Genomic DNA, 56,590 nt, shown 5'->3' with positions numbered 1-56,590 from the left:
TAATTTCAACGGATTATTGGTAATCAGCTTGACTTGTTTAACCTGTAATTGATCGAGCATGATGGTACACATATCATAAGTACGTGCATCAGCAGGTAAGTTTAATAATAAATTGGCATCTACAGTATCATGCCCTTGATCTTGTAATGCATAAGCACGGATTTTATTGGTTAAACCAATACCACGCCCTTCTTGACGTAAATATAAAATCACGCCTTGACCTGCATCATTCATCATTTTCATAGTGTTGTGTAATTGTGGGCCGCAATCACATTTTAACGAACCGAAGGCATCTCCCGTTAAACATTCTGAATGAATACGGACCAATACTGGTTGAGTGGGAGCAGTTTCCAAACCTTTAGAAAGAGCAATATGCTCTTCGCCTGTTTGGGGATCCTGAAATACAGAAATTTTAAATTCACCATAAGCAGTGGGTAAATTTGAAGTGGCAACAAACGCGATTGACACAGAATCTTCCATTATTTGTTTAGAAATTGGTTAAAGTATAGCGTAATGCTCGGGCATTGGTAGAATTGTAAAACAAGTTTTTAAGTATAAGTTTGCTTTAAAAATTTCTTTTTTGTATAAAGCAAACGATAATAGTTGATATATAGATAGATTATTCAGGATAATCTAATTTACGAGCACACTTGTCGCATTCAATATTGTTCTGTGACGCATCGTTATAAATGTGGCTGATTGAATGTGATATGATTCGATTTCACGATCATGCTAACCCGTGTACCTAGCTTAGATTTGCCAGGCTTTAGAAGGCTTTGCCACATATGTTGTATACCGAAATACCTAGTCAACGTCCTGTTACGCCATTGTTGGATGCGATTAATCATCCTCAACAATTACGTCAACTCGAGCAAAGCCAATTGGCACAAGTTGCAGACGAGTTACGTCAATTTATTTTGTATGCTGCTGGACAAAGTGGTGGGCATTTTGGTGCAAACCTTGGCGTTATCGAGCTTACTGTTGCATTACATTATTGTTTTAATACACCCGATGATCGTTTGGTCTGGGATGTAGGTCATCAAGCTTATCCGCATAAAGTGTTGACAGGTCGCCGTGAGCAATTAACCACGATTCGTTCAAAAAATGGTTTAGCTGCTTTTCCTGCACGTGATGAATCTGAATTTGATACTTTTGGTGTTGGTCATTCTTCTACTGCAATTTCAGCAGGTTTAGGTATGGCTTTGGCACGTCGTTATCAACAAAATCCATGCGATGTTGTGGCAATTGTTGGTGATGGTGCAATGACTGCGGGTATGGCTTTTGAAGCCATGAACGATGCCGTGGCACACGATGCCGATTTGATGGTCGTCTTGAATGACAATGATATGTCTATTTCATGCAGTACAGGCGGTTTTGCTAAACATTTGGCTTCGATTTGGGAGCAAGGGCAGTTCGTTAATATTGACGAACAAGGTCAAGCTTTTATTCAAGATCATCCTGAGTGGAATTACACCTCACGCTTACATCAATCTGCAACCGATGCAGCAGATAACTTATTTAAAGCGATTGGTTTTGATTATTTTGGTCCGTTTGATGGGCATGATGTTGAGCAATTGGTACAAGTATTCAATGCGCTTAAAAAGCGTAAAGGGCCACGCCTGATTCATATCTATACGGTGAAAGGCAAAGGCTTTGCACCTGCTGAAGCAGATCAAATTAAATATCATGCGATTAGCAAATTAAATACAGCGCCTGCAAAAGCTGAACCGATCAAAACAGCGCCGAAATATTCAGATGTATTTGGACAATGGCTCTGTGATGAAGCTGCACTCGATAATAAGTTGTTAGCCATTACGCCAGCCATGTGCGAAGGTTCTGGAATGGTACAATTTGCAAAACAATACCCTGAACGCTACTTTGATGTTGCTATTGCAGAACAACATGCAGTGACCTTGGCGGCGGGTATGGCGTGTGAAGGCTTAAAGCCTGTTGTCGCTATATATTCTACATTCTTACAACGTGGTTATGATCAACTTATTCACGATGTTGCTTTACAAAATTTAGATGTGACGTTTGGTATTGATCGTGCGGGTTTGGTTGGTGAAGATGGGCCAACCCATGCGGGTGCATATGATTATGCATTCATGCGAACCGTACCGAATATGGTGATTATGGCACCAAAAGATGAAAATGAATGCCGTCAAATGTTACACACAGCTTACTTACATAAAGGGCCGACAGCTGTACGTTACCCACGTGGTAATGGCTTAGGTGTGGAAATTCAACAACAACTGATTGAACTTGAAATCGGTAAAGCAGAACTATTGTTAGAATTGAACACTGAACATGATGAAAGCATTACCATTTTAGCTTTTGGTAGCCGTGTTCAACCTGCATTGGATGCTGCAAAACAACTCACTTCACAGCTTGATATTGCAATTCGTGTGGTGAATATGCGTTTTGTGAAACCGCTGGATGAGCAAATGATTGGTGATTTAGCGGATCGAACCAGTTTATTTGTCACGGTTGAAGAGCATGCAGTTATGGCAGGTGCGGGCAGTGCAGTCAATGAATTCCTTGCACAGGCTCAAATTGTAAAACCGATTTTAAATTTGGGTTTAGCTGATGCGTTTTTAGCTCAAGCAACTCATGCTGAAATGTTAAGAGATTGTGGATTGGATGCAGATGGTATTCAAAATTCAATCGAACAGGCATGGTTGAAACTTGTTCAGACAGTTTAATTGACTGTAAAAATTCAAATTGTAAAATTTTAGAAACAAAATTTCCCTAAAAGCCTCAATATTTGCTAAAATGTTGGGGCTTTTATGCATTATTCTTTATCAGTATCTTCAAATTTGTAGTGGGTGTTCAATGGAACCTATGGTGGTGATGGCTGCGCGTGCGGCTCAATTAGTTGGTCAAGAGCTTTTAAAAGCGCATCAAAATCGTCATAAACTCGATCTGCAAGTCGAAGAAAAAGGTATCGATGGCCCTGTGACTCGTGTAGACCGTTACATCGAGCAATTAACGATTGATACGCTTCGTAAAAGTTATAAAAATCACAGCTTCCTTGGTGAAGAATTTGGACTACAAGAAGGTAAAGGCCACGACGCTGATTGGTGTTGGGTGATTGATCCGCTTGATGGTACTTTAAACTTTATCAATGGTTTCCCTCATTTCTGTGTCTCTATTGCTGTTCAACATAAAGGTGTAACTCAACACGGTGTTATTTATGACCCTGTGAAAGATGAGTTATTCTCTGCTAGCCGTGGTCGTGGTGTAATGTTGAATCAACGCCGTATTCGTGTAAATGTTAAAGATAGCCTTGAAAATACGTTTATGGCTGTAGGTCATGCTTACCGTGCAAAACGTAATGGTGAAATTGTTTCTTATGCGAAAAACCATTTTGACTCATTGTTAAACGTTACTGAAGCGGGTGCACAATACCGTCGTTCAGGTTCAGCAGCCTTAGATTTAGCTTATGTTGCAGCGGGCCGTTTTGATGCTTATTTTGAACTGGGTTTAAAACCTTGGGATATCGCTGCTGGCGAACTCATTGTAAAAGAAGCGGGCGGTACTGTGGTTGATGCACGTGGTGGTACAGATTCTATGGAAAATGGTCAAGTGATCGCTTGTTCTATGAAAATGTTAAAGCCATTGATGCAACAAGTTGTTCCTGCTTGGGGTGAAGCTGCGAAGTAATTTATAATTTCAGCAGATTGAGTTTTAAAAAGCCTTCATGTGAATGAGGGCTTTTTTATTGAAAACCCTCTTTAGCTTCCTTAGCCCCTTCTTTAAATATGGTAGTAATAGAATTACAAATTGAAAGTTCCTTCTCTTGCACCATATATGGCTCATGGAGAAGGTTAGGATGAGGGGAGTTCATATAAATCCTCTCCCTCTTGCGCGTAATAACGCTCATCCTTTATAAAGGAGAGGGAACTCCCATTATGAATTAATTTTTTCACAAGCTGACATATGTAAGAAGTCTATTTATTCTAATCTCGGTCATATCTTTTTATTTATAAATACTCTACTTTATTCATTAGTAAAATAATTTGATTTATTTTTATAATCAAAATATTGAATTTTAATAAGATAATTTTTTAGTTTGGATAGTTTTTTGAAAATATTTATATAAAACACTAAAACTTAGTGACATTATTTAAAATTCTGCTATACTCCGCGCACGCACTAAATTTCGTTCATTACCTGAACATTTCTCTTCTATATTGTGTATGCGCGTCCGGTCCAAAAGAGAGGACATTATTTCGCGCCCCACCCAATCGCTTAAGCGATTCCTTCAGGTTGCGGCTGTAATCAAATGTGCGTTATACGCATCGTCGTTCTCGGATCGCCGCTGATTCTATATTTTCAGCGATTATTGCTGTGCCGCTTTTTGCCGATGTCCATCAGACCATATATTAATGGAGCACCCACATTAGGGTGAATATCTCTATGAGCAAAACTTTTGCTGAATTTTCTTTAGACGAATCACTACAGAAAGCACTTGAATCACTTGGCTTTACTACGCCTACTCCCGTTCAAGAACAATCTATTCCTGCGGCTTTAGAAGGTAAAGACCTTCTTGTATCAAGCCAAACAGGTTCTGGTAAAACTGCTGCATTCTTACTTCCAACGTTAAACGCTTTAGCTGGTCAAGAAACTTTTGTACCTTTTAAAGAACGTATGAAAGCAGTAACTCAACCAAACATTTTAGTTATTTCACCGACTCGTGAACTTGCACAACAAGTATGTCAAGATGCAATTGCATTTGTACGCCATATGAAAGGTGTACGTGTTGCTGCTATCATGGGTGGTATGCCTTTTGGTAAGCAAATCCAACAATTAAAAGGTGCACAAGTTGTTGTTGCGACTCCAGGTCGTTTACTTGATCTTGTCAACCGTCGTCAAATTAAACTTGATTCAGTTGATGCTTTAATTGTTGATGAAGCTGACCGTATGCTTGATCTAGGTTTCTCTGAAGACTTAGAAGCGATCAGTGATTTAGCATTAAACCGTAAACAAACATTAATGTTCTCTGCAACATTTGCACCACGTATTATTAATCTTGCTGAACGCATGATGAATGATCCACAACGTATTGCAATTGAAACAGGTCATTCTACAAATACTGACATTACCCAAACTTTACATTGGACTGATGGTTTTGAGCATAAGAAAAAATTGCTTACGCATTGGTTAAGTGAAGAAGATGTAGATCAGGCTGTTGTATTTGCTTCAACTCAAGAAGATACAGACATGCTTGCTGAAGAGCTTGCAGAAGCAGGTCTTTCAGTTGTAGCACTTCATGGTGCTATGCCACAAACTGTACGTAACCGTCGTTTACGTAGCATTCGTGAAGGCCGTGCAAAAATCCTGGTTGCTACAGACGTAGCTGCTCGTGGTCTTGACGTACCAACGATTTCTCACGTAATTAACTTCGGTCTTCCGATGAAGAATGAAGATTATGTACACCGTATTGGTCGTACAGGTCGTGCGGGTCGTACTGGTAAAGCAATTACTTTAGCGACTTACCGTGAACGCGGTAAAATCCGTGCTTTAGAAGATTATTTAGATGCACGTTTAAGTGTTTCTGAAATTGAAGGTTTAGAGCCATCTCCACCTCCTGCACGTGGTGGTCGTGATGGTGGTCGTGGTCGCAATGGCGGTGGTCGTCGTGATGGCGGTCGTGGCGGATTCGGCGGTGGTCGTCGTTTTGAAGGTGAATCAAACTTCAAACGCCGTGAAGGTGGTGATGACCGTCCACGTCGTAGCTATGATGACAAACCTCGTGGTGACCGTCCATCTTATGGTGATGATCGTCCTAAGCGTGATTTTGGTGATCGTCCAGCACGCCGTGAAGGTGGTTATGCTGACCGTCCACAACGTTCATTCGGTGGTGAAGATCGTCCACGTCGCGAGTTCAACAATGATCGCCCACGTCGTGAAGGTGGTTTTGAAGACCGTCCTAAGCGTTCATTCGGTGGCGAAGATCGTCCACGTCGTGAGTTCGACAATGATCGCCCGCGTCGTGAAGGTGGTTTTAATGACAAGCCTCGTTTTAACTCAAATGATGACAACCGTGGTAATAGCGTAGACTATAAACCACGTCGCGAAGGTAGCTTCGGTGATCGTCCAAAACGTGATTTTGGTGACCGTCCAGCACGTCGTGAAGGTGGTTTTGGTGATCGTCCACAACGTTCTTTTGGCGATGATCGTCCAAAACGTACTTTTGGTGGTGAAGATCGTCCTAAGCGTTCGTTCGGTGGTGAAGATCGTCCAAAGCGTGAGTTTAACGCTGACCGTCCACGTCGCAAATTTAACGACTAATGAAATAAAATTAAGTAAAAACCAGTCTTCGGACTGGTTTTTTTATTGCAAGTTCAAGAATATTTGTTAAAATAAAAATGTGTAATTGATCAAACTTTTAAGTTAAATAGAGAAATATGAGTTATAAAAATATGAATTCACATCAGGAAAATTTAACGCTTGGTATGGTGATGTCATACATCTTTTCGATTTTGGTGGTTTCTAACATCGGCTACTTAATCTATGGTTTAATCTCAGGTTAAGTATTTTTTGTTATTTGAACTAAAAAAATAAAAAAGTAAAACTATAAAAAATAAATTTACGATCACTTAAGTAATGAATTTCATCTATTCCATTATCTTTTAATTACATAAATATACGTATTTAAGAGTATAGTATGTGGGCTGATAAATGCAGGAAAATGTTCAGCTATGAATAAGCAAAATCATGCCGAAACAGAAGCTTTAATCGAGGTTAAGAATTTAAGCTTTAACAGAGGTGAACGCATTATTTATGATAATGTGAATTTACAGATTCGTCGTGGACAGATTACCGCAATTATGGGGCCATCTGGAACAGGTAAAACTACCTTACTACGATTGATTGGTGGTCAACTTACTCCAGACGCTGGTCAAGTGATGCTTGATGGCAAAAATATTGCGTCGATGTCACGTAATGAATTGTTTGCAGCTCGTGCCCGTATGGGAATGTTATTTCAAAGTGGTGCATTATTTACAGACATGTCTGTATATGAAAATGTGGCGTTTCCAATTCGTGCGCATACCAAATTACCTGAAAATTTAATTGCAGAACTGGTGGCTTTAAAACTGGAGTCTGTTGGCTTACGTGGTGCTGAAAAGTTAATGCCAGCTGAGCTTTCGGGTGGTATGAATCGACGTGTAGCATTGGCTAGAGCGATTGCCTTAGATCCAGATTTGATCATGTATGATGAGCCTTTTGCAGGTCAAGACCCGATTGTGATGGGGGTTTTGTCTCGTTTAATTCGTTCATTACGTGAAGCTTTAGATTTGACAACGATTATTGTATCGCATGATGTTGATGAAACACTTTCAATTGCCGATTACATCTATGTGGTTGCAGAAGGTAAAGTTCAGGGCGAAGGTACACCTGAACAATTAAGAAACCATGCATCACCATTTGTTCGTCAGTTTTTAACAGGCTCTATAGAAGGCCCTGTGGATTATCAATTTAGTCATCAAGCCTATTTAAGTAATGAGGTTGGTTCATGAATGCTATTGCCTTATTAGGTAGACGCGTTCTAGAACGTGTTCAGGGAATTGGCGTTGCAACAACAATGTTGCTGCGTATTTTATTTTCAATGCCTACGCTTTTAGGCGTGAAATTGTTTATATATCAAATGTATCGCGTAGGTGTGTTATCACTACTGATCATTGCTGTGTCTGGTTTGTTTATTGGTGCAGTACTCGGACTACAGATGTATAACATTTTGGTCACGTTTGGTAGTGAAGCCATGTTAGGCGCTGCGGTTGCTTTAACATTATTACGTGAACTTGCACCTGTAGTCGCAGCTTTACTTTTCGCAGGTCGAGCTGGATCAGCCTTAACTGCTGAAATCGGGTTAATGAAAGCCACTGAGCAACTTTCCAGTATGGAAATGATTGGTGTTGATCCATTAAAACGTGTGGTTTCACCACGCTTATGGGCGGGTATCATTAGCTTGCCGATGCTGTCTGTGATTTTTGCTGCGATTGGTATTATGGGCGGTAAAATGGTTGGTGTTGATTTTCTTGGCGCTGACGAAGGTTCTTATTGGAGTGGTATTCTCAGCAGTACACAGTTTATGAAAGATGTACTGAATGGGACGATCATTAAAAGTTTTGTTTTTGCTTTAATTTGTACTTGGATTGCGGTGTATCAAGGCTATGCCTGTGAACCGACATCTGAAGGTATCGCAACATCTACGACACGTACTGTTGTGTATTCATCGTTATGTGTTTTAGGTTTTGATTTCGTGTTGACTGCGGTCATGTTCGGAGGTGTTTAATGAAATCACGTACAAGTGAGCTGGCCGTAGGTGTTTTTGTCATCATTTTCGGTATTGCTTTATTTTTCTTGGCAATGAAAGTGAGTGGATTGGTCGGTACAAATCTTAAAGATAGCTATGAAATGTCTGCAACTTTTGACAATGTCAATGGTTTAAAACCACGTGCGAAAGTGACCATGAGCGGAGTCAAAATTGGACAAGTTGAATCGATTACACTTGATCCAGTCACACGCCAAGCAACGGTTCATTTTGATTTAGATGGTTCTCTGACTTCTTTTAATGCAGAACAGTTGGAGAAAGTAAAAGAGAATACTTTGGGTGATTTGCGTTACAGTGCGGATTATCAAGCGGCGACACCTCAGAAACAAAAAGAAATGGAACAGCAACTGTTGAGTAACATGAAATCCATCACCAATATTGATGAAGATGCTTACATAATGGTTGCTACAAATGGTCTTTTGGGCGAGAAGTATTTGAAAATTGTACCAGGCGGTGGAATCAGTTACATCAAGCGTGGTGAGAGTATTGCCAATACTCAAGGTACAATGGATCTTGAAGACTTAATTACCAAATTTATTACGGGTGGCGCAGGAAAATCATCTTCTGACTCTTCAAAAGCTCAAGATGAAGCTGCAACAACCGAAACAACTGATGCTCAGACATCATTTGTCGAATAAGCATTAGAGGAGTGATTTAAATGAATATGCTTTTTAAACAAACTTTCGCTGCAAGTGTATTGGCAACAATGGTTGTAACAGCAGCTCAAGCTGCGCCTGCAGAAGCACCACCAGCATTTGTTAAGCGTGTAGCGGATGGTTTAATTAGCCGTTTAAAAGCTGATCAAGGTAAATTACAAAATCCTGCAACGATCAAAGCGATTGTACGTCAAAATCTTGATCCTTATGTCGATGGTCAAGCATTTACTCGTATTGTCATGGGTACTTATGCAAATGCAAGTACTCCTGCACAACGTGCGCAGTTTGAACAGAACTTCCGTAATACTTTAATTGAGAATTATGGTTCTGCTTTTGCTAAGTACTCAAGCCAGACCTATTCAATGCGCCCTTATAAAGCGACCAATAGTAAATTCCCTGTGGTTACGATTGACTTCAATAACAAAGGCGAAAAGATTCCTGTATCTTTCCAATTGTCTGATGTCGGTAACCAATGGAAAGTACGTAATTTGAACGTATCGGGTATCGATTTAGGTCTACAGTTCCGTAACCAGTTTGCTGCTAACGTACAGCGTAATGGCGGTAATATTGATAAAGCAATTGCAACGTTCAAACCTGATGCAGATGCTGCGGTGAATAAGAAGTAAGATCAGTTAGATAGGTAGTAGTGAATGATTGAATTTAGAGATCAGGAATTACATGTGAGCGGTAAGATCGCTTATGAGAATGCTGAAAACTATTATTTGAATGGTTTAAAGGTTATTCGAAATGAAAAAAATTTCCCAATCACTGTGAATTTGGCTCAGCTTGAAAATGGCAGTACCTTGGCTTTATCTGTATTGGTGCAATGGTTGCGTCATACCCCAAATACGCAAGGTCTACAATTGAAGGCGGTTCCTGAAAAGATGATGAAAATCATTCAAGCCTGTCATTTACAAGATGATTTAAAAATTATTTAAATCATTGACATAGCAATAAAAAAGCACCTAAGGGTGCTTTTTTATTGCTTTGAAGTACACAGTTATTAAATACCATACATTTCTTGCGTATTGCTTTGAGGTAATACGTTAAAATTCGCTCAAATCCATTTTTTCCATCTAAAGTAAACCAGTGGCCCAACAAAAAAAGCAATAAGTATGGTAATCACAATATAAAAACTGGTTGTCCCATGCGCAAAAGGTAATACTTCAGTATTCATGCCGTAAATACTGGCAATTAACATTGGAGGCGCAAGCATGCTGGGTAAAATAGAGAATCGACGAATCGTATCGTTCTGTTCGGTATTAATGAACCCAGAGGTTGTATCTAATAAGAATCGAACCTTTTGGAATAAGAATGCATCATGTTCTACAAGAGAACGCACATCTTCACTGAGCTCTCGTATATCTGCATCGTAGATATGACTGCCCAAAGCACGAGGACGTGATAGGAATGTTAAAACACGACGTAGATCAATTAAACACAGTTGCGCTTTTCCTAAAACGTCTTCCTTTTGCGCTAAACGGGTAATCATGTCATCTAGGTCTAGAATCATTTCACGATGGCGAACGTTGAGTACTTCTGTTGAGTATAATTCCAAGTCCTTGTGGATATCTTCCAAGATATCCGCAAGCTCATCCAGTTTTGCTTCAAGTAAACCTAAAAGAATCCACGTGGGGTCTTTATATTCAATATCGTAGTCATTACGTCGAGCACGTGCTCGAAAGGCACGGAAAGCAACCAGTTTTTCACCACGAAGTGTGAATAAGCGGTCTTTATGTAAAATGAATGCAACAGTTTGAACAGTTGCTAACATATTTGAAGAATCTTCAGCGTCGCCTTCAACTTGATAGTTTTTATTTTTCGTTAAAAAATACGTACTGATATGTAAAATACCATCATCATCACGGTAAAATCGTGCAGACGAGGAAATATCTTCTAGAGATTTGAGCGTGGGTAAGTTTTGTTCATAAGCATCCAATACCCACTCTTGTTCTTCTTGTGAAGGTGCGATGAGATCAATCCACACCAATTCTGGGTGTAGGTCAAATCCTCCATTAATGGTTGCATCTTCCAAGCTACCGCGCTCAGTGGCGTAAAAGGCTTCAAGCATAGTGTCTTTTCTCCCTTGCGCTGTAGTGTTAAATCGATGTGTGTATTTTAGACAAGGATTTCAGGAAAAACACTGATTACATCGTTCTTTTGCAAAAAAAATCTGAATTGTTCATGTGTCACTGTAGCATGACAAAATTAAAATTAGGTTAAATTTATGAATTCTATTGCTATTTTCTGTGGTTCTTCTTTAGGTTCAGATCCCATCTTTGCCAATATTGCCCAACTGACTGGTGAAACTATCGCCAAACAAGGTAAAACCTTGGTTTATGGTGGTGGTCGTTCTGGCTTAATGGGCATTGTTGCAGACAGTGCATTGGCCGCAGGTGGTCAAGTTTTGGGGGTTATTCCTCAAGGCTTAGTCGATCGTGAACTGGCTCATCCTGACCTAACGGAATTGTATATTGTCAAAAATATGCATGAACGCAAAACTAAAATGTCTGAATTATCCGATGGATTTATTGCTTTACCCGGCGGTGCGGGAACGATTGAAGAAATTTTTGAACAATGGACTTGGGCGCAATTGGGGATTCATTTAAAACCATGTGCATTTTTAAATGTTGATGGTTTCTATGATGATTTACTTAAATTTATTCAACTCACTACGGATAAAGGTTTCTCTAAGGCACGTTTTACTGATCAACTGATTCAGTCTGCATCTATTGAAGAGATTTTAAATAAGTTTGAAAATTATCAAGCACCTGAACCGAAATGGGGCGTTAAAGACCGTGAGGAATTGGTAAAGCTAGATCAAGCAGATAAGAAGTTTGGCTAAATAATCTGAAGCTGATATCGATATTTGCTATTAACACAATATATTGTTTTAATTTTATTAATGGCACAATATATTGTGTTTAAATTTGTTTTAATAAAATATGAATGTGATTACCGTTGCCGCCGCAGTGATTTTGAATGAACAAAATCAATTGTTATTGGTGAGAAAGAAAAATACCCAATTTTTTATGCAAGTGGGTGGAAAGCTTGAAGTGAATGAGCTGCCTGAACAAACTATGCTTCGTGAAATTCATGAAGAAATTGGTGTCAAAGCCACCATTCAACAGTTTATTGGTCGGTTTGAAACACAGGCTGCCAATGAAGCCGATCATCAATTGGTGAGTTATGTCTATCAAGTTGATTTAAATCAAGTACCTAAGATTGATGCTGAAATTGCGGAAATGAAATGGATTAATTTAGATGATGATCAGACTTTACTTGCACCATTAACGAAAGAAGTGGTGATTCCGTGGTGTAAGCAAATTCTTGCATAATTACCCTCTCTCAATCTCTCCCAGAGAGAAGTATTTAAGATCCCTCTCTCAGTCTCTCCTAAAAGGGGAGAAGTGTTTAAGATCCCTCTCTCGGTCTCTACCAAAGGGAGAGAAGTGTTTAAGATCCCTCTCAGTCTTTCCCAAAAGGGAAAGAGGTATTTTAGTTCCCTCTCTCGGTCTCTCTCAAAGGGAGAGAAGTGTTTAAGTTTCCTCTCTCAGTCTCTCCCAAAGGGAGAGAAGTGTTTAAGTTTCCTCTCTCAGTCTCTCCCAAAGGGAGAGAAGTGTTTAAATCCTCTCTCAATTCCTTCCAAAGGCAGAGAAGTATCTAAGATCCCTCTCAACCTTTCCCAAAAGGGAGTGAAGTATTTAAGATCCCTCTCTCACTCTCTTCCTTAAGAGAGGACTTTTTTAATTACTTTGCAGCTGCGATACAAGCGGTATGTACTTGCTGACAGCCTAAGTTTTCGAGTGCTTGCTTTAAGGCATGAACTGAGCTACCTGTTGTTACAACATCATCAATAATTAACACTTTTTTATATTTTCTTCGTTCAGTTCGGATGATTTGAAATTGTTGTTCGATATTTTCTAATCGTTCTATACGACTCAAGCCTTTTTGTGAATGCTGTGCTTCACGAATGACAGGTTGCCACACAGGTATTTTGAGTTCTATTGCCATCATTTTGGCAATGATCAACATTTGGTTATAGCCACGTTCTTTTAAGCGTTCTGTAGAAATCGGCATTGGGACGATGGCTTGAACTTTGGGGAGTCTCAAATTTAATAGGCTGTGGGCGAGTAAGGTTTGATAGTGTAACTGTTGTTCATATTTATAAGTTTGAATGACCCGATCGATTGGAAAGCTATAGTGATGTGCGCATAAAATATTCTGTTGATGCCTTTCAATGTGTTGTTTGTACCACGGCAAATGGTTCCAACAATCTGTGCAAAGTGAATGAGTTTGTTGTTGGTCGATGCCACAAAGTAGGCAAGGGGAAATGCTTTGCATGCCTTTGTGAAGGAGTTGATTGATCAATTGGAGCATAGAATTCGCTTTATTATTTTTATTGAGCGTTAATTTTGCATAGTTGTGATTTGAGCGCAATGTTATTTATCGCTATTTAAATCGAAAATACAAATCCGTATTATTTTCAATGATGTTTATTTGGTATTTATTTATAGATGTAATCTCTCAACCTCTCTTTTTTCAAAGGGAGGAGCTTTTTATATTTTGATGATGAAAATACATTTACTCAAAACTGATAGGGTTGTGACACTACACATATGCATACCTCGGTGCTTCAGGTAACCATCGTTTGAGTAAAGCTTCTGCATTTTCAGGATAGTCTTTTAAGACTTGAGCAGCCACATAATGTGCTTGATTGAGTAAATGGTCATCACGTTCTAACTTGGCAACACGAAAACCCATATCCCCCGTTTGTTTAGTGCCGAGTAGCTCACCCGGTCCTCGAATTTCTAAATCTTTTTCTGCAATGATAAAACCATCATTGGTTTCACGCATGATCCGTAAACGTTCCTGTCCATTTTGTGATAACGGATTTTTATAGAGTAGGGCGCAGAAACTTGCTGTCGCACCTCGACCCACTCGTCCACGTAATTGATGCAATTGAGAAAGCCCTAAACGCTCAGCATTTTCAATCACCATAATGGATGCATTAGGCACATCTACACCCACTTCAATTACAGTGGTTGCAATTAAGAGCTGTAATTGATTGTCTTTAAACTGTTGCATGACCGTTTGTTTTTCATCAGCTTTCATCTTACCGTGAACTAAGCCAATATTGAGCTGTGGAAAGCGTTGTTTAACTTCCTGATAGGTCGCTTCGGCAGCTTGAGCATCCAAGGTTTCTGACTGTTCCACCAGTGTACAAACCCAATAGGCTTGCTTACCTTCAGCGCAATTGGTGGCAATCCGATTAAGGACTTCTTCTCGTCGATCTAGCGGAATGGTCACAGTCTGAATCGGTGTACGTCCCGGTGGAAGTTCATCAATCACAGATGTGTCCAAATCACCATAAGCAGACATGGCGAGGGTACGGGGAATCGGTGTTGCTGTCATGACCAGTTGATGTGGCGTGGTATTGTTTACGCCTTTATTACGTAGAGCTAAGCGTTGATCTACGCCAAAACGATGCTGTTCGTCAATAATGACTAAGCCAAGTTTGGCAAATTCAACATTGTCCTGAAATAAAGCATGCGTTCCAACGATCACATTGGCTGTACCATCTTTTAGGGTCAGTTCCGCAGCTGTACGGGCTTTGCCTTTTTGTTTACCTGAAAGCCAAGATACATTTAAACCCAGTGGTTCAAACCATTTTTTAAAATTTAAATAATGTTGTTCCGCTAAGATTTCAGTCGGTGCCATTAAAGCGACTTGCCAGCCTTCTTCTAGGGCATGACATGCTGCTACACCTGCAACCAAGGTTTTTCCTGCACCTACATCACCTTGAACCAAACGTAGCATTGGTTTGTTTTGCTTTAAGTCCTTGGATATTTCATTGGAAACACGTTTTTGGGCATTGGTCATTTCAAAGGGTAAACTGGCTAAAAGCTGCTTAGCAAAGGTTTTACTGGGTAAAAATGAAGGCGCTGCAATTTGCTGAATGAAAGCACGTCGTGTCAGTAAACTAATTTGGTGTGCCACTAATTCTTCAAAAATTAAACGTTGCTGCGCAGGATGTGAGCCTTGTGAAAGCTGCAACATATTGGCATCTACAGGAGGATGATGGATATATTCTAATGCTTGATTTAAGGCATAACCATTGGTGAATTTTTCAGGAAGTAATTCAGGTAAATCATCGGCATGATGTTTTAAAGCTTGTTTAACATATTCACGGAGTTTGGGTTGTGTTAAACCTTCAGTTGCAGGGTAGATTGCCGTGAGCTGAGTTTTTGGAAGCGGTGTATGCTCAGTAATCAGTTGGATTTCAGGATGATATAACTCTAAACCACGTGCGCCGACACGGACTTCACCGAAGATTCTTAAACGATTGCCTGCTTTGGCACGATCCATCAATGCCTTATAAATATGGTAGAAACGTAAAGTGACTTTGCCAAAATCATCTTGCAATAAAATGGCCATCGATTTGCGTTTACCGGGTGGCATATCAATCGATTTGACGATACCTTCAAGCAGGTAGCTGCGACCAACTTGTAATTGGTTCATGGGAATGATCGTGCTACGATCTTCATAGTCACGTGGCAAATGAAACAGCAAATCATCTGTGCTGAAAATATTAAGCTTTTCAAGCAAGGCAGCGGCGGCATTGCCAAGCCCTTGTAATTGGTGGACGGCAGCCATGTCCCCTCAACTTAGGTTAAATTGATTTTTAAAAATCGGTTTTGCAGAATAGGTCATTTGATGCATATTCTATTTATTGGTTATGGTAAAACATCGCAACGTGTTGCTAAACAATTATTTCAACAAGATCACCAAATTACCACAGTGAGTCGCAGTCTGAAAGATGATGATTTTGCTCAACATCTCACTCAGGATATCCAACAACTGGATTTGTCGCAAGTTCAAGCGATTGATGCGGTTTATGTACTACTTGCACCATCACGTGATAGTTCTCAAAGTCCAATTGAAAATTATCAGCAAACCTATGTTAATTCTGTTCAGCCGATTGTGAATGCTTTACAAGATCACTCGATTCAAAGAATTATTGTCGTGTCGTCCACACGTGTTTATGGTGAAAGTCATGGAGAACGTATTGATGATGATTCTGAAACTATTCCAAGTGATGAACAGGGACGATTGTTATTGAAAATGGAGCAATTATGGCAACGGGCTTACCCTAAAGAATGTGTCATTGTCAGACCGACTGGAATTTACGGCACTTCAGTTGCACGTATGCAAAAACTTGCCAAAACGACAAAAACTTACCCCAATATTCATTGGTCTAATCGAATTCATATTGATGATTTGGCTGGTTTCCTTGCGCATTTGCTTCACGTGGAACGTACTGAAAAATCGTATATTTGTACGAATAACCAACCGATTCCTTTGCATGAAATGATTTTAAAAATTCAACGTGAGTTGGGTTTGCCTGAGTTGGTTTTGGAAGGTGAGAGGGAGATGGGGAAAAGGATTTTTGCAAAGAGGATGGTGGAGAGTGGGTTTGAGTTGCAACATGACAATTCTTGATAAAAAGTAAGTTCTTATGTGAAAATATTTTTATACAGTATTTGATTGAATATCATTAAGTAAGAATAAGCTAAAATTCTCATGATTGAAATTAAGCGTCTGCGTGAATTTGATGAATGATTAAATACTAACTCTATTTATTAACAGGTATAGAATTAAATCTTTTTTCATCAAATTTAACAGCTGATATTATATTTAGCTTGTTTAAAATGATTGTTATTTCATCAAGATTATCTGTATTTTTAATTACCTCGATATAGGAAGTTGTTATAGTAACTGATTTATCATATTTATTTCTATAACCACTTTGATATGGTAAAAAAATAAAAGTTTCGCTAGTTAAGGAAAATCTTTCATCTTCTTTACCAAATCCTAATATTTGACCGATATAAACCTTTCTATCACTCATGGTTAAAAGTAAAAGCTTATTAGAGTTATTTAGGGATTCATCATCACTAACTAAAATTGATGAATATAGTAAATTGCTTAAGGGATCTTTAATTTCTTTTTTGATAGATTCAAGTCCTGTATTATGAGCTTTATAAGCAAGAATCATTTTGGTACTAAATATATGTAATTTAGGGAAAATTTTTAAGATTGTTAAGGAAAGTGTTTGAATAAATAATTGTAATTTTAAAAATTTATTAGTAATTTTTATATATTCTTTCAAAATAAATAAATATTTATATAATTTAACACCAATCCAAGTACATATAATCGAATTAATAAAAGTAAAAATAAAGAATATATAAAATGAAATAACGCGTTTAGATTCATCAGAGTTGGAATGATTTCCATATAAGGAATCTAAAATCTGATTTGTAAGGTTAGTTTTAATTTCCTTTAAATTTATAGCTTCAAATAAGATGTACTTATTCTGAGCTATCAACCAACTAGTTAAAAGAAATGCCAATGTAGTAAAAACGATCCCAAACAATGCGGATTTTAAGTATAATTGTTGCCCATCTAATTTTTGAAACTTATGACGATGAAAGTGGCTTTTTGATAGAAAATAAAAGCCACAGACTAAAATAGGTATTAGAAATAATAAACCCATATATTACTATTAATGAACCTTTTTGAAGCCATAGATCAAATGATCTATAGGATTATTTGAGGTTATATAAGTATATGTCTTCATATTATTTACTTGATTTACAGCCGATACATATCTTTTAACTATTTCTAATAGCTTTTTTTCATCAATATTTTGCCCCATACTTACACTAACTTTAAGCGAATCAATTTGCTCATCTTGTTTTTCGATGAGTAATTTTTTTTCAATTTCATAAGTTGCTTTATAAGTTGCTAAAAAATTTTCAAAAAAAGCCTTCATAGTCATTTGTCTCTCCCTTAAGGCAGAGGAATTCTAATATATTTTTCCTTAGAACCCTATCTTTTATTTGTAGAATTATTTCTATATATTCATATTTTTTAGTTAAAAACAATAGGTAAATGAATTTATTGTAATAACTTAATGTTATGAAACTTGTCGATTAACCAATAAAAAATAATGTTTTAATAAAAACTTTAAATTTTTTAAGTATATAGTACTCTTTTCTCTCCTCAGGAAAGGAGAAAAAAGAATATTGGATTTACTTCTTCTTACGAATTAAACGTTTCTTGGCTTGTTGCGCTGCAACAGCATCTAAAGCTTCTTTCAATTCCTCATCGGTAAATGAAGTGATGTGTTGAAGCATTTGTAGCGTTACATCATCTAAAACAAGATTTGCATACTGTGCAACATTGCGGAATTGTTCATCAAAAACAATTGCGCCTTCTTCATTTTTGCCAATATACCCTTGCTCGGTCAGTACCTTGATAAAGCTTTGGAATAAGGCTTTATCGAAAAACTCAGGTGAATTGAATTCATACAGTACAGACAGACGTTGTCCTAGCAAGTGGCTTAATACTTCAACTTGATTGGTTGAAATATTTCCGGAACCACGTTGCGTGATCAAAGCTAAAGTCATGTAATAACGCTCAAGACTTTGACGAACTGGTGCAGCTAAAACAGCAAGCTGGTTATGATCTTCTGAGTTTGGCGCTGGACTGTAAATAAAGTCTTCGTCATCAACAGAAATTAAATTGGCTTGAGCTAATGCTTTCACATATTCACAAACTTGATCTTTAATTTCTTCATCTTTCCATTTTAAGAACAATTCTGCTTTTAAGAATGGATAAAGAGTACGAATGACATTAATTAAATCAGCCAGATTAATTTTACCGTTATGTTCAACTAAGGCTGCAACCAATGACGGTAAAACAAAGGCATGCAAAATATTATTACGGAAATAAGTCAGTAAAACGGCTTGATTATCTTCGATAGCGATAATATCGCCCAATACATGCTGAACGCGTTTAATTAGTTTTAACTTCAAGCCATAAGCAATGATTTCTTTACCAGAAAGAGGTGTCACTTGAGTACGACTGTCATAAGGTAGCGCAGTCAATAACTTACGATAGGTATCGAGCTGCTTGATACAGATTTCTTCATCAAGTGTATGTTTTGGTGTTGCCAATAAAATCAGTGACAATAACGAAACAGGGTTGATCACTACTGCACGGTTAATATTTTCCAAAATCGCATTCGCTGAACTGCTAACTGCATTGGAAACTTCTTGAGGAATAGGATCATCATTGTGTTCAATCTTAATCTTGTCCGCACCGTGCTCTTTGAGTAAATCATCTAAAAAGACAGGTTCACCAAAATTGACATGGACTTTACCAAAAATACGTTCAATTTTTTTCAAGGTCTGAACGATGCCCCAAATCGACTCCGATTCTTTGGGTTTACCATTCATTTCCCCAACATAGGTTGTACCTTCCATTAAGCGTTCATAACCGATATATGTTGGAATGAATACGATTGGCTTGGCACGACCACGTAAATGCCCATGTACTGTCATGGCCAACATACCCGTTTTAGGCGGAAGTAGGCGACCCGTACGAGAGCGACCACCTTCAATAAAATACTCAAGTGGCGTGTTGCGAGATAAAATACTAAATAAATATTCTTTAAAGACAGAGGTATAAAGCGCATTACCACGGAATGAACGGCGAATAAAGAATGCACCACCGCCACGTAATAATTGACCTACAAACGGCATATTTAAATTATCACCCGCAGCAATATACGGCACCATCAAGCCACGTTTATAAATCACATAAGACAATAATAAATAATCAATATGGCTACGATGACATGGGGTATAAATCACTTCATAGTCTTTGACCAACTCACGAACAGTACTAAAGTTATGTACTTCAACACCATCGTAAAGTTGAGTCCATAAGCGGGTTAGCGCCATATCAGCAAAACGTACTGCGGAAGCAGAGTAGTCGGAAGCAATTTCATTGACAAAACCAATGGCTTTACGCTCAGATTCGATCATGCTGGTTTTAGAGCGAATACTTTCTTTACGAATCGCATCCTGAACATCAGGTGCTTTGATTAAAGACTGCATCACATTACGGCGATCTGATAAATCAGGCCCGAGAATGACTTCTCGTTGACGGTCTAAATAATCATTTAAACTGTTGGTAATATAAGTCGCTGGAGAAATATTCGGGTGATGAATTTTGGCGTATTGCACCAATTCACGCAGCGATTTCGTTTCATGGAATTCTAAAAAGGATTGACGACCATGTACGCCGATATTCATTAATTGTTTAACTTTGCTTGGTGTTGCCCAAGTATCGGTAAACAAGAGTTTAAATAAAGAATCTTCCTTATCTGGTGAGCGGCCCCAAAGAACCGTTACAGGGATTAATTCAATATCTAAGTTGGGATTTTCATCTAAAGCATCGATTAGTCTGAGTAGTCGTGGAGGAAATGTATGTATCGGAGCACGTAATAAATTGCTTTCATCTTGCTGCTGTAAGAATACAACCGCTGCTTTTTCTGTGTGATTGCCAATAAGTAATGGATCTAAAGCAGGTGCAATCTTTAAACGGCGAGTTTCACTATCAACCACCAAAGCATTACTACGTGAATAGTTTTGCAGAACATAACAAGTAATCTTATGTGTATTTTCTGAAGTTGAACTCTCTTGAGTTTCATGATCAGAAGTTTGGTTTTCTGTAGGAACTTCTCCAAGAACATGTGGTGTTACCACAAGGTCAAGTAGCTTACTCGAAAGCCGACGATACATTTGACCAAAGCCACTCTTGGACATACATACTCCTAGCGAATGATGAATATCGCATTATTAGTCAATGAAAGAAGCGATATTTTCTATAATTTAAAGACAAAACAATAGGTCATTTTCAGACATTTTGCATGAAAAATGGTTGTTTTAATCATTTTAAAACGTATTTGGGCAGAGTATAGCAAACTCGATATGTGACAATATAGTCTATGAAACTTTAGCGAATCACTCAGAATTTATGGCAATATAGAGTTAACCCTCTAAAGTACATATATTTTACGGCATTTATGATGACGTAAATTGGAATAAAAAAGGTCTTTTATGAATACGTTAACCCAAGAACTTGTTGAGCTATTAACGCTTGAAAAATTAGAAGAGCACATTTTCCGTGGTCAAAGTCGAAACTTGGTTGGTAAGCGTGTTTTTGGTGGACAAGTTCTCGGGCAAGCACTGATGGCTGCATCATATACGGCAGATCGACCTGTACATTCATTACATGCCTACTTTTTATATGGTGGTGATGTGAATGCGCCGATTATTTATGAAGTTGATCGTTTGCGCGATGGTAAAAGCTTTTTAAGTCGACAGGTTCGTGCGATTCAACATGGTCGTACTATATTTTCAGCGATGGTGTCATTTGCTTCACCTGAAGAAGGTTTGAATTATCAAATCAGTGAACCAGAATATCCTGCGCCAGAGGAGTTGAGATCTGAGCAGGAATTAAAAGAAAACTTGATTAACTTTATTCCTGAAAATATTCGTGCAGCGTTTATGCGCCCACGTCAGGTGGATATCAAGCCGATTAATATTGGTAATCCATTTCAACCACAACCTGAAGCGCCATCCAATGCACTGTATATGAAAACCTATGGTGAATTGCCTAAACATTTGGCTGATAATGTTGCTTTGAATCAAGCGATTGTGGCGTTTTATTCAGATTATTCATTTATGGTCACAGCATTGCGTCCACATGGGATCAACTATCTTACGCCAAGTGTTCAAATTGCCAGTATAGACCACGCAATGTATTTTCATAAACCAGTGAAAGCAGATGAATGGATGCTCTACGATATGGATGCAACCGTAACGGCGAGCTCTCGTGGGCTCAGTCATGGGCGGATGTGGCAAAATGGGGAGTTGGTGTGTAGTACGGTGCAAGAGGGTTTGATGCGTATGCGTGAGATTGAAACGCAATAAACTTGAATGAGAAAATGTATCTAAAGCCATCTCAGCAGATGGCTTTTTTATTTTTGAGCTAAGCTGATCACAAAAAAATGCTCGATTCTAAGTAACTTCAATGGCATATTGCAAAATAATCGAAATATAACAGTAAGCAAAAATGAGCCTAAATACGCAAATATTAATTGCTGCCATTCTCGGGATTGGGTTTGGATTTTTACTCAACCAATTTCCGAATACTCAGTTTTTTGAAGCCAGTATTTATGGTCTAGGCATTGCCAGCAGTATTTTTATTGGTTTATTAAAAATGCTATTGGTTCCCCTGATTTTTAGTTCGATTGTAGTAGGTGTTTCAAATCTACAAGCAGGTGGACAACTGAGTCGAACGTGGAAAATTACCTTAGCCTGTTGTGTGACGACAACGACTTTGGCGCTGATTTTAGGGATTAGTTGTGCGCATTTATTTGAGGTTGGAAAGGGTGTTGATATTGCGCTTTTTCAGGATGCAATGAATCAACATCAAAGCCCCGATACGTTGACAGCTTCATCATTTTTTACCAATTTTATTCAAAATACACTGATCAATCCGTTTAAGGCTTTTGCTGAAGGGAATGTGCTGGCAGTTGTGGTCTTTGCCTTATTGCTTGGTGTGGCATTGGTCAAAGGGGGTGAGCGGTTTAGAAGTATTCGTAAACTCAGTACGCAATTTTTTGAAGTGATGATGATGATGGTGGGGTGGGTGATGAAACTCGCACCGATCGGTATTTTTGCCTTATTGGCAAAACTCATTTCGACAGAAGATATTTCTATTCTAAGTCGTTTGGCTGAATTTGCTGCGGTAGTCACAGGAACGACCATTTTCCATGGGGCTGTGGTTTTGCCTTTATTGTTGTGGATTTTTGGGCGAATGAGTCCAATCACCTTCTTTAGGGGGACGAGAGCAGCGTTAATTACGGCTTTTGCAACCAGTTCTAGTTCAGCAACCATGCCACTTTCGATGAAATGTGCACAGGAAAATTTAGGTGTGCGTCCTCAAACAGCAGGTTTTGTTATTCCATTGGGGACACAATTGAATATGGATGGTACGGCACTGTATGAAGCAGCAGCTGCACTGTTTATTGCCAATTTGATGGGGCTTGATTTGAGTTTAGGGCAACAAGTGATTGTATGTTTAACCGCAATGATTGCGTCATTGGGTGCGCCAGGGATCCCAAGTGCAGGTATGGTGACCATGATTATGGTTTTACAATCTGTGGGCTTGCCTGCGGAAGCAATTGCAATTTTATTACCAATAGACCGTTTGCTGGATACTGTGCGTACAGTGGTCAATGTTCAGGGGGATATGATGATTAGTGTGGTGGTGGATCGTTATACCAAAGACATGGGATCACCGAGTTAGCTTTTATTTATTCGCTAAAATATGATGATGCAATAAAAAAGATCTATGTAAAAAAGCAGGATTTGAAATCCTGCTTTTGCGTCTTTAATGAAAGCACTTAACATTTGATGAAATTATTTACAAATAGTTAAGCCGCTATTTTAGGTAAAGCGCGTTTTGCGGCTGGAGAACTGTCTAAATAAGCAATTGCATCTTCAGTTTTGGCTTCATGTACAGGATCGTACCACGGCATTAAATAACCGAGCTGTTGTGAAACTAGCCACAAAGGATGAGGCATGACACGATTGTCTTTTTGAGCAATATTGGCCCATTCACGCCATATCCACGGCTTATAGAATGCAGGCTTTTTATCTGCAAAGCGAGGGTCTTGTCCCATAATATGCGCCGCGCCATCGACCCATAAACCAAGCACTGCAATAATCACAATCACACTTTGATAATAACGAGAGATATAACCTCCACCTAAATGGCGGTATAAATCAAATGCAACAGTACGATGTTCGATTTCTTCTGCGCCGTGCCATTTGACTAAATCTAGCATGTTTGGATCTGCGCCAAGTTCAGCCCATTTGTTGTTATAAAGGGCATATTTACCCAGTACGCAGGTCATATGTTCAACTGTTGCAACAATCCCTAAACGGAATAAGTCCCACTGATGATCCAATGCTTTGGGAACTTTTAATCCCATTGGTTGATCTGCGAGTAATTTCCCAAATAGAAAGTCCATTATTTCTAAATTACGTTGAATATCGATATTTCGGACGGTTAAATATTCTTTGTTTGCAGAAACGTGGGCTTGAGCATGCATTGCTTCTTGGCGAATAAAAGCACGAACATCTTGTGCTAATTTTTCATCACTGACTTTAGGTAGTACGCGGTTGTATAAACGACAGAACCAAAACTCACCAGCAGGCAGGATATTATTAATTTCGTTAATAAAATAACTGACAAAGGGTTGATTAGGGATCCAATCAATTGGTGTTTGTTGCCATTCAAATTTTACTTTACGCGGTTTGATTTGATACTGAATAGATGATCCAATTTTACTGTTTTTTAATCGAGAGAATAGTTTCATCACATTGTCCTGATTTATATTTGTAAATATCACAATTTGTATTCAGTATAAAAAAATGTCCTAAATAGTTATTAGCAATTTAGGACATTCCAATATCAATTGGTGATGAGTTTGGTCAGACAATTTATTTGAGTTTTAATTTTCTAGGTCTTTTTGATCATTATCCTGTTCTAGTTCATCAACATCATCAAAGTCCGCTTCAGATGCTTCAGGAATCGCATCCATATCGAAATCCAAAGTTTTGTCTAAGGTGTAATTTAAACGGCCTGCCATGACTGATGCTAACTCTTCAAGTCCTTGTTTATTCATTGAAGAGAATAACTGAATTGAGAAGTTGAGCTTCATTTTGCGTAATTGTTGCTGCACATCGAGCAGAACTTTACTGGCAGGCCCACGATTGAGTTTGTCCGATTTGGTTAATAGCACATGGACAAATAAGTGACGTGAATAAGCCCATTCCAACATCATGACATCAAAATGTTGTAAAGGATGGCGAATATCCATGAGGAGCACCAAGCCTTGTAAGCTTTTACGGTGAATAAGGTAGTTCTCAAGTTCTTTTTGCCACACGATTTTCATGGCCTCAGGTACGGCTGCGTAGCCATAACCTGGTAAATCGACCAAACGTTGCTCAGGATTACCTAAACTAAAGAAGTTAATCATCTGCGTACGGCCTGGTCTTTTAGATGCACGAGCCAATTGCTTTTGATTTGTTAATGCATTAATTGCACTGGATTTTCCTGCATTTGAGCGTCCAGCAAATGCAACTTCATAACCTGTGTCTTCTACACATAAGTTGAGTTTTGGTGCACTCATTAAGAATTCAGCTTTGCGCAACCAATTTAAAGACGAGGTTGAGTACTCTGAAATCGCAGGATCAGCTTTTTTCTCATAGCTAATTTTTTGTTTAGGGGCGTTTGAGGTCTTACTATTTTTAGACTTTCCACTGCTGCGATGCATACTTCAACTTCAATAAACGGATGAACAAAGTACATTATAAAGGAAGTCGATCTTTCAAGCGAATTTTGACGGCTTTTTATTAGTTAATAACCAAATTGAGGTGTTCTTTCTTGCTTAGCTTTTTAGCCCACGTGGATTTATAGATTGAGGTTTGGAATAGGTGAGAGGACTGCTTTTTGATAACTTACAGGCGCCGTTAATACGTCAGCAACCGTGTATTGGTCTAAGCTTTGATAAAACTGTACGACAGCATGATCTAAAATCCCTTTTAAGCCACATTGCGGACGTAAAACACAAGGCGGTGTATTACATTCTACAATCTCTGTATCACCTTGAAGCGCACGTACAATTTTGCCTAATCTGAAATTTAGAATTTCTTGATTTAAGCGAATACCACCACCTTTACCACGGCTGGTTATTAACCAACCTTGTTTACCCATGAAATGTACAATTTTGACAAGATGGTTTTGTGAAACTTGTAAATCTTCGGCAATTTCAGAAATAGTGTAGGGTAGATCACGTGGTCTAGAAATATACATGAGAATGCGAAGCGCATAATCGGTAAATTTGTTCAGTTGCATGTAGGCTACTCATCTATTTAAAAAGATGTATTTTATCCTGAAATGAATAAAGCTAGTCTAACATAGACTAGCTTTATAAAGAACGAAAGTGAAACTTGGTTTAGATTCCAGTACCGCCTGTACCAAATGCTTCGCTATGAATTTGCTCAGGTTGAATACCACGTGCAACCAATGCTTGGTGCTGTTGTTGCATAAATGGTATTGGACCGCAGAGGTAGTAGTCTGCATTAGCTGGTAATAATGCAGCATCGACTGTCGCCAAGTCTAAACGACCAGCAACATCATAATCCTCACCTAAAACATCACCTGTGTGTGGGAATTCATAAGCAGTAAATGTGCTTAGACGAGGGAATTTAGATTTTTGCTCATGAATGTGTTTTTTCATGGCATGTACTTGGCTACTACGGCATGCATGAATAAAGCTCACTGGTTGTGGCATATCTAAAGTGACCAATTGATTTAACATGGCAATCATTGGTGTTAAGCCAACACCACCACTGATGAATACATTACGTTTGCTACTATCGATGAGATAGAAGTTACCTGTTGGCGCAGAGACTTCAATTTCAGCACCTTCAGGCAAGTTGTGCAAAGTACTTGAAACCCAGCCACCTGCTAAATCACCTTTTTCATCTTCACGTTTTACTGAAATACGTAAATAGTCTGCTTGTGGGCTTGTAGAAAGAGTGTATTGGCGTGGTTGTTTTAAACCAAGCTCTTCAACAAAAACACGTACTGAAATATATTGACCCGCTTCATATTTAGGTAATGCCCCGCCATCTACTGGAGCAAGATAGAACGAGGTAATTTCTTCACTTTCTTGCACTTTTTTAGCGATTTTGAAATTACGCCATCCTAACCAACTGCCTTGAGTTTGTTGATGTTGATCATAAATTGCTTTTTCAGTACTAATAAATAGATCTGCCAATTGGCCATAAGCAGCAGCCCATGCATCAATCAATGGATCTTCCATTGAAATATTTAATACTTCACTGATCGAGTGTAAAAGGTTTTCTCCTACAATACTGTAGTCAGGTGCTTGGATATTTAGACTGACATGCTTATGTGCAATCAGTTCAACAACAGGTAACAGCACTGATGGATCTTCAATATTTTCAGCATATGCTAAAACTGCACCAGCCAACGCTTGAGCTTGTGCGCCACTGCGTTGATGGCCCATGTTAAAGGTTTCTTTTAACTCAGGATTGTTGCCTAGCATACGGTTATAAAAATAACCTGTGAGTGCTACACCATTTTCACGAAGAACAGGAACAGTTGCTTTTACAAGGTCAATTTGCTGCGGAGTCATTGTTGATCTCTCTTGGCTATCATTTATAAGATGTATTTAAAATATACCTTTTAAAATGTATTTGCAATACATCTTTATTAAAAAAAGGCATAAATATTTTATGTGATTATTGAACTCAGTGTATTTCTTCCATGTTAAAAGTGTCAAATGTTTTGTAAGAATGTATTGGAAAAGAAATTTAGCAGGAAAACTGTACTGATTCACTAGGTCAAATGGGGGATTTTATTCAGGTCTTTTGGGGGATTTCTCTGTGCTAGGAATAAGGCTAGCTTAGCTCTCACACAACACAATTTTTAGTTTATACAAGACTTAACAGTGGAGATTAAAGCCATGAGTATCAATCAACAAAGCGTGGGTGAAATCGCGAGAAGCATCACGGGTGCAACGGCGGTATTCCATAAATATAAGCTAGATTTTTGTTGTAATGGGCATCTTACATTGGCAGATGCTTGTGTAAAAAAGAATGTCGGGATTGATGAAGTGATCAGTGATTTACAAACACTGATTGATAATCAAAAACAACATTTAAATCGAGTAGAAGCATTACAAACGGACGAGCTTATTGAACATATCTTGGCACGTTATCATGAGGTTCATCGTCATCAACTTCCTGAACTGATTCGACTGGCTGAGCGTGTTGAAAAAGTACATAAGCTTCATCCTGATTGTCCAACAGGCTTGACGAGTTTATTGATAGAAATGCAACAAGCGTTGCTCAGTCATATGATGAAAGAAGAGCAAATTCTATTTCCAATGATTCGAGCACACCAATTGCAAGCGGTACATCCGATAGCAATGATGCGCCATGAACATACACAACATGGGGAGAGTCTAGAAGCGTTAGAAAAGCTTACCCATGATATTACGCCACCTGAGGGTGCATGTAATACTTGGCAAGCGTTATATATTGGATTGAATGCGTTTAAACATGATTTGATGCAACACATTCATTTGGAAAATAATGAATTGTTTATGCGAATATCATGAACGGTGTCTTTTCCTTGGCTAAAGTGGCGGTACATTGCAACATTCTGCTGAAAATGTAGTACATGATCAGCAGAATGTTTGTGTTGGAGGTGTTAATCGTTCTTAACGTTTTCCAAACAATGAGCCTAATAAGCCTCGAACAATTTTTTGTCCAGTTGAACCACCTAGACTGCGTGCTGCACTCTTCGCAAAAGTGCCAATCACATCTTGAGCCATTTTGGCGCGTGCAGCTGCGGCTTTTTCTTCCTCTTTTTGCTGAGCTTTGGCAGCACGTTCTTGTTCTTTATTTAAAGCTTCTTGTTGTTTGGCTTGAAACTTTGCCATTTCTTCAAGTTGTTTAGCTTGTTGTGCAGCAGCTTCAAAGGCAATCTGTTGTTGCGTATTATCAGAAACTTTACGTTGTAGCATTTCATAAGCACTGTCACGATCAACTTCTTTGTCATAGACACCTGCGACAATACTTTGTGCCATCAGTGCCTTACGTTCATCTAATGTGATTGGGTTAAAAGCTGAATAGGGCGGCATCACCATTGCGCGTTCTACAATTTGTGGTGTACCTTGCTCATCTAGGCAGCTAATCAACGCTTCACCGACAGCAAGTTCAGTAATGGCTTGATCAACTTTAAATTCAGGATTTGCACGGAAAGTATCGGCCGCCGTTTTTACTGCTTTTTGATCTTTGGGTGTAAATGCACGTAAAGCGTGTTGTACACGATTACCCAATTGTCCAAGTACATCTTCAGGAATATCCAATGGGCTTTGGCTAATGAAATAAATACCCACGCCTTTCGAGCGGATTAAGCGTACAACTTGTTGAATTTTTTCTTGAAGGGCAGGGCTGGCATTATCAAACAATAAATGTGCTTCATCGAAGAAAAACACCAGTTTTGGTTTATCCATATCACCAACTTCAGGTAGCTTTTCAAACAGTTCTGAAAGCATCCATAGTAAGAATGTTGCATAAAGTTTAGGGGTATTCATTAACTTATCAGCAGCGAGTAGGTTGATATAACCATGACCATTTGAATCCGTTTGAATAAAATCCATAATATCCAAGCTTGGCTCGCCAAAGAAGCGTTCACCACCTTGATCACCTAAAGCCAGTAAGTTGCGTTGAATTGCACCCAAACTAGCAGGTGAAAGGTTGCCATATTCTGCTTTTAATGCAGCTGCATTTTCACTGACGTAGGTCAGCATAGCTTTGAGATCTTTAAAATCAATCAGCAATAAGCCTTGATCATCTGCAACACGGAAGACTGCTGAAAGTACACCTTCTTGAGTGTCATTTAAATTTAGCATTTGCGCTAAAAGTAATGGTCCAATTTCAGAAATCGTGGTGCGAATAGGATGCCCTTGTTCACCAAATAAATCCCAAAATATCGTGGGTGAAGCTGCAAAAGGAACATTTTCAACCCCTAAGCTTTTAATACGTTCTTCAAATTTAGGGCTGCTTGAACCCGCTTTGGCAATACTGGATACATCACCTTTAGCATCGGCTAAAAAAACAGGAACACCTATACGTGAAAAACTTTCTGCGAGTACTTTTAAGGTAATGGTTTTACCTGTTCCTGTTGCACCTGCAATTAAACCATGGCGATTGGCAAATTGTGAATGTAAAACAATATCTTGTGTGGTATCTGAAGTTTTCTTTGCAATGACGATTGGTGTACCCATTTTTATTCCTATAGCTTTAATTCGAGTGCTTTTGTTTGAGTGAAGCATACTCAGTTTTTATATCATGTTCGTTATACAAAATTGCATGAAATGATGGTGTTGTAAATCTGTTTTCATTGTTGAAATTTTGGATCGAACTCAACACATTTATTGGTTTAAATGCGGTTGGCTAACAAGATATGTATTTTAGTAAAGCTCCGCATAGCAAACCTGTTACAAGTTCGAAGATTGCTATGCAGATATTTTGAGGTTTCAGTGCTCAATACATTTAACTTAAATTGCTTCTAAAGCATTTTTAATATCTTGAATCAAATCATCCGCATCTTCCAAGCCGATACAAAAGCGGACCAACAAGCCTGGTTTTAAATGAGCTTGTTCTGTATGTCGCATCTCGTTCAGATTGTATAACATTGCCAAACTGACTGGACCGCCCCAACTAAAACCTAATTTAAATAATTTTAAATGATCACAAAATTGACGAATAGCTGCTAAATCATATGTCGCTTTGAAAATGACGCTGACTAAACCTGCACTTTGTTCTGTCAGACAGGTTTGTTTCCAAAAGTCATGACTGATATTGTCTGGATCGGCAGGGTGCAAAACCTGAGCGAAAGCATCTTGGGTTTTGAGCCAGTTTAAAATTTTTAACGCACTTTGCGATTGATGTTGATAACGGATTTGCATACTGGCTAAGCTTCGTTGCACTTGTGCGGCGTCATCACCTGAAATCGCAATGCCTTGAATGGCATGCATACGTAATAATTGTTGATGTAAGCTTTTATGATGGGTGACCACTGAACCCATTAAAATATCACCACCACCACTTGGATACTTGGTCAGTGCATGCGCAGAAATATCTACAGCTAAATGTTCAGCACTAAAATCAAAAGCATTAAAAGCTAAACCTGCACCCCAAGTATTATCCAACGCCGTTAGCACATTGTGAGCTTTGGCTTTCTTGACGAAATTGATTAAATCGGGAAATTCTAAAGTTACAGAACCAGCGGCTTCTAACCAAATCAGTTTCGCATGTTCTGACGGCTGAAATGATGCTACATCTATAGGGTTATACACTTTAACTGTGATCCCGTAGCGTTTTTCGAGATTACGCAGATGTTCCATGTTCGGTCCGTAAATATTATCCGCAACCCAAACTTCATCACCATGATTTAAAAAACAGGAATTCACCAAATTAATCGCAGATAAGCCGCTGGGTGTCAGTAGACAATATTTTCCACCTTCAATCTGAGCAATACTGTCAGCTAAAGTGTAGGTGGTTGGTGTGCCGTGTGTGCCATAACTATAGTCATAATCATCCGTCCAATGGCGATTAAATAGTGCATCTGTATTTTCAAAAATGATCGTTGATGCACGAAATAAGGGAGCTTGAATCGTATTTATATATTGAGGCGCTTTGCGGGGTGCATGAATTAACGCAGTTTGCGGATTTAATTTCACAAGATTACTCAAAAAAGGGCAATAAAGAGTTGTTATAAGCAAAACATAATCATTGCAATGCGAAAAGCAATAATTTGTGAAAATTCATCACTAAAATTGATATTGGCTTCATTTTTGCATTTATCACTTTGTGGTTTTTAGATTTTTGAGCGTAAGCGATACAACAAGAATAGGTGAGAAGATGAAAAAGCTTAAAGTGCATTATTTTCAACATATTGCAGGTGAAGGTTTTGGAAGTTGTTTTGAACATTTAAAAGCAATGGATGCTGAAATTACTGCAACAGAATTTTTTGCTTTACCAACGGATTCACAACTGGATATAGAAGCCTTACCTCATGTCAATGAGGTAGACTTACTCATCATCATGGGCGGTGAAATGAGTGTAAATGATGAAGCGAACTACCCATGGTTAAAAGTAGAAAAACGATGGATTAGACGTTATTTAGCACAAGAAAAGCCTGCGATAGGATTATGCTTAGGTGGACAGCTGATAGCCAATGCCTTGGGTGCGAATGTCAGGCGCAATCCTATACAAGAGTTGGGGTGGACATTGGTCAATAAAAGTGACTATGTACCTGATGAATATTTTCAGCTGCCAAATGAGTTTAAAGTTATGCAATGGCATAGTGAAACTTTTGATATTCCAAAAGGTGCGATTCGTTTAGCAGAGAATCAGGTCTGTCCCAATCAGCTTTATCAAATTGGAAAGAATGTATTAGGTTTTCAATTTCATCCGGAAATTACCCCACATAGCTTAAAAATATTTATAGAGCATGAAGAAAACGATATGGTGTTCAGCGAAACTCACCTCCAATCTTTAAATACATTAAAAACCTCACAAAAATCCGATTACTTATGTGGAAATGAGCTATTAAACAATGCGATTGATTATGTACTTCGAACATAAATAGTCGTTTAAAACATAAACATCTTGATTAACAATAAATTATTTAAAATAGATGAAAAGGGCTAAATTCATTTGCTTAACTGTTAAACAATCGTTATAATGAGCGACCCTTCGATATGAAGGGGATGGATGGCGAAGAAAGTCATCCAGATCGTTACAGTCGTGGCATCGATCATGACCTTAGTGATTTTCACTGCCTTTGACACTTGCCTTATTTAGTGGGGTGAGATGCGTCAAGGGTGATTCTTTATATATTTGGCTTGGAGTTAACTGGTATGTCTAACCAGAGAATTCGTATCCGTCTTAAGTCTTTTGATCATCGTTTAATTGATCAATCTTCTCAAGAGATCGTAGAAACAGCAAAACGTACTGGCGCACAAGTTTGTGGTCCTATCCCGATGCCTACTCGCATCGAACGTTTTAACGTTTTGACATCACCACACGTAAACAAAGATGCGCGTGACCAATATGAAATCCGCACATACAAACGTTTGATCGATATCGTTCAACCTACAGACAAAACTGTAGATGCATTGATGAAATTGGATCTTGCAGCTGGTGTTGATGTTCAGATCGCATTGGGTTAAGGCTTTCGGTTAATTAACGCTCTAAGTTAATTAGGCCGCTTTTTTAGAGGTTTATGCACATGGCTATTGGTTTAGTCGGTCGCAAGTGCGGTATGACACGTATCTTTACAGATGCTGGTGTTTCTGTACCTGTAACAGTGATTGAGGTTGATCCTAACCGTATCACTCAAATCAAAACGCTTGAAACTGATGGTTATCAAGCGATTCAAATCACTACTGGTGAACGTCGCGAATCTCGCGTAACAAATGCTCAGAAAGGTCACTTTGCGAAAGCTGGTGTTGCTGCTGGTCGTTTGGTTAGCGAATTCCGTGCAACAGAAGCTGATCTTGAAGGTCGTGAAATTGGTGGAACTATCGGTGTAGATTTGTTTACAGTCGGTCAAATTGTTGACGTAACTGGACAATCAAAAGGTAAAGGTTTCCAAGGTGGTGTTAAGCGTTGGAACTTCCGTACGCAAGATGCTACACATGGTAACTCTGTATCTCACCGTGTTTTAGGTTCTACAGGTCAAAACCAGACTCCTGGTCGCGTTTTCAAAGGCAAAAAAATGGCTGGCCATTTAGGTGCTGAACGCGTAACAGTGCAAGGTCTTGAAATTGTATCTATCGACGCAGAACGTTCAGTTCTTGTTGTTAAAGGTGCGATTCCTGGTGCTACTGGTGGCGACGTTATCGTTCGTCCTACGATCAAGGCCTGAGGGGAAATAACGTGAATTTAAAAACTGTTTCCGGCTCTGCTGTTGAATTATCAGAAGTAGCTTTCGGTCGTGATTTTAATGAAGCTCTTGTACACCAAGTTGTTACAGCTTACTTAGCTGGTGGTCGTCAAGGTTCTAAAGCTCAAAAATCACGTGCAGACGTTTCTGGCGGTGGTAAAAAACCATTCCGTCAAAAAGGTACTGGTCGAGCTCGTGCGGGTTCTATTCGTAGCCCAATCTGGGTTGGTGGTGGTAAAACTTTTGCTGCTCGTCCACAAGATTGGTCTCAAAAAGTTAACCGTAAAATGTACCGCGGTGCAATGCAATGTATCTTAGCTGAACTTGTTCGCCAAGATCGTCTTGTATTAGTTGAAGAGTTTGCTGTTGAAGCGCCTAAGACTAAAGAGTTGCTTGCAAAACTTAACGGCTTGAACGCTACTCGCGCATTAATCGTTACAGAAGCTGTAGATGAAAATCTATATTTAGCTGCTCGTAACCTTCCACACGTTGATGTGGTTGATGCTGCTGGGATCGATCCTGTTGGTTTGATTGCGTTCGATAAAGTTGTTATGTCTGTTGCTGCTGCTAAGAAAATTGAGGTAGAACTCGGATGAACAACGAACGTATCTATCAAGTCCTAAAAGGACCTGTTTTTTCAGAAAAAGCACAAGTTTTAGGTGAAACTGCTGGTGTTCAAGTGTTTAAAGTTGCACTAGATGCAAACAAGCTTGAAATCAAAAAAGCAGTAGAACAATTATTTGGTGTGGAAGTTGTTAAAGTTAACACGACTATCACTAAAGGTAAGACTAAGCGCTTTGGTAAAACATTAGGACGTCGTTCTGATGTTAAAAAAGCATACGTCACCCTGAAAGCTGGCCAAGATGTTGAAATGGCTGACTTGGGCGATACCGCTGAAAGCGCAGCGGAATAAGGACGAAAATTATGCCAATTCAAAAATGTAAGCCAACGTCTCCAGGACGTCGCTTTGTAGAGAAAGTCGTTCACGACCATCTTCACAAAGGTGCGCCTTATTCGCCGTTGGTTGAAGCTAAAAAACGTACTGGTGGTCGTAATAACAACGGTCACATTACGACTCGTCACGTTGGTGGTGGTCATAAGCAACACTATCGTATCGTTGACTTTAAACGTAACAAAGATGGCATTCCTGCTGTAGTTGAGCGTATTGAATACGATCCTAACCGTACATCACATATTGCATTAGTTCTTTATGCTGATGGTGAGCGTCGTTATATCATTGCTCCTAAAGGTTTACGTGCTGGTGATAAAGTACAGTCTGGTAACGATGCTCCAATTCGTCCAGGTAACTGCTTACCGCTTCGTAATATGCCAATCGGTTCTACACTACATAACATCGAGCTTAAAATTGGTAAGGGTGCACAATTAGTGCGTTCTGCTGGTACTTCTGCTCAATTGTTAGGTCGTGACGGTTCTTACGCTATCGTTCGTTTACGTTCTGGTGAAATGCGTAAAGTACATGTTGAATGCCGTGCTGTGTTAGGTGAAGTGTCTAACTCAGAAAGCAACCTTCGTTCACTTGGTAAAGCAGGTGCATCACGCTGGCGTGGCGTTCGTCCTACCGTTCGTGGTATGGCGATGAACCCAGTAGACCATCCACATGGTGGTGGTGAAGGGCGTAACAAAGGTATTCAACCTGTAAGCCCATGGGGTCAAAAAGCTAAAGGGTACAAGACACGTACCAACAAGCGTACGACTAAGATGATCATTCGCGACCGTCGCGTTAAGTAACAAGTAAAGGAATCTGACAATGCCTCGTTCTCTGAAAAAAGGCCCATTCGTCGATGCGCACTTGTTCGCTAAGGTTGAAGCGGCTATCGCGGCTAATAACCGTAAGCCGATCAAAACTTGGTCGCGTCGTTCGATGATCCTCCCGGATTTTGTTGGTTTAACAATTTCTGTACACAATGGCCGTAACCATGTTCCAGTGATCGTATCTGAACATATGGTTGGTCACAAACTTGGTGAATTCGCGCCAACTCGTACCTATCGTGGTCACGGTGTTGACAAGAAGTCTAAACGTTAAGGTGCTATGATGGAAGTTACTGCTAAATTACGCGGTGCCGCTATCTCGGCACAAAAAACTCGTTTGGTTGCAGACCTAATCCGTGGCAAATCTGTTGCTCACGCGCTTAATATTCTTAACTTCAGCAACAAAAAAGCTGCAGTTTTGGTTAAAAAAGCATTGGAATCTGCAATTGCAAACGCTGAACACAATAACAGTTTAGATGTAGACGACCTTAAAGTTACTACGATTTACGTTGATGAAGGCACTAGCCTTAAACGTATTATGCCACGTGCAAAAGGCCGTGCAGATCGTATTACTAAGCGTACTTGTCACATTACCGTTAAGGTAGGGGTTTGATATGGGTCAGAAGGTTCATCCAATCGGTATCCGCCTTGGTGTTGTAAAACGTCATAACGCCAACTGGTATGCGAGTCCGAAACAATACGCTGAATATTTGCTTAAAGATCTTCAGGTTCGTGAGTTTTTAACTAAAAAACTTAAGAGCGCAATGGTCAGCAAAATTCTTATCGAACGTCCTACAGGCGCTGCTAAAGTAACAATTAGCACTGCTCGTCCAGGTATCGTAATCGGTAAAAAAGGCGAAGATATTGAAAAATTACAGCGTGAACTTACTCAAATTATGGGTGTGCCAGCGCAAGTAAGCATCAACGAAATCGATCGCCCAGACTTAGACGCTCGTTTAGTTGCTGAAGCAATTGCTTCTCAATTAGAGAAACGTGTAATGTTCCGTCGTGCTATGAAGCGTGCGGTACAAAACTCAATGCGTGCTGGTGCTAAAGGTATCAAAGTTGAAGTATCTGGTCGTTTAGGTGGTGCAGAGATTGCACGTACTGAATGGTATCGTGAAGGTCGTGTACCTTTACATACACTTCGTGCTGATATCGACTATGCAACTATGCGTGCAGAGACTACTTACGGTACGATCGGTGTTAAAGTTTGGATTTTCCGTGGTGAGATTTTAGGTGGCATGAAACAAGTCATGAACCCTGCTCCTGCTGAAGAACGTCCAGCTAAACGTGGTCGCGGTCGTGGTGAAGGTCAAGAGCGCCGTGGTCGTCGCAACGATCGTTCTGCTGAAAAAGGAGAATAATCCATGTTGCAACCTAAGCGTACAAAATTCCGTAAAGTGCAAAAAGGCCGTAATACTGGTCTAGCACATCGCGGTAGCACTGTATCTTTCGGTACGATTGCACTTAAATCTGTTGAGCGTGGTCAAATGACAGCTCGTCAAATTGAAGCAGCACGTCGTACAATCAGCCGTCGTGTAAAACGTGGTGGTAAGATCTTTATCCGTGTTTTCCCAGACAAACCAATTACTGAAAAACCATTAGAAGTTCGTATGGGTAAAGGTAAAGGTTCTGTGGAATACTGGGTTTGCCAAATCAAACCAGGTAAGATCTTGTACGAAATGGATGGTGTTAGTGAAGAATTGGCACGCGAAGCGTTTACGCTTGCTGCGGCTAAGCTTCCATTTAAAACCACTATCGTTACTAAGACGGTGATGTAATGAAAACTAAAGATCTACGTGAAAAATCGGTAGAAGAGTTGACAGCTTTGCTTGATGAGCAACAGCTTAACCAATTCCGTCTTCGTATGGCGAAAGCAACAGGTCAATTGGGTAAATCGCATGAAGTTGCGCTTACTCGTAAGACAATTGCTCGTATCAAGACCCTCCTTACCGAAAAACAGGGGAACGGACAATGAGTGAGCAAACAGTTCGCACGTTAACAGGCAAAGTCGTAAGTGACAAAATGGACAAGTCTATTGTTGTACTTATTGAACGCCGCGTTCAACACCCGTTGTATGGCAAATCAATCCGCCGTTCAACTAAATTACACGCTCATGATGAAAACAACACAGCTAAAACTGGTGATGTTGTGACCATCAAAGAAAGCCGCCCAATCTCAAAAACTAAAGCTTGGACTTTAGTGGAAGTTATTGAAGCTGCTGCTGAGTAATTAACGTTCTTGTTGCATCATCGGTCAATTTCGAGTACTCTTTGAGCCTTTCGAAATTGCGACCGGTGATGCTCGGTTTTGGAGTAGGGCAATGATTCAAACCGAAAGTATGCTAGACGTAGCAGACAACAGTGGTGCTCGCCGCGTACAATGTATTAAAGTACTTGGTGGTTCACATCGTCGTTATGCTTCTGTTGGCGACATTATTAAAGTTACTGTAAAAGAAGCTATTCCACGCGCACGTGTTAAAAAAGGTGACGTGATGAATGCTGTTGTTGTACGTACAAAATTCGGCATCCGTCGTCCAGATGGTTCTGTTATTCGTTTCGACGATAATGCAGCTGTTATTTTGAACAACAACAAAGCACCGATTGCAACTCGTATTTTCGGACCAGTGACTCGTGAACTTCGTACTGAACAGTTCATGAAAATCATTTCATTGGCTCCTGAAGTTCTATAATAGAGGCAATCATGGCTAAGATTAGAAAAGGCGATCAAGTAATTGTGATCGCAGGTAAAGAAAAAGGCAAACAGGGTACTGTTTTGTCTGTTTCAAATGACCAAGTTAAGGTTGAAGGCCTTAATTTAGTTAAGAAGCATCAAAAGCCGAATCGTGCAACAGGTGCTGAAGGCGCTATCGTTACACAAGAAGCTTCGCTTCATATTTCAAACGTGGCGATTTTTAATGCTACAACCCAAAAGGCTGACCGTGTTGGTTACCAAGTGACTGAAGGCGTGAAAACTCGCGTTTACAAGTCAAATGGTGAATCAGTGGCGGTAGCGAAGTAATAGGTTGAAATAGGCTATGGCCAGACTTAAAACACGTTATAACGACGAAATCCGAGCTAAGTTAAAAGAAGAACTTGGTTTGGGTAATGTGATGGAGATTCCTCGCATCACTAAAATCACCATCAACATGGGTGTTGGTGCAGCTTCAGCTGATAAGAAATTATTAGATGGCGCTTTGGCTGATATGCAAGCTATCGCTGGTCAAAAACCAGTACTTACTTTAGCTCGTAAATCAATCGCTGGTTTTAAAATCCGTGATGGTTGGCCGATTGGTTGTAAAGTAACTTTACGCGGCGAACAAATGTACGAATTCTTAGACCGTTTGATCTCTATTGCGATCCCTCGTATTCGTGACTTCCGCGGTTTTTCTGCGAAATCATTCGATGGTCGTGGTAACTACTCAATGGGTCTCAAGGAACAAATTATGTTCCCTGAAATCGATTTTGATAAGATCGATCGTATTCGTGGTATGGATATTACTATCACTACGACTGCTCGCACCGATGACGAAGGCCGTGCGCTAATCCGTGCATTTGGCTTCCCGTTCAAATAAGAGGTCGATATGGCTAAGAAAGGTATGATTAATCGCGAATTGAAACGCGAAGCTACAGTTGCAAAATATGCTGCAAAACGTGCTGAATTAAAAGCAACGATTGCAAACGTAAATGCATCTGATGAAGAACGTTTCGAAGCGATGATGAAGTTACAAGCATTACCACGTAATGCGTCTCCAGTACGTCTTCGTAACCGTTGTGGTTTAACTGGTCGTCCTCATGGTTACTTCCGTAAGTTCGGTTTAAGCCGTAACAAATTACGCGATACAGTAATGCAAGGTGATGTACCGGGCGTTGTTAAGGCAAGCTGGTAAGGAGCGACTATAAATGAGTATGCAAGATACCGTTGCCGACATGTTAACTCGTGTTCGTAACGCACAAATGGCAAAGAAACAAACTGTTTCTATGCCTAATTCTAAGTTGAAAGTTGCAATTGCAAATGTACTTCAACAAGAAGGTTACATTTCAAATGTAGATGTTGCTGATTCTGAAGGCAAAGCTACTTTGACAATTACTTTAAAATATTTTGAAGGCAAACCAGTTATTGAAACTGTGAAGCGTGTAAGCCGTCCAGGTCTACGCCAATATCGCGGTAAAGATAGCTTACCTAGCGTTAAGCAAGGTTTAGGTATTGCAATTGTTTCTACAAGCAAAGGCATCATGACTGATCGCGCTGCACGTGCTGCGGGCATCGGTGGTGAAGTTATTGCTTTTGTTTCTTAATAGGTGATTCCTCATGTCTCGTGTGGCTAAAGCCCCAGTAGCTGTACCTAACGGTGTAACAGTTACTCAGAACGGCCGGCAGGTCGAAGTGAAAGGCAGTAAAGGTACTTTGTCTTTCAACCTGCATGCGCTGGTCGAGCTTAAACAGGAAGAAGGTCAACTTCATATTGCTCCAGTTAAAGAATCTCGCGATTCTTGGATGCAAGCTGGTACTGCTCGCGCTGTTCTTAACAACCTTGTTAAAGGTGTTAACGAAGGCTTCGAACGTAAGTTACAACTGATCGGTGTTGGTTATAAAGCTGCGGTTAAAGGTACTATTGTTAACCTTAACCTTGGTTACTCTCACCCAATCGATTACTCTCTTCCAGAAGGCGTAACTGCAGAAACTCCTACTGCTACTGAAATCATTTTGAAATCAGCGAATAAGCAGTTGTTGGGTCAAGTGGCTGCAGAAATCCGTGCTTACCGTGCTCCTGAACCATATAAAGGTAAAGGTGTTCGTTATTCGGATGAAGTTGTGCTTCGTAAAGAAGCTAAGAAGAAATAAGGCGCGAGGTTCTTATGAACGAAAAGAAACAATCCCGTTTGCGTCGTGCGAAAAGCACACGCTTGCACATTCGTGCATTGGGTGCGACTCGTTTGTGTGTAAACCGCACTCCGCGTCACATCTATGCGCAAGTTATTTCAGCAGATGGTGGCAAAGTATTAGCGCAAGCTTCTACTTTGGATGCATCTTTGCGTAGTGGTACTACTGGTAACGTTGATGCGGCTACTAAAGTAGGTGCTTTAATCGCAGAGCGTGCTAAAGCAGCTGGTGTTACTAAAGTTGCATTTGACCGTTCTGGTTTTAAATATCATGGTCGTATCAAAGCCTTGGCTGATGCTGCTCGTGAAAACGGCTTGGAGTTCTAATCATGGCTAAAGTTGAACAAAACGAAGGTCTTGTTGAAAAGCTGGTTGCCGTTGATCGTGTAGCCAAAGTTGTTAAGGGTGGTCGTATTTTCTCTTTCACAGCATTGACTGTGGTAGGTGATGGTAATGGTCGCGTAGGTTTTGGTCGTGGTAAAGCACGTGAAGTTCCAGCTGCTATTTCTAAAGCACTTGAAGCTGCACGTCGTAACATGATTACTGTTGATCTAGTTGACGGTACTGTTCAGCATCCTATCAATGCTCGTCACGGTGCAAGCCGCGTTTACATGCAACCTGCTTCTGAAGGTACAGGTGTAATTGCTGGTGGTGCTATGCGTGCAGTGTTAGAAGCTGTAGGTGTACGTAACGTATTGACTAAATGTTATGGTTCTACAAACGCTGCTAACGTAGTAAACGCAACTTTCAACGGTTTGCGTGATATGACTTCTCCTGAGAAAGTTGCTGCGAAACGTGGTCTTTCAGTAGAACAAATTTTAGGGTAATCAATCATGAAAACGATTAAAGTTACCCAGACTAAATCTTCTGCGCATCGTTTGAAAAATCACAAACTTTGCCTACAAGGTTTAGGTCTGCGTCGTATTGGTCATACAGTAGAAGTGGTGGATACACCTTCTAACCGTGGTATGATCAACAAAGTCTACTATATGGTTAGTGTAGAGGAATAAGCCATGACTCTGCGTTTAAATGAGCTTGCACCTGCTGAAGGTGCAAAACGTGAAAACCGTCGTTTAGGCCGTGGTATCGGTTCTGGCGTTGGTAAGACTGGTGGCCGTGGTGTCAAAGGTCAAAAATCACGTAAAAGTGGTGGCGTTCGTCCAGGTTTTGAAGGTGGTCAAACTGCGTTATACCGTCGTTTACCTAAATTCGGTTTCACAAGCCAATTGGCTTTGAAAACTGCCGAAGTACGTTTGTCTGAACTTGCTAAAGTTGAAGGTGATGTGATTTCACTTGAAACTTTAAAAGCTGCGAATGTTGTACGTAAAGATATGGTGCGTGCTCGTATCGTTCTTTCTGGTGAAATCACTCGTGCATTCACTGTACAAGGTGTTGCATTGACTAAAGGCGCTAAAGCTGCTGTTGAAGCTGCTGGCGGTAAATTCGAGGAGTAATCGCGAGTGACTATGTCTCCTAGTTCTTCAGGTCATGTGAACATGATGAAAGGTCAACCATTTCATGTGAAATACCGTGAAATTATTCACCGATTAATGTTTTTAATTGGTGCATTAGTTGTCTTTCGACTAGGAGCGCATATTCCGCTGCCAGGTATTGATAACGTCGCTCTAGAACGTTTTTTCAAAGCTAATGAAGGTACTTTTTTAGGTTTGTTTAATATGTTCTCGGGCGGGGCATTAGAGCGAATGTCAATTCTTGCGTTAGGAATTATGCCTTACATTTCTGCATCTATTATTGTGCAGTTAATGTCTACGGTTGTTCCTTCGTTAGAGGCATTAAAAAAGGAAGGCGAGCAGGGTAAGCGTAAGATTAATCAATATACGCGTTACGGCACCCTTTTACTTGCATTAGTCCAAGGTATTGGAATGTGTGCTGGTCTGATCAGTCAAGGGATTACTTTGACGTCAGGGCTAGCTTTTTACGTTCCAGCACTAACTTCGTTAGTTGCAGGTACTATGTTCTTAATGTGGTTAGGTGAGCAGATTACTGAACGTGGTGTTGGTAATGGTATCTCAATGATTATCTTTGCAGGTATTGTTGCTGGTTTACCAAACTTAGTGATCCAAGCATTTACATCTGTAGATAATGGTCAATCAAGTTTAATTGGTTTGGCAATATTTGGATTACTATCAATTGCTGTATTAGCAGCAATTGTGTTCATTGAAAAAGCTCAACGTCGCATACCTGTTAACTATGCTCAAAAGCAGCAAGGGCGTCGCGTATTTACTGCACAGCAGACACATTTGCCATTGAAAATTAATATGGCAGGGGTAATTCCAGCAATTTTCGCTAGTTCGTTATTGTTGTTCCCTGCAAGCTTAGGTCAATGGTTAGGTAGTGCTGATCCAAATGCAGGATTCGTGAAGCGTGCGCTACAAGATTTGGCATTAGTATTATCGCCTGGACAACCTTTGTATTTGGTGCTCTTCGGTGCGTTAATTATCTTTTTCTGCTACTTCTATACGGCGCTGGTTTTCAGCCCAAAAGAGGTTTCGGAAAACTTGAAACGCAGTGGAGCTTACGTACCTGGTATTCGCCCAGGTGAGCAAACTGCTCGTTACTTAGATCATATTCTTAATCGTTTGACATTTATTGGTGCTATATACATCACAGTTATCTGCTTAATGCCGATGATCTTGCAAAGTTCTTTTGGTATTCCGTTCCACTTGGGCGGTACCTCATTACTTATTGTGGTTGTAGTGGTTATGGACTTTATGGCTCAGCTTCAAGCCCACTTAACGTCGCATCAGTATGATAATCAATCGTTAATGAGAAAAACGACTGCTCATCCTAAGGGATAAGCGCACTTAGAAGGTTTCATCATGAAAGTACAAGCTTCTGTAAAAAAAATTTGTGGTAGCTGTAAAGTTATCCGTCGTAATGGGGTTATTCGCGTAATTTGCAGCGCAGAACCTCGTCATAAGCAGCGTCAAGGTTAATTTAATTAAGACCTGTTGATTTCAGTAGGCTAATTAGGTTATTATCCGCCCCTCAAGATTTTTGTGGGGCGGTTGATTATCTCTACTGCCTTTTTGGAGAAATTTGAATGGCTCGTATTGCCGGTGTAAACATTCCGGATAACAAGCATGCTGTTATCTCTCTCACGTATATTTTTGGTATTGGCCGTCACACTGCTAAAAACATTTTAGCTGCTGCAGGCATTGCTACTACTACTAAAATTCGTGAATTAGATGATGCTCAGCTTGATGCGATTCGTGCAGAAGTTGCTAAGGTTCCGACCGAAGGTGATTTACGTCGCGAAATTTCCATGAACATTAAACGTTTAATGGATTTAGGCTGCTATCGTGGTCTTCGTCATCGTCGCAGCTTGCCTGTTCGCGGACAACGCACCAAAACTAACGCACGTACCCGTAAAGGTCCGCGCAAACCTATTAAGAAATAAGATTTCTGGAAGCTAAAAGATGGCTAAAGATACTCGCACACGCAAGAAGGTCACTCGTACCGTCTCTGAAGGTGTTGCACACATTCACGCTTCTTTTAATAACACCATTGTGACTATTACCGATCGTCAAGGTAATGCACTGGCTTGGGCTACCTCTGGTGGACAAGGCTTCCGTGGATCACGTAAATCAACTCCGTTTGCTGCTCAGGTAGCTGCTGAAGTTGCTGGTAAAGCTGCTTTAGATTACGGTTTGAAAAACTTGGACGTCCTTGTAAAAGGTCCTGGTCCTGGTCGTGAATCTGCGGTTCGTGCTTTAGGTGCAGTGGGTTATAAAATTAACAGCATTACCGATGTGACGCCAATCCCGCACAACGGTTGCCGTCCACCTAAAAAACGTCGCGTGTAAGGAGAAACATTCATGGCTCGTTATATTGGTCCAAAATGCAAACTCTCTCGCCGCGAAGGGACAGACCTGCAATTAAAATCTGGCGTTAAACCATTTGACGTCAAAACTAAAAAAGCCGCTAAAGCTCCTGGCCAACATGGCGGAGCTCGTGGTGGTAAACAATCTGAGTACTCACTACAATTACGTGAAAAACAAAAAGTACGTCGTATGTACGGTGTTTTAGAACGTCAATTTAGTAACTACTATAAAGAAGCTGCTCGTGTTAAAGGCGCAACAGGTGAAAACTTGTTGAAATTGCTTGAAAGCCGCCTCGATAACGTTGTTTATCGCATGGGTTTTGGTTCTACACGTGCAGAAGCTCGTCAGCTAGTATCTCACCGTTCAATCACTTTAAATGGTCGTCGCGTTAACATCGCGTCAATCCAAGTTAAAGCGGGTGACGTGATCGCAGTTCACGAAGGCGCTAAACAACAATTACGTATTAAAAACGCAATTGAATTGGCTGCTCAACGTGGTACAGCTTCTTGGATTGAAGTAGATCATTCAAAACTTGAAGGTACATTTAAAGCTGCACCAGATCGTTCTGATTTACCTGCTGAAATCAACGAAAGCTTGATTGTAGAATTGTATTCTAAATAATCCTTGAGGTAGCAATAATGACGCGTACTGCAAACGAGTTTCTAACTCCGCAAGCGATCAAGGTCGAAGCGGCAAGCGGGACCTCGGCAAAAGTGATTCTTGAACCGTTAGAGCGTGGTTTTGGCCATACTCTTGGTAATGCTTTACGTCGCATCCTATTATCTTCTCTACCTGGCGCTGCCGTGGTGGAAGTTGAGATAGAAGGTGTCGAGCACGAGTACAGTACTTTAGAAGGCTTGCAGCAGGACATCGTCGAGCTCTTGCTGAACCTAAAAGGATTGTCTATTAAGCTGTTCGATCAAAACGAAGCATATTTAACATTAGAGAAACAAGGACCTGGCGACGTAACTGCTGCTGATCTTCGTTTACCTCATAATGTCGAAGTGGTTAACCCTGAACATTTGATTGGTACTTTAAGTGCTTCTGGCTCATTGAAAATGCGCCTGAAAGTTTCTCAAGGCCGTGGTTATGAAACATCTGACTCTCGTTTCCCTGAAGGTGAAACACGTCCTGTTGGTCGTTTACAGTTAGATGCTTCTTATAGCCCAATCAAGCGCGTGTCTTACACAGTGGAAAACGCTCGTGTAGAACAACGTACTGACCTTGATAAGCTCGTCATTGATCTTGAAACAAATGGTACTGTAGATCCTGAAGAAGCGATCCGCAAAGCGGCGACAATCTTGCAACAACAAATTGCAATTTTTGTTGATCTTCAGAAAGATCAAGCTCCAGTTGCTCAAGAACCACGTGAAGAAGTTGATCCAATTTTGCTTCGTCCAGTAGATGATCTAGAGCTTACTGTTCGTTCTGCTAACTGTTTGAAAGCAGAAAATATTTACTACATTGGTGATCTAGTACAGCGCACTGAGGTTGAGTTACTTAAAACGCCTAACCTTGGTAAAAAATCGCTTACAGAGATCAAAGATGTTCTGGCTTCTAAAGGCTTACAACTCGGCATGCGTTTAGAGAACTGGCCACCAGCTAGTCTCCGTATGGACGATCGTTTCGCCTATCGTAGCCGTTAATTAAGTAGGACTATCACCATGCGTCATCGTAATAGTGGTGTGAAATTAGGCCGTACCAGCAGCCATCGTAAAGCGATGTTCCAAAACATGGCGAATTCTTTGTTTGAGCATGAGTTGATCAAAACAACTGTGCCTAAAGCAAAAGAATTACGTCGTGTTGCTGAGCCTTTAATCACTTTAGCTAAAAACGATACTGTAGCAAACCGTCGTTTGGCATTTGCTCGTACTCGTTCAGCAGCAACAGTTGGTAAATTATTTACCGTTCTTGGCCCTCGTTACAAAGAACGTAACGGCGGTTATCTACGTGTTCTTAAAGCTGGTTTCCGTGCAGGTGATGCTGCGCCGATGGCTTATGTAGAACTTGTGGATCGTGAAGTAAACTAATTACTTATACGCCATAGAACAATCGGTTGTTCGAAAAAGGTCGGTATTTTACCGACCTTTTTTTATTCTAAAAATTAATAATTGTTAGACAATATAAGAAGTTGTCCCCAAGTGATATGAAATTTGTCGGAAAAATACAAACTTGACATTGCGTATTGTCAATTTTATGATTTAATAAAAATGTACTCTTAAATAGGTTATAAAAAGAACATGGAAAGACAGGTTGATATTCTGATTGTAGGCGCAGGTATTTCTGGTATAGGTGTGGCTGCGCATTTATCTAAAAATTCACCACAACGTTCGTTCGAAATTATTGAGCGTCGTGAAAGTTTTGGTGGAACTTGGGATTTATTTAAATATCCTGGTATCCGTTCAGATTCTGATATGTCGACTTTTGGTTTTAATTTTAAACCATGGCAAAAAGCCAATGTTTTGGCTGATGGAGCTTCAATTAAAGGCTATGTTGCTGAAGTTGTAGAAGAATATAAATTAAAAAACAAAATTCATTTTCAACATCGTGTACGTACAGCAAATTATGATTCTTCAATTAAAAAGTGGTTTGTTGAAATTGAAGACCAAAGCGGAAAATTACAGACCTGGGTCGCTAATTTTGTTGTCGGTTGTACGGGGTATTACAATTATGACCAAGGTTATCAGCCTGATTTCCCAAATAAAGATGCATTTAAAGGCGAGTTTATTAATCCTCAATTTTGGCCAGAAAAGTTAGATTATACTGGTAAAAAAGTGGTTATTATCGGTAGTGGCGCAACGGCAATTACTTTAGTTCCAGCCATGTCGAAAGGCGGAGCGTCTCATGTAACGATGTTGCAACGTTCACCAACTTATATTGCATCTATTCCATCTGTTGATTTTGTTTATGACAAGATGCGTAAAGTGTTACCTGAGGATGTGGCGTATAAATTAACTCGTGCACGTAATATTGGAATGCAACGAGGCATTTATGCACTTGCTCAAAAGCAACCAAAATTACTGCGCAGATTCCTTTTAAAATCAATTGAAATGCAATTAAAAGGTAAAGTGGATATGAAACATTTTACCCCACACTATAATCCTTGGGATCAGCGTTTATGTGTGGTTCCTGATGGTGATCTATTTAAGATTTTACGTTCAGGTAAAGCCAGTGTTGAAACAGATCAAATAGAAAAAATTACTGAGACAGGAATTTTATTAAAGTCAGGTAAGCACTTGGATGCGGATATTATTGTATCTGCAACAGGTCTAGAAATTCAGATTCTAGGAGGTATTAAAGCCACGATTGATGGCAAACCAATGAATACTTCACAACATATGCTTTATCAAGGTGTAATGGTCAGTGATGTGCCGAATATGGCGATGATTATTGGATATATTAATGCTTCGTGGACACTCAAAGTGGATATTGCAGCAGACTATATTTGCCGTCTTGTGAATTACATGGATCAAAAAGGCTTTGATGAAGTTATTCCTCAAGGTGATGCGACTGAATTAATGGAAGATACTGTAATGGGAAGCCTAAGTTCTGGTTATATTGCCCGTGCAGCTGATGTGATGCCAAAACAAGGTAAACATGCACCATGGAAAGTATCGAATAATTATTTAGCAGATCGTAAAGAATTGAAAAATGCTCGATTTGATGATGGTGTGTTAAAATTTTATAAGCGTGAAGCTCAAGCAGAAAAGAAGCCTAAACTTGTTTCTTAATTGATGTAGAAAAATTAAAAGGAGCGAAAGCTCCTTTTTTTATGTGTTATTTAAAAATAGAAGAACGTATTCAACACACTCAAATTTTTTTGATTAAACTAGATTGTTATTTGATGCATAGAAAAGGAGTAAAAAGACTCCTTTTCTTGTTTTATTTAAAGATGAATTAAAAGCTATAAAGAACGTGAAATGAGTTCTTTCATAATTTCATTGGTTCCTGCATAGATTCGGTTGGCTCTATTGTCAATATATGCACGAGCAATAGGGTATTCAAGCATATAGCCATAGCCACCATGTAACTGCAAACACTCATCAACAACGTTTGAAAATAACTCAGAAATTTTATATTTTGCAGCTGCGGCAGCTTCGATTCCTAACGTGCCTTCGAGTTGTAGTTCCATGCAACGATCGAGATAAGCACGACAGAAATCAATTTCTGTACGCATTTCTGCCAGTTTAAAACGTGTATTTTGAAAAGCACCAATCGGTTTGTTAAAAGCTTTACGGTCTTTGGTGTATTGCACAGTATGGGCAAAAGCGGCTTCAGCACCCGCTTGGCAGATAATCGCAACAAGCATGCGTTCCCAAGCCAGTTCTTTCATTAACATGATAAAACCCATGCCTTCCATACCTATTAAGTTTTCTTTAGGTACACGGACATCTTCAAAGAATAATTCGCAAGTGTCTTGACCTTTCATACCAATTTTATTTAATGGTTGGCCTTTGGTAAAACCAGCACGATCAGCTTCAACAATGATTAATGAAAGATTGGCAGATCCTTTATCCGAGCTACCTGTTTTACATACAACAATTGCCATATCACATAAATAACCATTGGTAATAAAGATTTTAGAACCATTGATCACATAATCATCACCATCTAAAACAGCAGTGGTGCGAACACCTTGTAAGTCTGAACCAGTACCTGGTTCGGTCATTGCAATCGCTGTAACAACCTCACCTGATGCCATTTTAGGTAGCCATTTTTTCTTTTGTTCTTCATTTGCAAAATTGTTGAGATAATTGGCGACAATATCTGAATGCAATGAAAAACCCGTTGCAGAGTCCATTGCATACGCTTGTTCTTCGATCAGGATCATGCTGTATAAACGGTCTACGCCATAACCGCCATATTCTTCTGGCATGGTTGCACATAAGAGACCTAATGCCCCAGCTTTATTCCATAAATCACGATCTACATGTTGTTGTTTTTCATATTTTTCGATATTGGGTACAACTTCTTTTTCATAGAATTTACGTACAGTTTCTCTAAATGCCTCATGTTCAGCATTAAATAATTTACGCGGTAGCATGTTTGCTAAAGGTCGAATGGCGCCTGATTGCATTTTTATATGATCCAAATAGAATTTTAGTCCTTAGAAATTATGTGAAACTGCTAGGCGTCGCAATGAGATGAATGCTCAAAACAAATCAAAAAATGATGAATTTGGTCATTTAGATAAAAGAAGAAAATTTTAAATAGAAATGAGGTAAACTATGCTTGAATTTAAAAAGGGGAAAATAATGTCTGATGAAATAACATTAGAAGAGCGTAAAGTGATCTATCGTGCTCGACGTGGTTTAAAAGAAATCGACGTTTATTTTGATCCTTATGTAAAGCAGTATTACTTACAAGCTGATGCTCATGAACGTGCTTTATTTAAAGAATTGGTTGATCAAGAAGATCCAGATTTGCTTGATTGGTTTATGGAAGTATCTGAACCACCACGTTCTGAACTACGTGATTTGATCACTAAATTAAAAAAATATGTCCATGGATAGTCAAGCCGTCCATTATTGTTATCATTTAAAACCCAGTCGATTTGCACTGGGTTTTCAATTTTTATGTTTATTTTTCATGTTAACTTTGATCTATTTCACGATGGGTATTTGGCTAAGCATGGGCTGTTTTATCATTGCTTATTTGAGTTTAATTTTTTTTCGTCGTCGCAATAGCGCTTATAAATTAGAACAATTGGATTATCAATTCTGGTCAATACAATACCAATCATCTCAAAAAATCCAGCATGTGAAAATTGAACGATTTATTGATCATGGTGTTTACATTGCAGTCAATTTTGAGGATAAAAAATTAATGCCTTTCATCATTTGGCAGGATCAAATCACACAATATCAGTGGAAATCTCTAAAAACACGCTGTAAATTCTAAAAATTGTCTAACAAAATAAAATAGTTAAAAATTTTTTATAATATTAAAAAACATAGACTTATTTTAAATTTATATGGAATATAGTGTTTTGTTAGACGAAAACAAATGAAAAATAGTAAATATGCAGATTGTCGGACAATTATCTGAATGTATTTGAGAACTTCATTGTAAATTAAAAAAACCAACAGCGAATGAGGGATTTCCTAATGAGTGAAATTCATACGTTTTGGTTTCTAATCATCGCGATTGTTTTTGCGATTAGTATAGGAAGATTAGGAACTGTGCTGAGGGAACAGATTGAGAAAGCGAATGAAAATAAGCTAACCAAGCTCAAAACCAATAAACTCTCCTAAGAGTTTACCTTTTAACAAGTAGCATGTGCAGAACCGTCGCAATGCTACTTTTTTTTGCCTAAAATTCGTATAAATATAAACTTAGGTCAATTGAATTGTTTTGCCTTTGTGGCACATTGATTCGATAAAATTAGAGCAATTACTCTTTTATTCGGAGAGTGCATCTGATATTGTTGGTTAAAAAGGACATAAACACAATTATATAGAGGACAGGAAAATGTCTAAGGTCCACAAATTTGGTCAATTGATGCTGACCGCTGTTGTCGCTTCATCTGTTTTATCTGGCTGTTCATATGTAGTGAAATCTGGTGCAAATATTGCAATTGGATTTAGTGAAAAACATATTGTCCCACCGATTCTTACGGGTGGGGACACAGATATGGCATGTAATTCTGGAAATGCATTAACACCAGCCATTATGGCAACAAAGGATATGGGGGCAGATCCAACCCGTATGGCGGTGCTTCTCTATTCAGCCGCTGGTATGTGTGCAGAAAACCGTGCCTTAGATGCTGAACTCAGATATTTACGTGCTTCAAAAGACGGCAAAGTAACAGAAGCTCAAGATGCGCGTGTAGAACAGAAGCGTTGGGCAGCACTGGCTGCAGAGCGCCAATATACAGGTTATCAACTTTTTGCTGAACGTTGGCAGGCGAAATATAAATATACTTTGGGCGATTCATGTCCAACCATGCGTAAAGACTTGGATCAAACAGTTTATTTAATTGGTATGCTGAGTGGTTTACAGGCGATGACCAATGATATTAACTCTGGAGGTGCAGTGAATGTGCCGAAGGATATTGCTGCGATTGTAGAACGTGGTATGGCATGTTTGGATAATAATAAATTTTGGGGTGCACCAAATGCAACACGTGCAGTTATTTGGACCTTGTTACCTGGTGCTGGAGATGGTAAACCTGATCCAATACAGACTTTGCAACAATCGATGCAAATTGCTGAGCAGAAAGGGGTTCGTTTAGCGTTTGCGATGAATGCGGTTGCTGCACAAGCGAGCGGTGACGATACTAAATTGCGTAATGCTTTAAAAGCATATGCTGCGTCTCGTGCAGAAGATAAACCTGTTAACCCAGAGTTTAGATTATTGGATAGTATGGCGGGTCATATGATTCAAGGTATTGCAGACCGTTATTGGACAGAAAACACGGGTGTGCGTGCTGCTGATGATGGAATGTCTACATTCTGGGATGAGCAAAATACATCAGGTGATGACGAATTATTTAATGATTTTCCTGCACCAACAGACAGTTCTGATGTAGCTACACCAACAGAAGAAGTGACTGGAAGTAGTGAGTAATACGATTTTAATAAATTTTCACTAAAAGAAGAGCAACGGCTCTTCTTTTTGCTGGTGGATAATGGAAAGACAACAACTCCGTCTAAGTTGCTTCATGATAATAGGATGCGCTATTTTTTTTGGTATTCTTCAATTTTTTCAGCAGCATTTGATTTATCAATATGATGTTCTATTTTCACAACCATGGCGTATATGGACCGGGCATTGGGTACATGTAGGTTGGATTCATTATTTATTAAATATTCTAGCCTTTGCTTGTTTACCATTTTTATTTTCCAATATTAGGTGGTGGTATTTAATAGTATTACTTATCATATTGCCTGTATTGTTAAGTATTATTTTTCATTTCATTTATCCAAATGTTTTTGCGTATGCAGGTTTATCAGGGATTTTGCATGGGCTATTTATTTTTTGTGCGATTGTGAGTTTAAATGAAAAAAAAGAGCGGTACTTTGCGAGTATTATTCTGCTGCTCATACTGATTAAAATTATTTGGGAATATTACTTTGGCTCATTTCAAACTGCTCAATTGATTGGTCATCCAGTACTCACTCAGGCGCATTTATGGGGAGCAATATTTGGTACATTGTTGGCAATAATTTGTATTATTTTTCGTATAGAGGTGATTGAAAAAGTGAACAAGAATGTTTAAAAAATAATAAAGTCTTATTTTAATCTAATCAGATATATTTAATTAAAATAAATACTTGGGTAGGTGGTATGGTTGATAATAGAGTATGATTTGATTAATTGTTTAAAATATAGGCGAATATCAAATTTTAGAAATTAATGTCGATTTTGGTTGATTCTTTCAACATTAAAGGTATTTTAGTTATTGATATAAACTCGGAAATATATCAATGATTATTACAGTGATAGGTGTAGCACTTCATTTTCTTTAAATTTTCTAATTTATCACATGAGTGTATAAAGCTTAGTGAGTAAATATCAACTATTAAGATTAAACCCAAAGTGTATGTAAGTTTCTGAGCTATGGCTTGAGTTGGCAAAAAGTGCCTTAAATAATCGAAGCAATGTCATATTCTTTTTTGAAAAATTAAGGAAAATTTAAGTTGTAATAATAGGAATGGGTATTGGTAAAGGACTTTACCATTGACCAAAATAAAATATGCGTTATGCAAACCATTGTATGACGGCGATATATAAAAACTGGAATAACAATGCAAGAACCTGTAAATAAAAGATCAGGATTAGGTCTACTCAGTTATCTCTGGAATGAGTGGTTCTCAACCTTTTCCATACTTATCCTGCTTCTTCTGACCCTCATTATTGGGACAGGGGATATGATTCATGGGCAAATGCTCCGTTTTGGTGAAAAACTTTACGGAAATGAACAAATAGGAATGCAGTATTCTTATTTAAGAGCAGAGCCTCAAAAGCCTTCTTGTGATCCTAATCTGAATATTGACACCCTCGTAAAAGAAAAAATGCAACAGGAAGCAAATGATCCTGATGTGGCATTTTTCGGGGTAACTCCTGAGGCCGATATCAGACAATCATTTATGGCTGCACAACAAGAATGTGAAGGAAAATTTGCTTTCTACGATAAATCCATGAAATACATGGAAGAACATACCACTATTCGTGCTTACCGTACGATGGAAACAGGGTTCTTCTGGATTCTAAAATGGGGCGTGGAAAACCGAGTTATTCTTCTTGTCGTTATGGTGATGATTGCTGCAATTTCAGCTTCTTTGAAAATGCATCATATTGGTCTGCGTCCAGCAAGAACTAAACTTGATCATAAAGTTTATTCGATTGCTATGATCGTAGGTAACGCATTCCTGAGTTTCTCTGTATTTAGCCAGTATCGTTCAGTATTGAATTCAGGGGTTGTTTCTACCTTTGAAACGCTTGCTGTATATTGGCTATGGATGTTTTTATTCGTCAGCTTAACACTGATTAGTTTATTCCAACTGTTCCGTACCCCTGCAAATGCAGAAGAAGGCGGTAAATTTGGCCTAGCCTTGTTATGTATTCCTTTATATGCCTTTATGGCAATTATCACGGGAATCGCCTTTACCTTCTTCATGGATTATCCAATGGGGCAAGGGATTTACCTTGGCTTTTTGGTTGAATTCTCAGGAATTTTCTTAAACTTAGCACTGTTTATTTGGGCAGGTATGTTGTTGACCCAAACACGTGTTATGGATTTATTCTTGGCAATTCTACGTCCATGGAATCTTGCACCTGAAACATTGACTTGGATTATTTTGATTGGTGCTGCTATTCCAACCGCTTACACGGGTGCTTCGGGTATCTTCGTTGTGGCGGCTGGTGCGATCATTTATAAGGAAGTGTGGAACTCTGGTGCACGACGTCAATATGCATTGGCAGTATCTGCAATGTCAGGTTCATTGGGTGTGGTATTACGTCCATGTATTCTGGTTATTCTGATTTCGATGTTGGATAGCCGTCATGTAACATCTGATGAATTATTCGATCATGGTATTTATGTATTTTGGTTAACTGCGTTTATTTTCCTAGGTGTGTCTTTATTGCTTGCTGAAAATAAATTCCGTATTAATTCACCAAAAATTGCTGTACCGGGCATGCTTCGAGCTTTTGTTCCAGTCATTCCATATATTTTAATTGCGATCATTGTTATAGGATTCTATAAGTATGGTCTAGATACGCAAATGGATGAGTTTACAGCACCTGTAATTCTTCCAATCATGCTGTTGGCATTTATTTTATTCGATAAAGTTTTAGGTAATAAGTTACCTACGCCTGAAAATCCGAATAGAGCTTTAGAGCTTGAGCATGAACGCAAGTCAGAGTATTTACGTGAACATGGCGAAGATGCTGAAAAGAAACGTAGTTTTGCTGGTGCGATCCGCTATGCGACTTCTGAGAGTGTTGGACATATCGGTGCGTTAATTATTCTTATGGCCTTGTCCGTGAGTATTGGTGGTTTGATTGAACGCAGTGAAATTGTGACTTTAATACCAACGCATCTTGGTAGTATCTTGATTACACTTGGTTTCATGGCACTCTTACTTGCCTTGATTGGTATGACGACAGACCCATTTGGCGCTGTAATTTTGGTTGCTACAACTGTTGCTCCTGTGGCATTTGCGAATGGCATACATCCGATTCATTTCTGGATGGTGGTATTGGTGGCTTTCGAGTTTGGTTATGTTACACCACCCGTTGCATTGAATCACTTGCTGACACGAATGTCGGTCGGAGATGCCGAGGTTGCCGCTGCTGATGCAGAGGCAAAAGCCAAATATACAAGCTTCTACTATCGTTATGAGCGTTGGATTTTACCAATGGTGGTATTGTTCTCAGCTTTAGTCATCGTGACTTACATTCCTTACTTCTTTAACTTATTTGATTGGTATCCGAGCAAATAACGTTACGATAAAAAGCACCTTCGGGTGCTTTTTTGCTGATTAGATGTTTAAAATTTAAATTTATTTATCACAGGATCTCTTGGTTTTGTTATTGATCCATTATGCCGAGTATAAAGTAATCATTACTTTTAATCGGTGGTAAAGTTGGTTATTATTTAAAATAATTAAAAAAATGGGTGAAATTTTGCTCATACATATACGATTTTATTAAAAATAAAGTTTTATGGCAGTGTTTGTCTGAGACATTTTAAGGGGTAAATAATGGGGAAATATAAGTATTATAAAATCAAGACAATAAAAGACTGGGCTGGTGAGGATTGGGACGTTTATGATGAAAAAAAGACACCGTCAGGCATTATCATTAATCAAGGATGGCCATATTCTTTAACACCAAGAGATGGTATTGGGGGAAAATTCATTTTCATTTTGACCCCTGAAATTGCAGAATTTGTTAAAACACATTCTATTACTGAAGTTGAACAGCAGCTTGATTTAAGTACGAGTATGGTTGCTAAATTTAGACGAACTTTAGGTATTCAAAATAGATTTATTTATCGCGATGATCAGTGGATTTTAGAACATCAAGATGAGCTTTTATATGACAGCTTGGATGAACTAAAAAGTAAATATGGCTTTAAAAGAACACAGGTTTATCAACATAAAAAGTGGTTGGCTGAATTGATTGATATTCCTGCGAAAACAAAGCTTAGAGCAAGTAAAGCGGAGATTTTACGAGAACAATGGTTCAATGATCATAAATCACAAATGTTAAATATGACTGCTCAAGAAATTGCAGAAGCATTTCAAGTAAGTTTATTTATTGCAAAAAATGCATATAATCGTATTTGCTTAGAACAAGGTGAAAATACTTTCTCTGAGCAGGTTCAACAAGATAAAAAAGACAAAAAACAATGGCTCTTAGACAACCAAAATGAGCTTCTACATTCTGGAAAAACCATCGCTGAATTAGCTGACCAGTTTAATAAAACCACTGGGCAAATTCTTCGTGCAAAAGCCAAGCTTCGTGAAATTTTACAAATACCCAAAGTCGTAGAGCAAAATGAAAAGTGGCTATTGGAACATCAAGAAGTTCTACTCAATCCTAATTTCAGTAATGAGGAGTTGGCAAAAAAATTGGGTATTAATCTATCGCTAGTCGATCGTAGAAAAGGGAGGCTTAAAAGGCTGTTAAATATCCCTCATCATGTGGATCTAGTTCAAGATTGGCGGTTACGAAACCAAGATATTTTACTTTCATTACATTTGAGTATTGCTGAAATTGCAAAAATTCTAAATCGAAAAGAAAAATATATTGTTAAAAACCGTATGATTTTAAGGAAGTTTTTAAATATCACGATAGAGGATCAAAAAAAAGCTTGGGTATTGGAACATCAACAAGATTTAGAACAGCTGAGTGTTGAGAAGTTCCAAGAAAAATATCAGCTAGGACGTTATACGGTTCTAGGCTATCAAAAGCTTTTAATTCAACTGAAACAAAATGAAATGCTTTAAATATTGAATATTCCTTATGTATTTATTAAGATTTATTAATTAATAATAGGTCATAATAATGATAAATAATATCTTTGGTATTTTAGATAAATTAGGTTTTGGCACACGAAAGCGTGCGATCAATGCCCAGTTTTCAAATGTGGAACTA

General features: G+C 39.1%; 64 protein-coding genes and 1 pseudogene (1 of these 65 cut by a window edge). 51 read left to right on the top strand and 14 right to left on the bottom strand.

The window, feature by feature from the left end; translation table 11 throughout:
- Positions 1–468 carry the 5' portion of a GTP cyclohydrolase II gene (gene ribA / locus D7V20_RS01690; protein WP_120382617.1) on the bottom strand. It extends 135 nt beyond the left edge of the window, so only the first 468 of its 603 coding nucleotides appear in the window; it begins with the start codon at positions 466–468; the stop codon falls past the left edge of the window.
- Between the two features lie 317 nt (positions 469–785).
- On the opposite strand from ribA, the gene dxs reads away from it, so the two are divergent.
- The 8 genes from dxs (at position 786) to D7V20_RS01650 (ending at position 9,932) form a co-directional block, all read left to right on the top strand.
- On the top strand, positions 786–2,702 hold the full coding sequence (gene dxs / locus D7V20_RS01685) for a 1-deoxy-D-xylulose-5-phosphate synthase (RefSeq protein WP_120382616.1): 1,917 nt from the start codon (positions 786–788) through the stop codon (positions 2,700–2,702).
- Positions 2,703–2,832: 130 nt separating this feature from the next.
- A complete protein-coding gene (locus tag D7V20_RS01680) occupies positions 2,833–3,663 on the top strand; it encodes an inositol monophosphatase family protein (RefSeq protein WP_120382615.1) in 831 nt (276 codons plus the stop codon).
- A 756-nt stretch (positions 3,664–4,419) separates the two neighbouring features.
- On the top strand, positions 4,420–6,294 hold the full coding sequence (locus D7V20_RS01675; RefSeq protein ID WP_120382614.1) for a DEAD/DEAH box helicase: 1,875 nt from the start codon (positions 4,420–4,422) through the stop codon (positions 6,292–6,294).
- Between the two features lie 410 nt (positions 6,295–6,704).
- Entirely contained in the window at positions 6,705–7,523 is an 819-nt protein-coding gene (locus D7V20_RS01670) for an ABC transporter ATP-binding protein (protein ID WP_120382613.1), read from the top strand.
- The gene (gene mlaE / locus D7V20_RS01665) at positions 7,520–8,299 is read left to right on the top strand and encodes a lipid asymmetry maintenance ABC transporter permease subunit MlaE (RefSeq protein WP_120382612.1); all 780 of its coding nucleotides are present in this window, start codon (positions 7,520–7,522) and stop codon (positions 8,297–8,299) included. Before D7V20_RS01670 ends, mlaE begins: the two co-directional genes overlap by 4 nt.
- Positions 8,299–8,976, top strand: a complete 678-nt coding sequence (mlaD, locus tag D7V20_RS01660) for an outer membrane lipid asymmetry maintenance protein MlaD (protein WP_120382611.1) — start codon at positions 8,299–8,301, stop codon at positions 8,974–8,976. The genes mlaE and mlaD overlap by 1 nt, the downstream gene beginning before the upstream one ends.
- A gap of 20 nt (positions 8,977–8,996) precedes the next feature.
- Positions 8,997–9,620, top strand: a complete 624-nt coding sequence (locus tag D7V20_RS01655) for an MlaC/ttg2D family ABC transporter substrate-binding protein (RefSeq protein ID WP_120382610.1) — start codon at positions 8,997–8,999, stop codon at positions 9,618–9,620.
- A gap of 24 nt (positions 9,621–9,644) precedes the next feature.
- Positions 9,645–9,932 (top strand): toluene tolerance protein, encoded by a 288-nt coding sequence (locus tag D7V20_RS01650; protein ID WP_120382609.1) that lies wholly within the window; start codon positions 9,645–9,647, stop codon positions 9,930–9,932.
- Between the two features lie 119 nt (positions 9,933–10,051).
- Here the strand turns inward: D7V20_RS01650 and D7V20_RS01645 are convergent, their stop codons facing one another.
- Positions 10,052–11,065: a CorA family divalent cation transporter gene (locus D7V20_RS01645; protein ID WP_120382608.1), complete on the bottom strand. Its 1,014-nt coding sequence runs from the start codon at positions 11,063–11,065 to the stop codon at positions 10,052–10,054.
- A gap of 156 nt (positions 11,066–11,221) precedes the next feature.
- Here D7V20_RS01645 and D7V20_RS01640 point away from each other — a divergent pair, with 156 nt between their 5' ends.
- Positions 11,222–11,839, top strand: coding sequence for an LOG family protein (locus tag D7V20_RS01640; RefSeq protein ID WP_120382607.1), 618 nt, complete (start codon positions 11,222–11,224; stop codon positions 11,837–11,839).
- 100 nt (positions 11,840–11,939) lie between these two features.
- Positions 11,940–12,332, top strand: coding sequence for an NUDIX hydrolase (locus D7V20_RS01635; RefSeq protein ID WP_120382606.1), 393 nt, complete (start codon positions 11,940–11,942; stop codon positions 12,330–12,332).
- A gap of 412 nt (positions 12,333–12,744) precedes the next feature.
- Here D7V20_RS01635 and D7V20_RS01630 read toward each other — a convergent pair whose 3' ends face one another.
- The gene (locus D7V20_RS01630) at positions 12,745–13,374 is read right to left on the bottom strand and encodes a ComF family protein (RefSeq protein WP_120382605.1); all 630 of its coding nucleotides are present in this window, start codon (positions 13,372–13,374) and stop codon (positions 12,745–12,747) included.
- Positions 13,375–13,605: 231 nt separating this feature from the next.
- A complete protein-coding gene (gene recG / locus D7V20_RS01625; RefSeq protein ID WP_120382604.1) occupies positions 13,606–15,651 on the bottom strand; it encodes an ATP-dependent DNA helicase RecG in 2,046 nt (681 codons plus the stop codon).
- Between the two features lie 60 nt (positions 15,652–15,711).
- Here recG and D7V20_RS01620 point away from each other — a divergent pair, with 60 nt between their 5' ends.
- Positions 15,712–16,497: an NAD(P)H-binding protein gene (locus D7V20_RS01620; protein WP_120382603.1), complete on the top strand. Its 786-nt coding sequence runs from the start codon at positions 15,712–15,714 to the stop codon at positions 16,495–16,497.
- A gap of 133 nt (positions 16,498–16,630) precedes the next feature.
- On the opposite strand, the gene D7V20_RS01615 is transcribed toward D7V20_RS01620, so the two are convergent.
- The 3 genes from D7V20_RS01615 to plsB form a co-directional block, all read right to left on the bottom strand.
- Positions 16,631–17,554, bottom strand: coding sequence for a hypothetical protein (locus D7V20_RS01615; protein ID WP_120382602.1), 924 nt, complete (start codon positions 17,552–17,554; stop codon positions 16,631–16,633).
- Positions 17,555–17,563: 9 nt separating this feature from the next.
- Positions 17,564–17,839: a hypothetical protein gene (locus D7V20_RS01610; RefSeq protein WP_120382601.1), complete on the bottom strand. Its 276-nt coding sequence runs from the start codon at positions 17,837–17,839 to the stop codon at positions 17,564–17,566.
- 253 nt (positions 17,840–18,092) lie between these two features.
- Positions 18,093–20,675, bottom strand: coding sequence for a glycerol-3-phosphate 1-O-acyltransferase PlsB (plsB, locus tag D7V20_RS01605; RefSeq protein WP_120382600.1), 2,583 nt, complete (start codon positions 20,673–20,675; stop codon positions 18,093–18,095).
- Between the two features lie 294 nt (positions 20,676–20,969).
- Here plsB and D7V20_RS01600 point away from each other — a divergent pair, with 294 nt between their 5' ends.
- Positions 20,970–21,845, top strand: coding sequence for an acyl-CoA thioesterase (locus D7V20_RS01600; RefSeq protein ID WP_120382599.1), 876 nt, complete (start codon positions 20,970–20,972; stop codon positions 21,843–21,845).
- A 142-nt stretch (positions 21,846–21,987) separates the two neighbouring features.
- Positions 21,988–23,226 (top strand): dicarboxylate/amino acid:cation symporter, encoded by a 1,239-nt coding sequence (locus D7V20_RS01595; protein WP_120382598.1) that lies wholly within the window; start codon positions 21,988–21,990, stop codon positions 23,224–23,226.
- A gap of 127 nt (positions 23,227–23,353) precedes the next feature.
- On the opposite strand, the gene D7V20_RS01590 is transcribed toward D7V20_RS01595, so the two are convergent.
- The 4 genes from D7V20_RS01590 to hmpA all read right to left on the bottom strand — a co-directional run bounded on the left by D7V20_RS01590 (position 23,354) and on the right by hmpA (position 27,151).
- Positions 23,354–24,301: a metal-dependent hydrolase gene (locus D7V20_RS01590; protein ID WP_120382597.1), complete on the bottom strand. Its 948-nt coding sequence runs from the start codon at positions 24,299–24,301 to the stop codon at positions 23,354–23,356.
- A gap of 135 nt (positions 24,302–24,436) precedes the next feature.
- Complete coding sequence (gene yihA / locus D7V20_RS01585; protein ID WP_120382596.1) at positions 24,437–25,261, bottom strand: ribosome biogenesis GTP-binding protein YihA/YsxC; 825 nt, start codon at positions 25,259–25,261, stop codon at positions 24,437–24,439.
- Between the two features lie 137 nt (positions 25,262–25,398).
- A complete protein-coding gene (locus D7V20_RS01580) occupies positions 25,399–25,842 on the bottom strand; it encodes an RrF2 family transcriptional regulator (RefSeq protein ID WP_120382595.1) in 444 nt (147 codons plus the stop codon).
- A gap of 100 nt (positions 25,843–25,942) precedes the next feature.
- The gene (hmpA, locus tag D7V20_RS01575; protein WP_120382594.1) at positions 25,943–27,151 is read right to left on the bottom strand and encodes an NO-inducible flavohemoprotein; all 1,209 of its coding nucleotides are present in this window, start codon (positions 27,149–27,151) and stop codon (positions 25,943–25,945) included.
- 330 nt (positions 27,152–27,481) lie between these two features.
- Between hmpA and ytfE the strand changes: the two genes are divergently transcribed.
- On the top strand, positions 27,482–28,138 hold the full coding sequence (ytfE, locus tag D7V20_RS01570) for an iron-sulfur cluster repair protein YtfE (RefSeq protein ID WP_120382593.1): 657 nt from the start codon (positions 27,482–27,484) through the stop codon (positions 28,136–28,138).
- Positions 28,139–28,240: 102 nt separating this feature from the next.
- Here the strand turns inward: ytfE and D7V20_RS01565 are convergent, their stop codons facing one another.
- Entirely contained in the window at positions 28,241–29,812 is a 1,572-nt protein-coding gene (locus tag D7V20_RS01565; protein ID WP_120382592.1) for a helicase HerA-like domain-containing protein, read from the bottom strand.
- 273 nt (positions 29,813–30,085) lie between these two features.
- Positions 30,086–31,270: a PLP-dependent transferase gene (locus tag D7V20_RS01560; protein ID WP_120382591.1), complete on the bottom strand. Its 1,185-nt coding sequence runs from the start codon at positions 31,268–31,270 to the stop codon at positions 30,086–30,088.
- A gap of 181 nt (positions 31,271–31,451) precedes the next feature.
- Here D7V20_RS01560 and D7V20_RS01555 point away from each other — a divergent pair, with 181 nt between their 5' ends.
- From D7V20_RS01555 to D7V20_RS01410, 30 genes and pseudogenes are all read left to right on the top strand, one after another.
- The gene (locus tag D7V20_RS01555; protein WP_120382590.1) at positions 31,452–32,177 is read left to right on the top strand and encodes a type 1 glutamine amidotransferase; all 726 of its coding nucleotides are present in this window, start codon (positions 31,452–31,454) and stop codon (positions 32,175–32,177) included.
- A gap of 275 nt (positions 32,178–32,452) precedes the next feature.
- Positions 32,453–32,764, top strand: coding sequence for a 30S ribosomal protein S10 (gene rpsJ, locus D7V20_RS01550; RefSeq protein WP_004725677.1), 312 nt, complete (start codon positions 32,453–32,455; stop codon positions 32,762–32,764).
- A gap of 59 nt (positions 32,765–32,823) precedes the next feature.
- The gene (rplC, locus tag D7V20_RS01545) at positions 32,824–33,462 is read left to right on the top strand and encodes a 50S ribosomal protein L3 (protein ID WP_120382589.1); all 639 of its coding nucleotides are present in this window, start codon (positions 32,824–32,826) and stop codon (positions 33,460–33,462) included.
- An 11-nt stretch (positions 33,463–33,473) separates the two neighbouring features.
- The gene (rplD, locus tag D7V20_RS01540) at positions 33,474–34,076 is read left to right on the top strand and encodes a 50S ribosomal protein L4 (RefSeq protein WP_004725681.1); all 603 of its coding nucleotides are present in this window, start codon (positions 33,474–33,476) and stop codon (positions 34,074–34,076) included.
- A complete protein-coding gene (gene rplW / locus D7V20_RS01535) occupies positions 34,073–34,393 on the top strand; it encodes a 50S ribosomal protein L23 (protein ID WP_120382588.1) in 321 nt (106 codons plus the stop codon). Before rplD ends, rplW begins: the two co-directional genes overlap by 4 nt.
- Positions 34,394–34,404: 11 nt before the next feature.
- Positions 34,405–35,229 (top strand): 50S ribosomal protein L2, encoded by an 825-nt coding sequence (gene rplB / locus D7V20_RS01530; RefSeq protein WP_010111915.1) that lies wholly within the window; start codon positions 34,405–34,407, stop codon positions 35,227–35,229.
- Positions 35,230–35,248: 19 nt separating this feature from the next.
- Entirely contained in the window at positions 35,249–35,524 is a 276-nt protein-coding gene (gene rpsS, locus D7V20_RS01525) for a 30S ribosomal protein S19 (RefSeq protein ID WP_004281508.1), read from the top strand.
- Positions 35,525–35,533: 9 nt separating this feature from the next.
- Positions 35,534–35,863 (top strand): 50S ribosomal protein L22, encoded by a 330-nt coding sequence (gene rplV, locus D7V20_RS01520; protein WP_004691320.1) that lies wholly within the window; start codon positions 35,534–35,536, stop codon positions 35,861–35,863.
- 1 nt (position 35,864) lies between these two features.
- Positions 35,865–36,681 (top strand): annotated as a pseudogene (rpsC, locus tag D7V20_RS01515) (30S ribosomal protein S3).
- Positions 36,621–37,034, top strand: a complete 414-nt coding sequence (gene rplP / locus D7V20_RS01510; protein ID WP_004725694.1) for a 50S ribosomal protein L16 — start codon at positions 36,621–36,623, stop codon at positions 37,032–37,034. Before rpsC ends, rplP begins: the two are co-directional and overlap by 61 nt.
- Positions 37,034–37,231: a 50S ribosomal protein L29 gene (gene rpmC, locus D7V20_RS01505; protein ID WP_004650482.1), complete on the top strand. Its 198-nt coding sequence runs from the start codon at positions 37,034–37,036 to the stop codon at positions 37,229–37,231. Before rplP ends, rpmC begins: the two co-directional genes overlap by 1 nt.
- Positions 37,228–37,485, top strand: coding sequence for a 30S ribosomal protein S17 (gene rpsQ / locus D7V20_RS01500; RefSeq protein WP_004725698.1), 258 nt, complete (start codon positions 37,228–37,230; stop codon positions 37,483–37,485). The genes rpmC and rpsQ overlap by 4 nt, the downstream gene beginning before the upstream one ends.
- A 91-nt stretch (positions 37,486–37,576) precedes the next feature.
- A complete protein-coding gene (gene rplN, locus D7V20_RS01495) occupies positions 37,577–37,945 on the top strand; it encodes a 50S ribosomal protein L14 (RefSeq protein WP_004657680.1) in 369 nt (122 codons plus the stop codon).
- An 11-nt stretch (positions 37,946–37,956) separates the two neighbouring features.
- Positions 37,957–38,274: a 50S ribosomal protein L24 gene (gene rplX / locus D7V20_RS01490; protein WP_120382586.1), complete on the top strand. Its 318-nt coding sequence runs from the start codon at positions 37,957–37,959 to the stop codon at positions 38,272–38,274.
- A 16-nt stretch (positions 38,275–38,290) separates the two neighbouring features.
- Entirely contained in the window at positions 38,291–38,827 is a 537-nt protein-coding gene (rplE, locus tag D7V20_RS01485) for a 50S ribosomal protein L5 (protein WP_004725705.1), read from the top strand.
- A 9-nt stretch (positions 38,828–38,836) separates the two neighbouring features.
- Positions 38,837–39,142, top strand: coding sequence for a 30S ribosomal protein S14 (gene rpsN, locus D7V20_RS01480; RefSeq protein ID WP_004825185.1), 306 nt, complete (start codon positions 38,837–38,839; stop codon positions 39,140–39,142).
- 13 nt (positions 39,143–39,155) lie between these two features.
- Positions 39,156–39,551, top strand: a complete 396-nt coding sequence (rpsH, locus tag D7V20_RS01475; RefSeq protein ID WP_120382585.1) for a 30S ribosomal protein S8 — start codon at positions 39,156–39,158, stop codon at positions 39,549–39,551.
- A gap of 13 nt (positions 39,552–39,564) precedes the next feature.
- Positions 39,565–40,098: a 50S ribosomal protein L6 gene (gene rplF / locus D7V20_RS01470; protein ID WP_120382584.1), complete on the top strand. Its 534-nt coding sequence runs from the start codon at positions 39,565–39,567 to the stop codon at positions 40,096–40,098.
- A gap of 14 nt (positions 40,099–40,112) precedes the next feature.
- Positions 40,113–40,463, top strand: coding sequence for a 50S ribosomal protein L18 (rplR, locus tag D7V20_RS01465; protein ID WP_002049741.1), 351 nt, complete (start codon positions 40,113–40,115; stop codon positions 40,461–40,463).
- 2 nt (positions 40,464–40,465) lie between these two features.
- Positions 40,466–40,963: a 30S ribosomal protein S5 gene (gene rpsE, locus D7V20_RS01460; protein ID WP_010111943.1), complete on the top strand. Its 498-nt coding sequence runs from the start codon at positions 40,466–40,468 to the stop codon at positions 40,961–40,963.
- A 6-nt stretch (positions 40,964–40,969) separates the two neighbouring features.
- The gene (gene rpmD / locus D7V20_RS01455) at positions 40,970–41,146 is read left to right on the top strand and encodes a 50S ribosomal protein L30 (protein WP_089605404.1); all 177 of its coding nucleotides are present in this window, start codon (positions 40,970–40,972) and stop codon (positions 41,144–41,146) included.
- 3 nt (positions 41,147–41,149) lie between these two features.
- The gene (gene rplO / locus D7V20_RS01450; protein WP_120382583.1) at positions 41,150–41,590 is read left to right on the top strand and encodes a 50S ribosomal protein L15; all 441 of its coding nucleotides are present in this window, start codon (positions 41,150–41,152) and stop codon (positions 41,588–41,590) included.
- Between the two features lie 45 nt (positions 41,591–41,635).
- Positions 41,636–42,955, top strand: a complete 1,320-nt coding sequence (secY, locus tag D7V20_RS01445) for a preprotein translocase subunit SecY (RefSeq protein WP_171407731.1) — start codon at positions 41,636–41,638, stop codon at positions 42,953–42,955.
- Positions 42,956–42,976: 21 nt separating this feature from the next.
- Positions 42,977–43,093 (top strand): 50S ribosomal protein L36, encoded by a 117-nt coding sequence (gene rpmJ, locus D7V20_RS01440; protein WP_000867907.1) that lies wholly within the window; start codon positions 42,977–42,979, stop codon positions 43,091–43,093.
- A 107-nt stretch (positions 43,094–43,200) separates the two neighbouring features.
- Positions 43,201–43,557 (top strand): 30S ribosomal protein S13, encoded by a 357-nt coding sequence (rpsM, locus tag D7V20_RS01435; RefSeq protein ID WP_005012957.1) that lies wholly within the window; start codon positions 43,201–43,203, stop codon positions 43,555–43,557.
- 19 nt (positions 43,558–43,576) lie between these two features.
- The gene (gene rpsK / locus D7V20_RS01430) at positions 43,577–43,963 is read left to right on the top strand and encodes a 30S ribosomal protein S11 (protein WP_001040166.1); all 387 of its coding nucleotides are present in this window, start codon (positions 43,577–43,579) and stop codon (positions 43,961–43,963) included.
- A 12-nt stretch (positions 43,964–43,975) separates the two neighbouring features.
- A complete protein-coding gene (gene rpsD, locus D7V20_RS01425; protein WP_010112125.1) occupies positions 43,976–44,602 on the top strand; it encodes a 30S ribosomal protein S4 in 627 nt (208 codons plus the stop codon).
- A gap of 17 nt (positions 44,603–44,619) precedes the next feature.
- Entirely contained in the window at positions 44,620–45,627 is a 1,008-nt protein-coding gene (locus tag D7V20_RS01420) for a DNA-directed RNA polymerase subunit alpha (RefSeq protein ID WP_004816876.1), read from the top strand.
- A gap of 18 nt (positions 45,628–45,645) precedes the next feature.
- Entirely contained in the window at positions 45,646–46,011 is a 366-nt protein-coding gene (gene rplQ, locus D7V20_RS01415; RefSeq protein ID WP_004281488.1) for a 50S ribosomal protein L17, read from the top strand.
- Positions 46,012–46,221: 210 nt separating this feature from the next.
- The gene (locus D7V20_RS01410) at positions 46,222–47,712 is read left to right on the top strand and encodes a flavin-containing monooxygenase (RefSeq protein WP_120382581.1); all 1,491 of its coding nucleotides are present in this window, start codon (positions 46,222–46,224) and stop codon (positions 47,710–47,712) included.
- 173 nt (positions 47,713–47,885) lie between these two features.
- Here D7V20_RS01410 and D7V20_RS01405 read toward each other — a convergent pair whose 3' ends face one another.
- A complete protein-coding gene (locus D7V20_RS01405) occupies positions 47,886–49,058 on the bottom strand; it encodes an acyl-CoA dehydrogenase family protein (protein ID WP_120382580.1) in 1,173 nt (390 codons plus the stop codon).
- Positions 49,059–49,236: 178 nt separating this feature from the next.
- On the opposite strand from D7V20_RS01405, the gene D7V20_RS01400 reads away from it, so the two are divergent.
- The 7 genes from D7V20_RS01400 (at position 49,237) to D7V20_RS01375 (ending at position 56,442) form a co-directional block, all read left to right on the top strand.
- Positions 49,237–49,494, top strand: coding sequence for an FAD assembly factor SdhE (locus D7V20_RS01400; protein ID WP_120382579.1), 258 nt, complete (start codon positions 49,237–49,239; stop codon positions 49,492–49,494).
- Positions 49,481–49,882: a protein YgfX gene (locus D7V20_RS01395; RefSeq protein ID WP_407923913.1), complete on the top strand. Its 402-nt coding sequence runs from the start codon at positions 49,481–49,483 to the stop codon at positions 49,880–49,882. The genes D7V20_RS01400 and D7V20_RS01395 overlap by 14 nt, the downstream gene beginning before the upstream one ends.
- A gap of 206 nt (positions 49,883–50,088) precedes the next feature.
- On the top strand, positions 50,089–50,235 hold the full coding sequence (locus D7V20_RS19805) for a hypothetical protein (RefSeq protein ID WP_171407725.1): 147 nt from the start codon (positions 50,089–50,091) through the stop codon (positions 50,233–50,235).
- Positions 50,236–50,452: 217 nt separating this feature from the next.
- Positions 50,453–51,550, top strand: a complete 1,098-nt coding sequence (locus D7V20_RS01390) for a hypothetical protein (protein ID WP_120382577.1) — start codon at positions 50,453–50,455, stop codon at positions 51,548–51,550.
- Between the two features lie 61 nt (positions 51,551–51,611).
- The gene (rrtA, locus tag D7V20_RS01385; protein ID WP_120382576.1) at positions 51,612–52,202 is read left to right on the top strand and encodes a rhombosortase; all 591 of its coding nucleotides are present in this window, start codon (positions 51,612–51,614) and stop codon (positions 52,200–52,202) included.
- A gap of 529 nt (positions 52,203–52,731) precedes the next feature.
- Positions 52,732–54,930: a TRAP transporter large permease subunit gene (locus D7V20_RS01380; protein WP_120382575.1), complete on the top strand. Its 2,199-nt coding sequence runs from the start codon at positions 52,732–52,734 to the stop codon at positions 54,928–54,930.
- 261 nt (positions 54,931–55,191) lie between these two features.
- Complete coding sequence (locus tag D7V20_RS01375; protein ID WP_120382574.1) at positions 55,192–56,442, top strand: hypothetical protein; 1,251 nt, start codon at positions 55,192–55,194, stop codon at positions 56,440–56,442.
- Positions 56,443–56,590: the final 148 nt, after the last annotated feature.

This window comes from Acinetobacter rongchengensis (genome assembly GCF_003611475.1).
Taxonomy (GTDB): domain Bacteria; phylum Pseudomonadota; class Gammaproteobacteria; order Pseudomonadales; family Moraxellaceae; genus Acinetobacter; species Acinetobacter rongchengensis.
The sequence above is the reverse complement of the archived record's forward strand: the minus strand, read 5'-3'. Positions and strand labels throughout refer to the sequence as shown.

Coding starts and splice junctions, on each gene's coding strand:
- rplE (WP_004725705.1), top strand. CDS start 38,291: ATGGCCAGACTTAAAACACGTTATAACGACGAAATCCGAGCTAAGTTA.
- D7V20_RS01680 (WP_120382615.1), top strand. CDS start 2,833: ATGGAACCTATGGTGGTGATGGCTGCGCGTGCGGCTCAATTAGTTGGT.
- rplV (WP_004691320.1), top strand. CDS start 35,534: ATGGAAGTTACTGCTAAATTACGCGGTGCCGCTATCTCGGCACAAAAA.
- D7V20_RS01380 (WP_120382575.1), top strand. CDS start 52,732: ATGCAAGAACCTGTAAATAAAAGATCAGGATTAGGTCTACTCAGTTAT.
- dxs (WP_120382616.1), top strand. CDS start 786: ATGTTGTATACCGAAATACCTAGTCAACGTCCTGTTACGCCATTGTTG.
- D7V20_RS01600 (WP_120382599.1), top strand. CDS start 20,970: ATGAATACGTTAACCCAAGAACTTGTTGAGCTATTAACGCTTGAAAAA.
- D7V20_RS01640 (WP_120382607.1), top strand. CDS start 11,222: ATGAATTCTATTGCTATTTTCTGTGGTTCTTCTTTAGGTTCAGATCCC.
- rplO (WP_120382583.1), top strand. CDS start 41,150: ATGACTCTGCGTTTAAATGAGCTTGCACCTGCTGAAGGTGCAAAACGT.
- ytfE (WP_120382593.1), top strand. CDS start 27,482: ATGAGTATCAATCAACAAAGCGTGGGTGAAATCGCGAGAAGCATCACG.
- D7V20_RS01650 (WP_120382609.1), top strand. CDS start 9,645: ATGATTGAATTTAGAGATCAGGAATTACATGTGAGCGGTAAGATCGCT.
- D7V20_RS01670 (WP_120382613.1), top strand. CDS start 6,705: ATGAATAAGCAAAATCATGCCGAAACAGAAGCTTTAATCGAGGTTAAG.
- rpsS (WP_004281508.1), top strand. CDS start 35,249: ATGCCTCGTTCTCTGAAAAAAGGCCCATTCGTCGATGCGCACTTGTTC.
- D7V20_RS01590 (WP_120382597.1), bottom strand. CDS start 24,301: ATGAAACTATTCTCTCGATTAAAAAACAGTAAAATTGGATCATCTATT.
- rpsK (WP_001040166.1), top strand. CDS start 43,577: ATGGCTAAAGATACTCGCACACGCAAGAAGGTCACTCGTACCGTCTCT.
- D7V20_RS01615 (WP_120382602.1), bottom strand. CDS start 17,554: ATGGGTTTATTATTTCTAATACCTATTTTAGTCTGTGGCTTTTATTTT.
- rpsM (WP_005012957.1), top strand. CDS start 43,201: ATGGCTCGTATTGCCGGTGTAAACATTCCGGATAACAAGCATGCTGTT.
- D7V20_RS01395 (WP_407923913.1), top strand. CDS start 49,481: ATGTCCATGGATAGTCAAGCCGTCCATTATTGTTATCATTTAAAACCC.
- mlaD (WP_120382611.1), top strand. CDS start 8,299: ATGAAATCACGTACAAGTGAGCTGGCCGTAGGTGTTTTTGTCATCATT.
- rplX (WP_120382586.1), top strand. CDS start 37,957: ATGGCTAAGATTAGAAAAGGCGATCAAGTAATTGTGATCGCAGGTAAA.
- rpsN (WP_004825185.1), top strand. CDS start 38,837: ATGGCTAAGAAAGGTATGATTAATCGCGAATTGAAACGCGAAGCTACA.
- rplC (WP_120382589.1), top strand. CDS start 32,824: ATGGCTATTGGTTTAGTCGGTCGCAAGTGCGGTATGACACGTATCTTT.
- D7V20_RS01405 (WP_120382580.1), bottom strand. CDS start 49,058: ATGCAATCAGGCGCCATTCGACCTTTAGCAAACATGCTACCGCGTAAA.
- rplQ (WP_004281488.1), top strand. CDS start 45,646: ATGCGTCATCGTAATAGTGGTGTGAAATTAGGCCGTACCAGCAGCCAT.
- D7V20_RS01635 (WP_120382606.1), top strand. CDS start 11,940: ATGAATGTGATTACCGTTGCCGCCGCAGTGATTTTGAATGAACAAAAT.
- D7V20_RS01565 (WP_120382592.1), bottom strand. CDS start 29,812: ATGGGTACACCAATCGTCATTGCAAAGAAAACTTCAGATACCACACAA.
- D7V20_RS01375 (WP_120382574.1), top strand. CDS start 55,192: ATGGGGAAATATAAGTATTATAAAATCAAGACAATAAAAGACTGGGCT.
- rplW (WP_120382588.1), top strand. CDS start 34,073: ATGAACAACGAACGTATCTATCAAGTCCTAAAAGGACCTGTTTTTTCA.
- D7V20_RS01655 (WP_120382610.1), top strand. CDS start 8,997: ATGAATATGCTTTTTAAACAAACTTTCGCTGCAAGTGTATTGGCAACA.
- D7V20_RS01630 (WP_120382605.1), bottom strand. CDS start 13,374: ATGCTCCAATTGATCAATCAACTCCTTCACAAAGGCATGCAAAGCATT.
- rpsH (WP_120382585.1), top strand. CDS start 39,156: ATGAGTATGCAAGATACCGTTGCCGACATGTTAACTCGTGTTCGTAAC.
- D7V20_RS01410 (WP_120382581.1), top strand. CDS start 46,222: ATGGAAAGACAGGTTGATATTCTGATTGTAGGCGCAGGTATTTCTGGT.
- plsB (WP_120382600.1), bottom strand. CDS start 20,675: ATGTCCAAGAGTGGCTTTGGTCAAATGTATCGTCGGCTTTCGAGTAAG.
- rplR (WP_002049741.1), top strand. CDS start 40,113: ATGAACGAAAAGAAACAATCCCGTTTGCGTCGTGCGAAAAGCACACGC.
- yihA (WP_120382596.1), bottom strand. CDS start 25,261: ATGCATCGCAGCAGTGGAAAGTCTAAAAATAGTAAGACCTCAAACGCC.
- rrtA (WP_120382576.1), top strand. CDS start 51,612: ATGGAAAGACAACAACTCCGTCTAAGTTGCTTCATGATAATAGGATGC.
- mlaE (WP_120382612.1), top strand. CDS start 7,520: ATGAATGCTATTGCCTTATTAGGTAGACGCGTTCTAGAACGTGTTCAG.
- rpsJ (WP_004725677.1), top strand. CDS start 32,453: ATGTCTAACCAGAGAATTCGTATCCGTCTTAAGTCTTTTGATCATCGT.
- D7V20_RS01645 (WP_120382608.1), bottom strand. CDS start 11,065: ATGCTTGAAGCCTTTTACGCCACTGAGCGCGGTAGCTTGGAAGATGCA.
- D7V20_RS01400 (WP_120382579.1), top strand. CDS start 49,237: ATGTCTGATGAAATAACATTAGAAGAGCGTAAAGTGATCTATCGTGCT.
- D7V20_RS01675 (WP_120382614.1), top strand. CDS start 4,420: ATGAGCAAAACTTTTGCTGAATTTTCTTTAGACGAATCACTACAGAAA.
- D7V20_RS01620 (WP_120382603.1), top strand. CDS start 15,712: ATGCATATTCTATTTATTGGTTATGGTAAAACATCGCAACGTGTTGCT.
- rplN (WP_004657680.1), top strand. CDS start 37,577: ATGATTCAAACCGAAAGTATGCTAGACGTAGCAGACAACAGTGGTGCT.
- rpsD (WP_010112125.1), top strand. CDS start 43,976: ATGGCTCGTTATATTGGTCCAAAATGCAAACTCTCTCGCCGCGAAGGG.
- rpsQ (WP_004725698.1), top strand. CDS start 37,228: ATGAGTGAGCAAACAGTTCGCACGTTAACAGGCAAAGTCGTAAGTGAC.
- recG (WP_120382604.1), bottom strand. CDS start 15,651: ATGGCTGCCGTCCACCAATTACAAGGGCTTGGCAATGCCGCCGCTGCC.
- D7V20_RS01595 (WP_120382598.1), top strand. CDS start 21,988: ATGAGCCTAAATACGCAAATATTAATTGCTGCCATTCTCGGGATTGGG.
- rplP (WP_004725694.1), top strand. CDS start 36,621: ATGTTGCAACCTAAGCGTACAAAATTCCGTAAAGTGCAAAAAGGCCGT.
- D7V20_RS01610 (WP_120382601.1), bottom strand. CDS start 17,839: ATGACTATGAAGGCTTTTTTTGAAAATTTTTTAGCAACTTATAAAGCA.
- D7V20_RS19805 (WP_171407725.1), top strand. CDS start 50,089: ATGAGTGAAATTCATACGTTTTGGTTTCTAATCATCGCGATTGTTTTT.
- secY (WP_171407731.1), top strand. CDS start 41,636: ATGAAAGGTCAACCATTTCATGTGAAATACCGTGAAATTATTCACCGA.
- rpmD (WP_089605404.1), top strand. CDS start 40,970: ATGAAAACGATTAAAGTTACCCAGACTAAATCTTCTGCGCATCGTTTG.
- hmpA (WP_120382594.1), bottom strand. CDS start 27,151: ATGACTCCGCAGCAAATTGACCTTGTAAAAGCAACTGTTCCTGTTCTT.
- rplF (WP_120382584.1), top strand. CDS start 39,565: ATGTCTCGTGTGGCTAAAGCCCCAGTAGCTGTACCTAACGGTGTAACA.
- D7V20_RS01555 (WP_120382590.1), top strand. CDS start 31,452: ATGAAAAAGCTTAAAGTGCATTATTTTCAACATATTGCAGGTGAAGGT.
- rpsE (WP_010111943.1), top strand. CDS start 40,466: ATGGCTAAAGTTGAACAAAACGAAGGTCTTGTTGAAAAGCTGGTTGCC.
- rpmJ (WP_000867907.1), top strand. CDS start 42,977: ATGAAAGTACAAGCTTCTGTAAAAAAAATTTGTGGTAGCTGTAAAGTT.
- rpmC (WP_004650482.1), top strand. CDS start 37,034: ATGAAAACTAAAGATCTACGTGAAAAATCGGTAGAAGAGTTGACAGCT.
- D7V20_RS01420 (WP_004816876.1), top strand. CDS start 44,620: ATGACGCGTACTGCAAACGAGTTTCTAACTCCGCAAGCGATCAAGGTC.
- D7V20_RS01580 (WP_120382595.1), bottom strand. CDS start 25,842: ATGCAACTGAACAAATTTACCGATTATGCGCTTCGCATTCTCATGTAT.
- rplB (WP_010111915.1), top strand. CDS start 34,405: ATGCCAATTCAAAAATGTAAGCCAACGTCTCCAGGACGTCGCTTTGTA.
- D7V20_RS01390 (WP_120382577.1), top strand. CDS start 50,453: ATGTCTAAGGTCCACAAATTTGGTCAATTGATGCTGACCGCTGTTGTC.